The 57671-nt window shown below is 37.0% G+C and carries 56 protein-coding genes and 2 tRNA genes (1 of these 58 running past the window's edge); 24 read left to right on the top strand and 34 right to left on the bottom strand.

The genetic code is table 11. The features are described from left to right. A protein-coding gene (locus EHQ59_RS01530; protein ID WP_135617390.1) for an MFS transporter crosses the window boundary here: on the top strand, positions 1–439 show its 3' end. The gene continues 815 nt to the left of window position 1, outside the view; the window shows 439 of its 1254 coding nt (coding positions 816–1254); the start codon falls outside the window, past its left edge; it ends in the stop codon at positions 437–439. Positions 440–470: 31 nt separating this feature from the next. Continuing rightward, positions 471–833 carry an LIC13410 family lipoprotein gene (locus EHQ59_RS01525; RefSeq protein WP_135617389.1) on the top strand — a complete coding sequence of 121 codons (363 nt, stop codon included), beginning with the start codon at positions 471–473 and terminating at the stop codon, positions 831–833. A 2-nt stretch (positions 834–835) separates the two neighbouring features. Here EHQ59_RS01525 and EHQ59_RS01520 read toward each other — a convergent pair whose 3' ends face one another. Next, positions 836–1603, bottom strand: a complete 768-nt coding sequence (locus EHQ59_RS01520; protein ID WP_135617388.1) for an LIC13411 family adhesin — start codon at positions 1601–1603, stop codon at positions 836–838. A gap of 63 nt (positions 1604–1666) precedes the next feature. Here EHQ59_RS01520 and EHQ59_RS01515 point away from each other — a divergent pair, with 63 nt between their 5' ends. The 4 genes from EHQ59_RS01515 (at position 1667) to EHQ59_RS01500 (ending at position 6081) form a co-directional block, all read left to right on the top strand. Next, complete coding sequence (locus EHQ59_RS01515) at positions 1667–2659, top strand: helix-turn-helix transcriptional regulator (protein WP_135617387.1); 993 nt, start codon at positions 1667–1669, stop codon at positions 2657–2659. Continuing rightward, positions 2613–4157 (top strand): DUF2779 domain-containing protein, encoded by a 1545-nt coding sequence (locus tag EHQ59_RS01510; protein ID WP_244245317.1) that lies wholly within the window; start codon positions 2613–2615, stop codon positions 4155–4157. Before EHQ59_RS01515 ends, EHQ59_RS01510 begins: the two co-directional genes overlap by 47 nt. Continuing rightward, complete coding sequence (locus tag EHQ59_RS01505) at positions 4157–5203, top strand: alpha/beta hydrolase (protein ID WP_135617386.1); 1047 nt, start codon at positions 4157–4159, stop codon at positions 5201–5203. The genes EHQ59_RS01510 and EHQ59_RS01505 overlap by 1 nt, the downstream gene beginning before the upstream one ends. Positions 5204–5271: 68 nt before the next feature. After that, the gene (locus EHQ59_RS01500; RefSeq protein WP_135617385.1) at positions 5272–6081 is read left to right on the top strand and encodes an LIC13212 family protein; all 810 of its coding nucleotides are present in this window, start codon (positions 5272–5274) and stop codon (positions 6079–6081) included. A 27-nt stretch (positions 6082–6108) separates the two neighbouring features. On the opposite strand, the gene EHQ59_RS01495 is transcribed toward EHQ59_RS01500, so the two are convergent. Continuing rightward, positions 6109–6336 (bottom strand): hypothetical protein, encoded by a 228-nt coding sequence (locus EHQ59_RS01495; protein WP_015677408.1) that lies wholly within the window; start codon positions 6334–6336, stop codon positions 6109–6111. After that, complete coding sequence (locus EHQ59_RS01490; RefSeq protein ID WP_135617581.1) at positions 6333–7688, bottom strand: MFS transporter; 1356 nt, start codon at positions 7686–7688, stop codon at positions 6333–6335. The genes EHQ59_RS01495 and EHQ59_RS01490 overlap by 4 nt, the downstream gene beginning before the upstream one ends. 69 nt (positions 7689–7757) lie before the next feature. Here EHQ59_RS01490 and EHQ59_RS01485 point away from each other — a divergent pair, with 69 nt between their 5' ends. The 4 genes from EHQ59_RS01485 (at position 7758) to lpxD (ending at position 10300) form a co-directional block, all read left to right on the top strand. Next, positions 7758–7997: a (2Fe-2S)-binding protein gene (locus EHQ59_RS01485; RefSeq protein ID WP_308192264.1), complete on the top strand. Its 240-nt coding sequence runs from the start codon at positions 7758–7760 to the stop codon at positions 7995–7997. Further along, positions 7994–8635, top strand: coding sequence for a RibD family protein (locus tag EHQ59_RS01480; protein ID WP_135617384.1), 642 nt, complete (start codon positions 7994–7996; stop codon positions 8633–8635). Before EHQ59_RS01485 ends, EHQ59_RS01480 begins: the two co-directional genes overlap by 4 nt. A gap of 81 nt (positions 8636–8716) precedes the next feature. After that, entirely contained in the window at positions 8717–9148 is a 432-nt protein-coding gene (locus EHQ59_RS01475; RefSeq protein WP_135617383.1) for a DoxX family protein, read from the top strand. Between the two features lie 93 nt (positions 9149–9241). After that, complete coding sequence (gene lpxD / locus EHQ59_RS01470; RefSeq protein ID WP_135617382.1) at positions 9242–10300, top strand: UDP-3-O-(3-hydroxymyristoyl)glucosamine N-acyltransferase; 1059 nt, start codon at positions 9242–9244, stop codon at positions 10298–10300. 165 nt (positions 10301–10465) lie between these two features. Here lpxD and EHQ59_RS01465 read toward each other — a convergent pair whose 3' ends face one another. The 3 genes from EHQ59_RS01465 to mazG form a co-directional block, all read right to left on the bottom strand. Further along, positions 10466–10657 (bottom strand): hypothetical protein, encoded by a 192-nt coding sequence (locus EHQ59_RS01465; RefSeq protein ID WP_135617381.1) that lies wholly within the window; start codon positions 10655–10657, stop codon positions 10466–10468. 288 nt (positions 10658–10945) lie between these two features. Then, positions 10946–11338 carry an LIC_13241 domain-containing protein gene (locus tag EHQ59_RS01460; RefSeq protein ID WP_135617380.1) on the bottom strand — a complete coding sequence of 131 codons (393 nt, stop codon included), beginning with the start codon at positions 11336–11338 and terminating at the stop codon, positions 10946–10948. 67 nt (positions 11339–11405) lie between these two features. Further along, on the bottom strand, positions 11406–12257 hold the full coding sequence (gene mazG / locus EHQ59_RS01455) for a nucleoside triphosphate pyrophosphohydrolase (protein WP_135617379.1): 852 nt from the start codon (positions 12255–12257) through the stop codon (positions 11406–11408). A gap of 83 nt (positions 12258–12340) precedes the next feature. Here mazG and EHQ59_RS01450 point away from each other — a divergent pair, with 83 nt between their 5' ends. Further along, positions 12341–12853 (top strand): DUF6580 family putative transport protein, encoded by a 513-nt coding sequence (locus EHQ59_RS01450; protein ID WP_135617378.1) that lies wholly within the window; start codon positions 12341–12343, stop codon positions 12851–12853. Between the two features lie 9 nt (positions 12854–12862). Here the strand turns inward: EHQ59_RS01450 and EHQ59_RS01445 are convergent, their stop codons facing one another. The 4 genes from EHQ59_RS01445 to EHQ59_RS01430 are packed head-to-tail and all read right to left on the bottom strand — an operon-like array spanning position 12863 to position 17766. After that, positions 12863–13813, bottom strand: coding sequence for an alpha-L-glutamate ligase-like protein (locus EHQ59_RS01445; RefSeq protein WP_135617377.1), 951 nt, complete (start codon positions 13811–13813; stop codon positions 12863–12865). Then, the gene (locus tag EHQ59_RS01440) at positions 13810–15396 is read right to left on the bottom strand and encodes a 7TM domain-containing protein (RefSeq protein ID WP_135617376.1); all 1587 of its coding nucleotides are present in this window, start codon (positions 15394–15396) and stop codon (positions 13810–13812) included. Before EHQ59_RS01440 ends, EHQ59_RS01445 begins: the two co-directional genes overlap by 4 nt. A gap of 1 nt (position 15397) precedes the next feature. Continuing rightward, positions 15398–15982: an ATP-dependent zinc protease family protein gene (locus tag EHQ59_RS01435; RefSeq protein WP_244245316.1), complete on the bottom strand. Its 585-nt coding sequence runs from the start codon at positions 15980–15982 to the stop codon at positions 15398–15400. After that, the gene (locus tag EHQ59_RS01430; RefSeq protein WP_167481361.1) at positions 15979–17766 is read right to left on the bottom strand and encodes a chloride channel protein; all 1788 of its coding nucleotides are present in this window, start codon (positions 17764–17766) and stop codon (positions 15979–15981) included. Before EHQ59_RS01430 ends, EHQ59_RS01435 begins: the two co-directional genes overlap by 4 nt. A gap of 115 nt (positions 17767–17881) precedes the next feature. On the opposite strand from EHQ59_RS01430, the gene EHQ59_RS01425 reads away from it, so the two are divergent. Continuing rightward, a complete protein-coding gene (locus tag EHQ59_RS01425; RefSeq protein WP_135617374.1) occupies positions 17882–18595 on the top strand; it encodes an LIC10920 family plasminogen-binding lipoprotein in 714 nt (237 codons plus the stop codon). Between the two features lie 23 nt (positions 18596–18618). Next, positions 18619–20805 (top strand): ATP-binding protein, encoded by a 2187-nt coding sequence (locus tag EHQ59_RS01420; protein ID WP_135617373.1) that lies wholly within the window; start codon positions 18619–18621, stop codon positions 20803–20805. A gap of 29 nt (positions 20806–20834) precedes the next feature. Here the strand turns inward: EHQ59_RS01420 and EHQ59_RS01415 are convergent, their stop codons facing one another. Genes EHQ59_RS01415 through EHQ59_RS01400 form a run of 4 tightly spaced genes read right to left on the bottom strand, consistent with a single transcriptional unit; the run spans position 20835 to position 23945 of the window. After that, the gene (locus tag EHQ59_RS01415; protein ID WP_135617372.1) at positions 20835–21788 is read right to left on the bottom strand and encodes a polyprenyl synthetase family protein; all 954 of its coding nucleotides are present in this window, start codon (positions 21786–21788) and stop codon (positions 20835–20837) included. Positions 21789–21791: 3 nt separating this feature from the next. Further along, positions 21792–22685 carry a transglutaminase-like domain-containing protein gene (locus EHQ59_RS01410; RefSeq protein WP_135617371.1) on the bottom strand — a complete coding sequence of 298 codons (894 nt, stop codon included), beginning with the start codon at positions 22683–22685 and terminating at the stop codon, positions 21792–21794. A gap of 48 nt (positions 22686–22733) precedes the next feature. Beyond that, complete coding sequence (locus EHQ59_RS01405) at positions 22734–23546, bottom strand: transketolase (protein WP_135617370.1); 813 nt, start codon at positions 23544–23546, stop codon at positions 22734–22736. A gap of 9 nt (positions 23547–23555) precedes the next feature. Beyond that, a complete protein-coding gene (locus tag EHQ59_RS01400) occupies positions 23556–23945 on the bottom strand; it encodes a hypothetical protein (protein ID WP_135617369.1) in 390 nt (129 codons plus the stop codon). An 84-nt stretch (positions 23946–24029) separates the two neighbouring features. On the opposite strand from EHQ59_RS01400, the gene EHQ59_RS01395 reads away from it, so the two are divergent. After that, positions 24030–24104, top strand: a tRNA-Thr gene (locus EHQ59_RS01395). A 12-nt stretch (positions 24105–24116) separates the two neighbouring features. Next, a tRNA-Tyr gene (locus EHQ59_RS01390) sits at positions 24117–24198 on the top strand. Positions 24199–24774: 576 nt separating this feature from the next. Here EHQ59_RS01390 and EHQ59_RS01385 read toward each other — a convergent pair. The 7 genes from EHQ59_RS01385 to EHQ59_RS01355 all read right to left on the bottom strand — a co-directional run bounded on the left by EHQ59_RS01385 (position 24775) and on the right by EHQ59_RS01355 (position 31188). After that, the gene (locus EHQ59_RS01385) at positions 24775–25059 is read right to left on the bottom strand and encodes a hypothetical protein (RefSeq protein ID WP_135617368.1); all 285 of its coding nucleotides are present in this window, start codon (positions 25057–25059) and stop codon (positions 24775–24777) included. A 47-nt stretch (positions 25060–25106) separates the two neighbouring features. Further along, a complete protein-coding gene (locus tag EHQ59_RS01380; protein WP_135617367.1) occupies positions 25107–25469 on the bottom strand; it encodes a hypothetical protein in 363 nt (120 codons plus the stop codon). A gap of 244 nt (positions 25470–25713) precedes the next feature. Continuing rightward, on the bottom strand, positions 25714–26184 hold the full coding sequence (locus EHQ59_RS01375) for a hypothetical protein (RefSeq protein WP_135617366.1): 471 nt from the start codon (positions 26182–26184) through the stop codon (positions 25714–25716). Continuing rightward, positions 26181–27170, bottom strand: coding sequence for a hypothetical protein (locus EHQ59_RS01370; RefSeq protein WP_208652306.1), 990 nt, complete (start codon positions 27168–27170; stop codon positions 26181–26183). Before EHQ59_RS01370 ends, EHQ59_RS01375 begins: the two co-directional genes overlap by 4 nt. Then, complete coding sequence (locus tag EHQ59_RS01365; RefSeq protein ID WP_135617365.1) at positions 27171–29774, bottom strand: transglycosylase domain-containing protein; 2604 nt, start codon at positions 29772–29774, stop codon at positions 27171–27173. 15 nt (positions 29775–29789) lie between these two features. Then, a complete protein-coding gene (locus EHQ59_RS01360) occupies positions 29790–30662 on the bottom strand; it encodes a ChaN family lipoprotein (RefSeq protein WP_135617364.1) in 873 nt (290 codons plus the stop codon). Beyond that, positions 30646–31188: a glutathione peroxidase gene (locus tag EHQ59_RS01355; RefSeq protein WP_135617363.1), complete on the bottom strand. Its 543-nt coding sequence runs from the start codon at positions 31186–31188 to the stop codon at positions 30646–30648. The genes EHQ59_RS01360 and EHQ59_RS01355 overlap by 17 nt, the downstream gene beginning before the upstream one ends. A 27-nt stretch (positions 31189–31215) precedes the next feature. Between EHQ59_RS01355 and EHQ59_RS01350 the strand changes: the two genes are divergently transcribed. The 9 genes from EHQ59_RS01350 (at position 31216) to EHQ59_RS01305 (ending at position 44405) form a co-directional block, all read left to right on the top strand. Continuing rightward, positions 31216–32082, top strand: coding sequence for a phosphorylase (locus EHQ59_RS01350; protein WP_135617362.1), 867 nt, complete (start codon positions 31216–31218; stop codon positions 32080–32082). Next, a complete protein-coding gene (locus EHQ59_RS01345; protein WP_135617361.1) occupies positions 32075–33073 on the top strand; it encodes an SPL family radical SAM protein in 999 nt (332 codons plus the stop codon). The genes EHQ59_RS01350 and EHQ59_RS01345 overlap by 8 nt, the downstream gene beginning before the upstream one ends. 49 nt (positions 33074–33122) lie before the next feature. Further along, entirely contained in the window at positions 33123–36860 is a 3738-nt protein-coding gene (locus EHQ59_RS01340) for an adenylate/guanylate cyclase domain-containing protein (RefSeq protein ID WP_135617360.1), read from the top strand. Beyond that, entirely contained in the window at positions 36860–38944 is a 2085-nt protein-coding gene (locus EHQ59_RS01335; RefSeq protein WP_244245315.1) for an adenylate/guanylate cyclase domain-containing protein, read from the top strand. Before EHQ59_RS01340 ends, EHQ59_RS01335 begins: the two co-directional genes overlap by 1 nt. Positions 38945–39396: 452 nt before the next feature. Further along, entirely contained in the window at positions 39397–39915 is a 519-nt protein-coding gene (locus EHQ59_RS01325; protein WP_135617357.1) for a helix-turn-helix transcriptional regulator, read from the top strand. A 51-nt stretch (positions 39916–39966) separates the two neighbouring features. Beyond that, complete coding sequence (locus EHQ59_RS01320; RefSeq protein WP_135617356.1) at positions 39967–41532, top strand: peptidoglycan DD-metalloendopeptidase family protein; 1566 nt, start codon at positions 39967–39969, stop codon at positions 41530–41532. Continuing rightward, on the top strand, positions 41529–43463 hold the full coding sequence (locus tag EHQ59_RS01315; protein WP_135617355.1) for an ankyrin repeat domain-containing protein: 1935 nt from the start codon (positions 41529–41531) through the stop codon (positions 43461–43463). The genes EHQ59_RS01320 and EHQ59_RS01315 overlap by 4 nt, the downstream gene beginning before the upstream one ends. Then, positions 43463–43897 carry a Crp/Fnr family transcriptional regulator gene (locus tag EHQ59_RS01310; RefSeq protein WP_100715671.1) on the top strand — a complete coding sequence of 145 codons (435 nt, stop codon included), beginning with the start codon at positions 43463–43465 and terminating at the stop codon, positions 43895–43897. Before EHQ59_RS01315 ends, EHQ59_RS01310 begins: the two co-directional genes overlap by 1 nt. Next, positions 43887–44405 carry a Crp/Fnr family transcriptional regulator gene (locus tag EHQ59_RS01305; protein WP_135617354.1) on the top strand — a complete coding sequence of 173 codons (519 nt, stop codon included), beginning with the start codon at positions 43887–43889 and terminating at the stop codon, positions 44403–44405. Before EHQ59_RS01310 ends, EHQ59_RS01305 begins: the two co-directional genes overlap by 11 nt. 1 nt (position 44406) lies before the next feature. Here the strand turns inward: EHQ59_RS01305 and EHQ59_RS01300 are convergent, their stop codons facing one another. The 13 genes from EHQ59_RS01300 to EHQ59_RS01240 form a co-directional block, all read right to left on the bottom strand. Next, the gene (locus EHQ59_RS01300; RefSeq protein WP_135617353.1) at positions 44407–45117 is read right to left on the bottom strand and encodes an SDR family oxidoreductase; all 711 of its coding nucleotides are present in this window, start codon (positions 45115–45117) and stop codon (positions 44407–44409) included. Continuing rightward, positions 45114–46028 carry a CE1 family esterase gene (locus tag EHQ59_RS01295; RefSeq protein WP_135617352.1) on the bottom strand — a complete coding sequence of 305 codons (915 nt, stop codon included), beginning with the start codon at positions 46026–46028 and terminating at the stop codon, positions 45114–45116. Before EHQ59_RS01295 ends, EHQ59_RS01300 begins: the two co-directional genes overlap by 4 nt. Then, a complete protein-coding gene (locus EHQ59_RS01290; RefSeq protein WP_135617351.1) occupies positions 46025–46564 on the bottom strand; it encodes a hypothetical protein in 540 nt (179 codons plus the stop codon). Before EHQ59_RS01290 ends, EHQ59_RS01295 begins: the two co-directional genes overlap by 4 nt. Next, positions 46554–47174 (bottom strand): hypothetical protein, encoded by a 621-nt coding sequence (locus tag EHQ59_RS01285; RefSeq protein ID WP_208652305.1) that lies wholly within the window; start codon positions 47172–47174, stop codon positions 46554–46556. Before EHQ59_RS01285 ends, EHQ59_RS01290 begins: the two co-directional genes overlap by 11 nt. After that, positions 47171–48280, bottom strand: a complete 1110-nt coding sequence (locus tag EHQ59_RS01280; RefSeq protein WP_135617350.1) for a DNA alkylation repair protein — start codon at positions 48278–48280, stop codon at positions 47171–47173. Before EHQ59_RS01280 ends, EHQ59_RS01285 begins: the two co-directional genes overlap by 4 nt. Before the next feature lie 50 nt (positions 48281–48330). After that, on the bottom strand, positions 48331–50481 hold the full coding sequence (locus EHQ59_RS01275) for an ABC transporter substrate-binding protein (protein WP_135617349.1): 2151 nt from the start codon (positions 50479–50481) through the stop codon (positions 48331–48333). 64 nt (positions 50482–50545) lie between these two features. Then, positions 50546–51094, bottom strand: a complete 549-nt coding sequence (locus EHQ59_RS01270) for a PadR family transcriptional regulator (RefSeq protein WP_135617348.1) — start codon at positions 51092–51094, stop codon at positions 50546–50548. A 2-nt stretch (positions 51095–51096) separates the two neighbouring features. After that, entirely contained in the window at positions 51097–51993 is an 897-nt protein-coding gene (locus EHQ59_RS01265) for an alpha/beta fold hydrolase (RefSeq protein ID WP_135617347.1), read from the bottom strand. A 1-nt stretch (position 51994) separates the two neighbouring features. After that, positions 51995–52591, bottom strand: a complete 597-nt coding sequence (locus EHQ59_RS01260; RefSeq protein WP_135617346.1) for an NAD(P)H-dependent oxidoreductase — start codon at positions 52589–52591, stop codon at positions 51995–51997. A gap of 68 nt (positions 52592–52659) precedes the next feature. Continuing rightward, positions 52660–53715 carry a multiheme c-type cytochrome gene (locus EHQ59_RS01255; protein ID WP_135617345.1) on the bottom strand — a complete coding sequence of 352 codons (1056 nt, stop codon included), beginning with the start codon at positions 53713–53715 and terminating at the stop codon, positions 52660–52662. A gap of 9 nt (positions 53716–53724) precedes the next feature. Next, a complete protein-coding gene (locus EHQ59_RS01250; RefSeq protein ID WP_135617344.1) occupies positions 53725–55365 on the bottom strand; it encodes a hypothetical protein in 1641 nt (546 codons plus the stop codon). A gap of 135 nt (positions 55366–55500) precedes the next feature. Beyond that, positions 55501–56055: an NADPH-dependent FMN reductase gene (locus EHQ59_RS01245; protein WP_135617343.1), complete on the bottom strand. Its 555-nt coding sequence runs from the start codon at positions 56053–56055 to the stop codon at positions 55501–55503. A gap of 3 nt (positions 56056–56058) precedes the next feature. Next, a partial coding sequence (locus tag EHQ59_RS01240; RefSeq protein WP_135617342.1) for an LA_1737 family protein occupies positions 56059–57671 on the bottom strand: 1613 nt, incomplete at its 5' end.

Genomic DNA, 57671 nt, shown 5'->3' with positions numbered 1-57671 from the left:
TTTACCACTTGTACTTGTTGGTTCAACAATTTACGGAGTGTTTTTGGGAATGTCAGGAACTACGAATGATTTTTGGTATTTATTTCTCTTTCTATTATTATGCGGAATTGGAGCGGGTGTGATGTTTGTTCCATCCATGATGTTAGCCAGCAAAATGTCAAAACCAGGCCTCACTGCGACCACCATGTCTGCCTTCACAGGTGTGGGTTCCCTTGGATTTATGTTAGGCCCACTCGTTTCAGTTCAGATGCAGTCCGTTTTTGAAACCTTATTGCCTAAAGAATATAGTTTTTCTGCCCTTTCTTTCTTTTTTGGATTTTTAGAGATAGGTCTTGTTTTTATGACAATTCCATTTTTTAAAAAGATTTTGAGTAAAATGAACAGAATCGATGAAGAAAGAGAAAAGATTACACTTGCCAATCCCGATCCCATCCTGTAGAATTTCTCCTAATCCATCTTAGGAAAGGTTTATGTTCAAAAGATTATTGATTCTTGGTACACTCGCTTCCGTGTTATTCCTTGTTGCTTGTTCCTCTGGAAACAAAGTACAAGCAGGAAGTACAAAAGTTCATCCCCACACAGCACTTCGCAAACTGGAAATTGATATGATCAAAGTAGGAGACGGTTTGGTGAAAACAGAAGCGGTTCTTGGCAAACCAACGGAAAAATCAATCGATCCAAGTGGCACTGTGATGACATGGTACTTTGCAGAAGACCGTGATGTTCCTGAACAGTACTACACTCTCAAAGAAAAACCAGACACAGTGGAAAAGTTTTTAAAATTAACATTTGATCCAAAAAACAAAATCACTGCAAAAGACTTCAAACTATAAAATCAAGGTTCTTCCGACTCTTGATTCAATTCTTCGTCGGTAGGAGCAGGGAATGGAAAACCAGGGAAACTTGGTTTTTCCTTTCCTTCAAAATCATCATCTAACACATCGATGGTGGTAAATCCTAATAAAAAATCAAACGCTTCTGCGACATTAAATCCAAGTCTCGCACCACCATAGACTCCGCCTACAATCTCCATATTCCAAGAATATCCAGGTGGATAACCAAATGGTTTTAGGTCTTCTTTGGGAAGGTAAATTAAAAATTCTTTTTGGCCAGTGCTTGCAACAATGTCTTTTGTGAGTTCTCTTCGAAAGTATTCTTTTTTACGAGCCTTACGATCTTTGACTGGATCATAAAAATAAGAGTAATAACGCATTTTATAACTTTTAAAATTGGCTCTTTCCTCATTGGTGAGTGGAATTCCTTTTTTATCCACAAGCCAATTCCCTTTTGCATCGAGAACTGGTAATCCAGAATGGAAACTTTCACCACCTAAGATACCGAAGACGAGTTGTTGAGAATGATACCCACCAATTTCGCCACCACGAATTCCGATCCCCCGGCCTAAATCACGTTTCCCCATTTCTGATTCACCACCTTGGAAAACAAAACCGATGGGGATAGGACCCACTTTCAAAGCGGCACCATACATCGGAGTTTCGACACCTACGGTGAAGATATCCTTAAAATCATTTTTACGGTTTTTCCAGTAAGTTGCGCAGTTCATAAAAAAGAAAAGGCAAATGATGAGGCTCGTGAAACGCATTCTTTTCCAATTTTTTTCATTTTCTACTTTTCGGAATCAAAAAAACAAACTTTTTGGGAAGATATGGCTTCTTTTGAAGATTTTCCCATGATTGAAGTGAAAAAAATGAACGAAACAGAGGTTCGCCTCTTTAGTTTGCTCTTCAATCTTTTGCGTGAACCCAAAGGAATTAGTTTCCAAAAGTTTCGAATCATTATGCCACGGTTTTATAAAAACGAAGACATTGAATCAGATCGAAAAAAACTCTATCGGGATCTCAACCAATTAAAAAGCCTTGGATTCAATATCAAAGTAGCACAATACGGATACCAATCGGAAGATTTTTTCCCCTATTACATCGAAAAAGAATCCATTGATCGTTCCTTAAAATTTTCGAAAGAAGAATTGGAGTATTTATCCAAGTCCCTGTATGCAGCAGAATTAACCAAAGAACTTGTGAGTTTGTCGCAAAAACTTTTTTCGTTTCATTTGGATTTGATTCCCAATGGTTCCAAACAAACACTAAAGTCAGAATCCGATGAAAATTCGGTGGATACATCCAATACAGAAAAAATCCTGCAAGCCATCAAAGACAAACGTGCCATCACCATCGTGTATGGATATGATGAAAAAGAAAGAACCATTGAACCATATCGTTTAGTTCGCAAACATACAACCGACTTTTATGTGTTAGCCTATGATCGAGGAAAAAAATCCTTACGAAGATTCATCCTTCCAAAAATCACAGTCAAAAAGGAAACCAAAGAAGAGTTTTTTTCCAATCTAAAAATCACAAATGAAGATTTAAACTTCCACCCACTTTCTCTGAAAACGCATCCCGAAATGGAAATCCTCTTTCAAATTCATCCTGAGTATGAAGACCGTTGGAGGTCTTTTTTAGAAGGTGCCAGATATGAAATCGTGGATCATCAGTATAAGGTTTTCACTACCAACCAAAATGCGCTTTTCCAATTTTTTGTCATTTTACCAGAAGCACTGGTAGAAAGTAGTTCCACTTGGAAAGAAAAGTTTGCAAACCATTTACAGGAATGGGAAAACTTATACCAGTTCGTTTGATAACCCTTTGACTCCCATTACCAAATCTTTATACTTACAATTTTTAAAATGCCAAAACTCATTTCATTTGATTCGGGAAGGAGTTGTCACTAAACCAACCACGTCTTCGTTTGGTGGTTATTTAGAATGGGGTGATTTCTTAAGTTTATGCAAAAACCAATTCCCTAATTCTCCTACGATTGAAAAGTCACCTAACAGAGAAGAAGGTTTTGCACAATCTTTGGCACTCATCTCACAAAACATTTCTCATTTCAGTGCCCAACTTCGATACCAAAACTTAGTTTGTAGTGTTGAGTTTTTGGAATATGATACAGAAAGAGATGGATGGATTCTTTGGGACTTTCGTCCGATTGGTTCCATCAAACAAGACATCTTACGATCTTTTTTCTTTTACAAACAAGTGGCAGAAGGCATGGGATTACGTGTTCTTGGATTTAAGATCATCCGAATCCAAACCAAGTTTGTTTACAAAGGTGGACCAATTCTCCCCGAAGACTATCTACTCATAGAGGACATGACCCCTCGGATGGAATCAGAGTCTGGAATTCGCACAGAAGAATGGAACAAATTCCAAAACGAGATTCAAAAAACATCCGAACAATCTGTTCACTATTCCTTTTTGGAGAACAATCCGAGTTGTCGTTCCCTAAAAACATGTTTGTCACCATCTCATTGTGCAAAAGGAAAAGAAAATGCGAAAGAGATTTTTGACTACCGAGATAGTTCTGAACTCGCAAAACAGTGGTTTGCAACAGGATACACTTCGTACGAATCTGTGCCAGATGGAGAACTTTCTCCCATCCAAAAGATCCAAAAAGAGGCCCATAAAACAGGGATGGTCCATTTTGACAAAGAAGCTCTCTCCCAATACCTTTCTAATGTGACAAAAACCGTTGCATTTCTTGATTTTGAATCAGTAAACCCATACCTTCCGATATATCCGGACACAAAACCCTTCCAACACATACCTTATCTGTATTCCCTTCATATTTGGAACGGCGAAACAGATACACTAGTCCACAAAACATACTTACACGAAGACATTGGAAGTGACCCGAGACAGTACATTTTGTCCCATTTGCAAAATGACCTTCCCAAAGACATTACGATCTTTTCTTTTAATGATTTTTTCGAAAAACTGATCATCCAAGAATCCGCAAACGTTTACCCAGAATACTTAGAATTTTGGGAATCAGTCAAATCGATGTTTATCGACCTCGCCTTACCTTTCAAAAAACTTTGGATTTACCATCCAATGCAGAATGGAAAGGCATCTCTTAAGGAAATCCTACCCTGTTTCAGTAAAGAAAGCCATATTGGGCTTACGATTCGCGAAGGACAGGATGCCAATTACCAATATTTGAGATTGATAAAAAAGCAGGTGACAACCGAAGAAAAAAAACGTGTTTTGGAGGATTTGATAGCTTACTGCAAATTAGATAGTTATGGTTTGTTTTTAATCTATAGAATGTTACAAGAGAAATTATCGGTTATTTAATGTTAGGGTTCAAAAAATCAGTCGCACAACTTGTCTTTTCATTACCCGAGAATTGGATAGCCACTCTCACACGTACTAAGGTCCAAGACGAAACCAATGTTTTGGATCCGCGTTGTGCACTCGCCTGTAACATCGCAAGGTTCCTTCCCAAAATGGAACATATGAGTCCCGAAAAAGCGAGAAAACACTTTCGGGACCAAATGAAACTCTTCGCTGAAGACGAATTTCCCATCGCGCATATCGAAGACAAACTCATCCCCACACCCAGTGCTTCTTTCATTCCGATCCGTGTATATAACGCGAATCCCCAAAAACGAAATTTACCTACGATTCTTTTTTTCCATGGTGGTGGACTCACAATTGGGAACTTGGACACCCATGATTCCTTTTGCCGGAAATTGTCTCATTACACCAAAAGCATTGTCATAGCAGTTGATTACCGTTTAGCGCCGGAACACCCCTATCCTGCTGCCCATGAAGACGCATGGCTTGCTTACCAATATGTTCGCAATTCTGCTTATATCTTCGGTGGGTCACCAAAAGCCATCGCTGTCTGTGGAGATAGCGCAGGAGCCCTTCTTGCCACTACGCTTTGTCTTCGTGCGAAAAAAAACAATGTGCAAGCTCCGATTTACCAAGCCCTACTCTATCCAATGCTCGACACTTCCAAGGAATCAGAGACCTACGAACTCTTTGGTGAGAACTATGTCCTAACCCGGTCCCTCATGCGTTGGTTCATTCAAAATTATCTGCCTCAGACCAAGGATAGAAGCCTCGTTCAAAATTCTCCCGTTTTGGCAGAAACCAAAGAATTAAAAGGTCTTCCTCCCACATACATCGGAATCGCTGGGTTTGATCCTTTACGAGAAGAAGGGGAGACCTATGCCAAACACCTCCAAACAGCGGGTGTGAAGGTAGAAGAACGCCATTTTCCAAACCTTGTCCATGGCTACATCCAATTATCAGGACTCATCCCTAAGGCAAAAGAAGCAGAAGAGGACCTATTTCAGTCCCTATTACGATTTTTTTCGCAAATAAAAATCTAACTCACTTCCATTCAAGAATCGACACAGAAAGATTCGATACTATAAAGGACAACATCTAGAGGTATGTCATGATGCTACGATTTTCCATCCTACTCTGTACTTTCCTTGGTATGACTGCGCTTTTCGCAGAAAAACCTGCTTCCGCCACTTTAAAGGAACGGGAGACCCAAAAACAAATCGATCTACAAAGGAAAAATGGTTTTGGTGATAACGAAATTGATACCCTTCACGCCAGTATCATTGAAAACCTTCGTAAGATGAAAAAACTCCAAGAGTTGGGTGTGGACAAAACGGCAGCACAATACCTAGCGCAAACTCCACAAGAACACAAAGAACTCTATAAAAAAGATAAAGATGGTAAACCTTACTTGGAAATCAAACTCCCACAAGGACAATCTTATATCGATTATCCAACTGTGTTTTTATATGATGGAGTTGCTTATATCTATCCTAAAGAAGACTTTAGTGACTTAGACAAAATCATTTTAGCATTTCGCCGAGTGAATGCGGATGGAACCATCCACGTAAAAGAAATGCGTAGACTCATTAACCCAACTCCAAGATCAGAAAGCCCTGAAAAAGACGATAAAGGGGAAGCAAAACTCGATACAAACTCTGATATCCGTTTGGAATACTTTCGTTCCTTAACTTCTGATACCATTTGGCCAAACGATCCTGTGCAACCAGCAGAAGCGGACATTGCCATGGTGTTAAATGATGAAAAAGATCCACTTCCGTATGACAAACAAAAACACATTATGATGTCTTACAAAAAGATGTTACGTAAAATTTCAAAACAAACTGCTTTCAAATTACGTAGTATTGAATTGGATCAAAAACAAATGATCACAAAAATTTTGGATTTTAATACAAACTAAACGTTTCAATACGTAGAGAACATTACCTCAAGACTGTTGTTTTTCCCTTCGACTCATGAGGAGCTGCGAAATCGTTTGCTCCTCAGTCACATACTTCCTCTTTAAATACGACAAAGCATTATTGATAAAACGAGGGACTTTTTTCTCGGCATCTAACAAATCCATTTTGGTTAACATCAATTCGTCGATGGTAGCCAGAGCCAAATTTCTTTGGCTCTGGTGTAATTCAAAATCATCCTCGTCTTCTACAATCATGTTTTTTCTTGGAACCGATTGGCGGCTTCCACTCCTCTTTCTTCATCTACAAAAAAGTTAATGAGTAACGACAAAAAGTAAAAGAAGGCAACCACCAAGAAGGCATTTCGTAAACTCATCAAGGTTTGGATATAACCGAATAAAAAGAGCCCTGCCGCAGCTGCAATTTTACCCGAAAGTCCCCACATCCCAAAAAACTCACCTGACTTAGACTCAGGACTAAAAATTCCAACGAGTGCTCTAGAAGCAGATTGAGTGGAACCAAGCCCCATTCCTGCAAGAGAAGAGATAAATACAAACACCCATTGCACAGTCCAATTTTTACCAAGTGTTTCATTGGCAAATGTTGTGAGGTCATGCACAAAATAAATTAGAGCACAAGTCACAAGCCAAAGAACAAGCGTTAAATTGAAAGTCTTTTTAGCTCCAATGCTATCTTGGATCACACCAAATGCAAGGGCACCAATGGCTGCTGCAATTTGGATAAAGATAAACATGGCTTGTTTGTGTTCTGACTGAATATGAATTTCTTGAGAACCATAAATAAAGGCAAAGGAAATGACAATGGCAAGGGCGGCCATGGTAAAAAACAAAGACACAAGATAAACCATCAAATCTTTGAAGTGGCTTGCATCTTTAAGAGTTTGCACTACTCGATCTTTTCCAATTTTGAAATAGTTTACCTTATGTGAGACGCCAAGTGGAAGGTGAGGTTCTTTCAAAAAGAGAAATGTTGGTATGGCTGCGATGAGAAAAAAGATCGCCGTGTAAGGACCAACTAACTTTAAGTTTTCGAAATTGTCTAAGGTATAATCACCTAGTGTAGTAGCAAGAGCTACCGAACCAATCCCACCAAAGTAACCGATCCCCCAAGCGTATCCTGAAATTTTTCCTAAGTCTTCTTTGGAACCGAGGAAAGGTAAAAAACTGGAAGCGAAGTTTTCGCCAGACGCAAAGAAAAAATTAGAGAAGGCAATGAGAACCATTCCAAGCCAAATCATTCCTGGTTCTACATAATAGAGTAAAAAAGTCGCAACGACGCAACCAATGTAACTCAGAAATAAAAATAGTTTTTTCTTGGAACTATAGTCGGTGATTGCTCCAAAGATTGGTCCCGTGATAACAACAAATAAATACGAAGCCGCAAGTGCAAAGGCCCAGAGTGTATTCCCCATTCGGAACGGATTGTCCGATCCCACTTCTTCGGGAACAACAAGTCTTGTGAAAATCTCACAGTAAACGACGCTAATGATCACGGTGGTGTAAGAAGAATTCGCAAAATCGAACATACACCATCCAAAAATTTCACGGTTTTTTTTCTTTTTAGCTTCCGGGTTTTTGTCTTTGGACATAGGGGGTTTTAGAATTTTCCTTGGTTGAAAGTAATTAAAGAGTTTCCCTCCCTTTCGTAAATCTGTCAAATGATTAGTTCAGGTATGGATCCTTTCGATTTAAATTCCCTCATGAGACCCAAACGGGTCTGTTTATGTCGAATGGTGACGGAAGAAGATTTAGTCCGTGCCATCCATGCGGGTGCCGTAACCATGGAACAAATTAGAGAAACAACAAGAGCCTCAACCGGCTGCGGGACCTGTTCGATGCAGGTCTACCACATCCTCCAGCGCGAATTGCAGAATCTCTCCCGGAGGAAAATTTCATGAAATTATCGATTAATATGGCGATGACCCTGGACGGAAAAGTCGTTCGCCCTGATGGCCGTTGGTATGGCCTCACTTCCAGTGAAGACAAAACCCAAATGGACGTCTACCGTTCCCAATCTGATGCCGTTCTCATCGGTAAAAACTCCATCTTAAACGACAATCCTATCGTCAAAATCCGTGCGGTTCCGAACGCTTTGAACCCAAGACCCGTCATTCTCGTCCGAAAAGGAACCCTTCCCCCAGACAAACATGTATTCGAAGAATCCGACCACATCCCCCTCGTGATCTGCACAAAAGCCAATTTAAAAGAAATCAAAACCAGTTTGGAAAACAAAGCAGAGATCTTTGCTTTGGATTCGGATGACATTGACCCGAAAAAAGTGACAGGGATCCTGAAACGAAAAGGGTACAAAAACGTCCTACTCGAAGGTGGCCCCAAACTCAATTTTTCCTTTTTGGAAGCAGACCTTGTCGACCGCATTTATCTCACAGTTGTCCCCTATATCATCGGAAAAACAGGTCTTGCCGGGATTGCGGATCGAACTTCCGAACTTCCAGGTTTTGACAAACAGAATTGGACCTTAAAACAACATTTTGCCAAAGGGAACGAAATCTTTCTCGTGTACGAAAAATCTTAAGAAAATTTCGAATTTTTGGATTGACCCGTTTCCCCATCATTAAATAGTTTGATATTAAACTATTTAGCAATAAGAGGTTCTATGTTTTACAAATTAATCGCAACCAACAAAGACATCACTCTCACGATCCTTCGTGTGACACTTGGTCTTGTCATTCTCCCACACGGCGCTCAAAAAGTTCTCGGAGCTTTTGGCGGATACGGATTCGAAGGAACCATGGGATTTTTTACTGGAATGGGAATTCCTTATGTATTAGCTCTTCTTGCCATCATCGCTGAATTTTTTGGTGCCATTGGTCTCATCCTTGGACTTCTAACAAGAGTGGCAGCGTTTGGAATTTTTTGCACCATGCTTGCGGCAACAGTTCTAGTTCACCTACCAAATGGCTTTTTTGCAGACAAAGGTGGTTATGAGTTCCATATCCTTACGTTTGGACTTGCGATTCCATTAATCATCAAAGGGGCGGGATCGTTCTCTTTAGATGATGTCATCGCACATAAAATTGAAGGATAATCAAAACTTTGTTGGTTAAGACTAACTAATAGTGTTAGCCAAACTTTTACCTCTCTGATTCCTTGTCTTAAATCCATTGATAAGGAATCGGAGATGACTCAAATCAATCTAGCTACACTCCAAACATTACTTCCAGAAGCAAAATTTCAAAATTCCGAAACAATCAAGAATGTAAACTTCATTGGTCTTACTTCCTTAACACTTGCTGGTCCTACTGACATATCCTTCGTTGCTTCCAAAACCTTCGTAAATGAAGCAAAAGCATCCAAAGCATCTTTACTTGTTGTATCTTCTGAAACTGCTGAATCTCTCAGCGACAAGACAATCGTCGTTGTTCCGAAAGTGGAACTTGCCACCGCTAAAATCATCCGTTTATTTTTCCCTGAAAAACAACCTTCCGGAAAACGAAGTGCAAACATTGCCATTGATCCAAGTGCGAAAGTAGGATCGAATACAGACATCGGACATTTTGTATCCATTGGCAAAGACAGTGTCATTGGAAACGATTGCATCATTGAAGATGGAGTGAAAATTGGTGACCGCGTTCAAATTGGGGATGGTGCCCGCATTGGAAAAAACTGTGTATTCTTTGATGATACCATTGTGGGAAAACGATTCATCGTGTTTGGTAATTCCACCTTTGGTGGAGATGGATTTGGTTTTGTGTTCGCCGAAGGTAAACACAATAAAATTCCACAAGTAGGAAGAGTGATCATTGGTGATGATGTAGAAGTGGGAAGTAATTGTACAATTGATAGAGGTGCCTTATCAGACACTACCATTGGCAATGGATGTAAATTTGATAATATGGTTCACATTGCTCACAACTGTAAGGTGGGAGATCATGTGATCATTGCAGGCCAATCAGGTCTCGCAGGAAGTGTGACCTTAGGAAACCATGTGATCATCGGTGGAGCTTGTGCGATTAGTGACCACATAACTCTTGTGGAAGGAACCATCATCGCTGGTGGATCAAGCCTTCGCACTTCCCCAAAAACAAAAGATGTCTATGTGGGTTGGGATTTAGGACTCACCTTCCCTGAATTTCAAAAATACCGAGTGAACATCAAAAACATTGTGAATCTCAATAAATGGCTGAAACGAATTGAAAACATTGAGAAAAAAGTAGGAATGGACGTAAAAGAATCTTAAAATTCCCGTATCTATTTTTTATAACTTCACAGCCAAACAAAAAGCTGTGAAGTTATCTTACAATTATCTCATTTTGCCTATTTATATCGTATAGGTCTCCAATTCAATATATGACTCACGATACAGCGGGACTGCCTGAGTAAAGAGTCTGCACTGAATCACAAGTCAATCTCCACTTAATTTTCCTTTGTATATTTTCACTTTTCCGATGCGGATTGTTTGTTTTTTTTCTTCCTTGATTCGATAGGCATATCCATCAGGAAAGGTTTGGGTGATATACATTTTACTCTGCTTGTTTAAGTCTTTTTTCTTTTCTTCTTCTGAAAACACAGTATCGTTTATTTCGATTGTTCTCATTTCTGCAACGCAAGGAGAAATCCAGCGTATGGAAGTCCGAATATAGGAATTTGGATAAATCCGATAATTAATATCTTCAGTTTTATTTCGAACTATGATCACTTCTCCAAATTTGCTATCGTAGATAAAAGTACCTGAATGGAATTTTTGACATCGGTTTTCTTGGTTCAAGGGAAGAATTTGTTTTGAAATGAAACAGAAAACTAACAACGTGAACAATAGATAAAAATTCATTTATTTAGAATGTATACTCCTGCAGATTTTATGATCCATCTATCGTTTCAAAATTTACGATGCCGAATCCAAATACAATTGTACTCGGGAATTGACATCTTCTATAATGATCGGATCAGGGAACGACACAGAATTTCCTTCCAGATCGACCCATTGGAACCCCACTCCTTCTTTTTTCAGAAGGCTCAAATAAAAGATGGGTGCTGGATTACGACGATTTCCTTCCATTCCACCTAACCTGAGTGTGATTGATCCCATATCAGAGACCACCCATTCAAATTCCTCACCTTCCATTTTGGTTTTCCACCGAATGGGAAAAACAAGTTCAGAACTTGGATCAAAATTTGTTTGCTGATCTGAGTTTGGATATTTCTCGGATAACCACTTGTAGGCGATGATCGAAAATTCTTTTAAAATCGGCAAATCGTTTAAGTCAATTGAGTTCATGGTTTGTTTTTTCTATTTTCGATTTTGTTTTTTTGTCAGAGATATTTGTGAAACCACATTTAAGATTCTATTTCGTTTGATCTTCTTTTAAACGCAATTTTGCTTGGTCCCAAAAACGATCCAGTTCCTCTAGGGGATAATCTTTTAAGGTTTTGCCAGTTTGTTCAACAAGTCCTTCTACGATACGAAACCGAGTTTCAAATTTTTCATTGGCACGACGAAGACAAGTTTCTGGATCAATCGAAAGTTTTCTTGCTAAATTCACGAGTAAAAAGAATAGATCACCTAACTCATCTTCCACGCGTTCGTCATATTTTAATTTTTTAGAAGTAAGGGAACCATGTTTTTGCAGTTCCGTATCTAATTCCAAAATTTCCTCTTGGAATTTTTGAAACACACCAGAAACCGTTGGCCAGTCAAATCCTTGTTTGGTGACCTTGGATTGGATTTTTTCTGATCTTTGGATGGCAGGCAGAGCTTTTGGAATTCCCGCAAGAACACTTGTGTCCGAATCCTGAGTTCCTTTTTTCTCTTTTTCCATTTGTTTCAATTGGTCCCATTGGGTGAGAACTTCCTCTCCGCTCCCAATTCCCGTTTTCGTTCCATACACATGAGGGTGGCGATACACCAATTTTTGGAAAACATCGTTTGCCACATCTTCAAAGGTGAATGCCCCTCGTTCTTTGGCGAGTTGGCTATGGAAGGTGATTTGGAAGAGTAAGTCCCCGAGTTCTTCCCGAAGGTGGTTGTCATCCCCTCGTTCAATGGTATCCACCACTTCGTAGGTTTCTTCTAAGAGATGGGGAACAACGGACAAATGGGTTTGTTCCTTGTCCCAAGGACAACCTTCAGGGCTACGTAAGTCCGAAGTGAGTTGGAGTAGATTTTGGATGGGTGAATCAAAATTAGGAGGGTTCACTCGTTGTATTTTTCCCGATCCACCCGGGAAGCAAAGGCAAATTTTATCTTGCGAAAGCCCCCCCCCTTTACGAGTCTATCCCTATGTTCCAATCTCGAGTTTCTGTTGCCATCCTGATGGTGATTGCCACTGTCCTGAGCCGTATTTTACCGCACCCTCCGAATTTTACGCCAGTTTTGGCTGTTTCTCTTTTTTCTGGTGCTTATTTGACAGACAGAAGAATTGCCCTTGTGGTTCCCATCCTTGCGATGTTTGTTTCGGATCTTTACCTAGGTTTCCATGACCTAATGCCAGTTGTTTACGGTTTGATGGTTGTATCCGTTCTTTATGGAAAACAAATTGGAACTTCAGTGAAAAAATCCTTTGGATACACTTTGGTTGGTTCCGTTGTTTTCTTTGTTGTGACAAACTTAGCGGTTTGGGTTACGAGTGGAATGTATACTTTGGATCTTTCTGGACTTGGCCAATGTTTTGTGATGGCGATTCCTTTTTTCCAAAACTCAATCCTCGGTGATTTGATTTATTCTGGAATCCTATTTGGATCGATGGCATTTCTCAATCGCACTGTCTTCGTTACTGCCAAACAAACTATCTAAGTATTTCTTTTACAATTCTTGCAAGATTCGGTGGACGCGGTCTTTAGGACCATCTGCCGAATTTTTGATTTTCTCCACTAGTTGCAGTCTACCGAGTAATCCCATTCGATTTGCAATTTGAATTCCCAGACCAGGTCTCGCATTCATTTCTAAAAGAAGTGGCCCCCTATTCTCATCTAACACAATATCAACGCCCAAATAGCCTAACCCAGACATATCAAAACAACGGGAAGACATTTCTAAAATTTGATTCCAATGAGGGATGACTCTCCCACGTAATGTTTGTTTTGTGTCTGGGTGTACATCGATGAGTTTATCATTACATACAGAATGAGTTAAGGTTCCATCTGTTAAATTGACCCCAACACCGAGGGCTCCTTGGTGTAAATTGGCTCTTCCACCCGATTCTTTGGTTGGCAAACGTAACATTGCCATCACAGGATAACCTAGATACACAATCACACGGATATCAGGAATTCCTCGAAACGAAATCTCTTGGAAAAATGGATGGCATTCCAATCGTTCTTGTAAAATACAAGTGTCGGAATTTCCATCGAGTGAATACAATCCCGATAAAATCCCTGAAATATGATGGTTTAATTCTTTTTCCTGTAGAACTCTTCCATCCGATTTATGATACAAAACTTTTCCTGTATCTAAGGTTTCGGTGTTTGAAATGACTAAAATTCCATTTCCCATACCACCATTAGCCGGTTTGACAACAAAACCAGGATGGTCTTTTACCAATACATTCGTTTTTTGAATCCCACCAAAGGTATCAATCAAACCATAATGTTTTGGCATCGGAACATGAAACTGCCTTGTGAGTTCTGCTGTTTTCCATTTATCATCCACAAGAGGATAAAACTCTCGAGGATTGTTAGGCAAAATGAATTCACCAATCCTACGATTGATTCCAAGCACACCTTCGGATTCAAATTTTGAAAAGAGTGAAATCACGATTTAAAAATTTCCTTAAACCGAAAGAGCTCTGAAACCCTGTATCCTTTATACAATCCAAGAAAGATTTGGATCGCAATCACAATGAGAAGTAGTTCCGGATGCGTAAAAAACAGAATCTGCAAGGACCCAAAGAAAAAAATCATATAACTAATGAGAGCAATCACAAGGGTTCCGAGTAATGTCACCATGGTATGCATCACACCTTCTTCAATGATCATGATGGAGAATCGTTCTACAAAAATAGTGGTAATGACGATCGGAAACAAGGTCACACTCATCTGATTGAACACCGAAATTTCTTCATTCAGAATCGAAAACAGAATTAAAGTGAGAACTGTGATGGTGAGTAAAATCGAAAGTCTAGGCACAGCGAGTAAATAAAATTTGTCGAGAGCATACCGTTCAAAAAAACCAAGCCCAATCATCAAAAGAAAAAACCCAATTCCAAACCATAGGTTTGTTTCATAAAAGAACATGGCTAGTAGGATCGGTGTAAAAATTCCAAAGGTAGGAATCCCAATCATATTACGTGCCACAGACAATACAAGAGCTCCAATTGGAATCAATATCACAAGACGAAATAAATTCTGTAAGGGAGTGGGCAAACTATACAAAGAATAATACCGTAAAAAACTGTTACTAGAAGCAATCTCTTCGCTATATTCTTTAAAGTTATAACGATTCACATTGGACTTTGTGATATAGGCCGTATAACGAAAAGTAGCTGGATCTTCCCCTAAACTTCGTTTTTCTTCCACAGACTTCCATAATGGCAAATAACCAGAAACGGAACTGGCAAATACATTTTTATAAGTGGAAACAAAATACCATTTTCCATGAAATCTGATCTCGTTCCAAAATGTGATTTTGGTTTTATTATCTTTTTCTGATTGTTTGTTTAAATCAAAACCAGCAACGGTTCGCGCTTGGATCCCTCGCATCCTACAGAGTAAGGAAAAAAGCATTGCTTGTGTATAGGCACTCCCACTTCCCAAACGAATGGTATCTGCCAAGGTAATGTCTTTGTAAGTATTGATAATCTCTTCCGAGATAAAATAATAAATCTGTTTTGCAGCAGAAACATTGTCTTTGTCATACGGATGAATTTGTTCGTATAATTTTTTAGCAAGCGTTAGCTCTTCCGACGAATACTGTTTGAGTGATAAATAATAAGGTTCTTTTGTTAAAGTTTTTTTTGTTGGAGTCGGAATCTCTGGTTCTGGATCTGTGTTTTCATACGGCAACATTTTGATTTTTGCATAATAACCGATAGGAGAGTTCCAATCTTCACCTTCCCATATTCCCAAATGACCATATTGTTTTTTGACAACTCTGAAATCCAAATCCTCTGATTTGGTATTTGATTTTAATACTTTGGCTTGGATGAATTGTTTGGGCAAAGGAAAGTTGACTTCGGAAATCGCCACATTTTCCTTAGGTGAAATCACAACCTGTAAATTGACAGTATCATCTATAGCAACAGGCAATAAAGATAAATCAGCAACATTCAGTTTGTATAAGATGGAAAGGATAGGAAGTGCAATGAGAACAACAATGGTTATGTAAGTTTTACGATCCAAATTAATCCCCTAATTGGTGTGATAAAGAAACATCGACTAAAAATTTACCACGCAAAAAATTCCTACCGATAAGTATTGGATAGTTTAAATTATTACGATCATTTAAGTTGATCATCGTTTCCTCTTTGTACTTTCCTATCTTAATCAACTCACTAATCATAATTCGTTTTTCTGAAACACCAGATGTACTTGTGACTTTTGCTTCTTTGACAAATTTACTTTTTAAACGAACAGGTTTTTCATTCACAAACGTATCAAATAAAATATAGGTTTCTCCATTCTCAACAACTCGTTCAATATTGACGGCATTGATTGAGCTGGATAATGCTCCTGTATCTATCCTTGCTCTTAGTTTTACTTTCCAATTGGGGAACTCCACCCATTCCACTCTTCCAATAATGGGTTTCAAATACTGAGGTGGTATGACAATGGGTTTGATGTGTTGGTCTGGTTTTTTTTCGACCACTTGCCCTGATCCAAAACATTGGGAAAAAAGAAAAAGGATTACGAATCCAAAAAATATAGGTTTCAAATGAGATAGGGATTTTATCATTTTATGTTTTGCAAACATTACAGATAGTTTCATACGGATTTTCTTTGTTTGTTTTTATTTTTGACTTCGTTTTGGTATGCATTGAATAAATCAATATAACGTAAGTATCCTAGACATCTATTTTCTTCAACTATAGCAAGTTTGTCGACATCATATTCTAATAAAATACGAAGTGCTTTTCCCAATGTATCCGATTGACACACAGGTGGCACATCTTGTACAATTTCTCCGCATGTAATTAAGTTTTTTAACTCTGCTTCATATTCTGGAAGGATTCTATTTTTGCGAAGAGAAACAATTCCTTTGTATTCATCATTGGATCCCACTAAGATAAAATCACTTGCTTGAATCCCTGGTGCATTGGTTTGCAATTGAGTTAAAGAAAGATGTTCTGATACCATCGCATACTTTCGAAACTCAGTGAAATGATCCAAAATCCGAATTCGATCCATAATGTCTTGGTTCATATCCCAATGGTGAGAAGGTGATAAAAAACGATTTTTGATTTGGTTGCGATAAATCGAAATTCTATGTGATAATACAACAGCAATCATGGCAACTATCATTAGAGCAGGAAGTAATGCATAACTTCCAATCATATCACAGACCATAATCATTCCAGCAATCGGAGCTCTCGCCACACCTGCAAAAAAAGAACCCATCCCAACTAGTAAAAATGGAAACACGATGATATTGAGTTCTGGAAATAGTACATTTGCCATAGTTCCAACAAAGGCACCTAACATACCTCCGATGGCAAAGGATGGACCCAGTAATCCTCCGGAACCTCCAGATCCAACAGTAAGGGAAGTCGAAAATACTTTAAAAATTGCAACTGCGAGTAAAAAAAACGGTCCTGAAAAACCAAAACTGGTGGAGGTTAATACTTCTCCATTGATCATCCTTTGGATGAGTCCAAATCCAGTGCCCAAAACTTCTGGAAACAGTAAGGCAATACAACCCACGATAAGACCACCAAACGCTGGTTTTAAGTAGTTAGGAAGTGGTAATTTTGAAAAAATATCCTGAACAAAGTGGTATACTTTGACAAAAAAATATCCCACCACATAACACAAAAGACCCAACACAATGTATAGTGGGATATGACGGTAATCATTTAAACTATATTCCTGCACAGAAAAGATAGAACCACTACCCGCAATACTTGTGAATGTGAGATACGCGGTCACAGAAGATAAAATACAAGGAACCAAGGAATCACTTTCGATGTCTTCTTGGTAAACCATCTCCACGGCAGTGATCGCTCCACCGAGCGGTGCCCGGAAGATCGCGCCAAGCCCACCAGCTGTTCCCGCAAGCATGAGAGTTCGTCGTGCCCTTGCACCCGCACCTAAAAAGTTTGCAAGACTGGATCCAAAACCAGCACCAATTTGTGCCGTGGGCCCTTCTTTTCCTCCGGATCCACCGGAGCCTAACGTAAGTATGGTGGCAATCGCTTTATAAAAAGGAACTTTGGTTCGAATTTTTCCTTCATTGAAATGAAAAGCATGAATCAGGGAGTCTGTTCCTCCCCCTTGTGCTTCCGGGCAAAAGAAACTTGTGATGATTCCAACCAGTAGTCCCCCGATGGCTGGTAAAAATAAAATCCAAAGAGGAGACAACTCCGCCGCAAGTCCGACAGAATGGAAATGGAGATCCCCTGCTGGTGTGCCAGGGTCATACCCAATCAAATTGCCAAAGGTAAAGGATTCTGTCCAAGTGAGTGCCCAATTGAAGCCGTAAGCCCCAAACCCTGAAAACAATCCAATCAGGAGGGAATAGACATAAATCGACCTAGGTCCCTGGATCGACAGCATACTGTTTAGACCAAATGGGAGTCGCATAGGGCAAGATTAGAAATTCCGCCAAATTTCCCAAGGAAATTCTGAATCCTCTTGACCCGAGAAGGAATTCCTGTGACGATAGGATCGTATGTTCCGAATCACCCTTGTTTTTTTGGTTCTCTCCGCTTTCACTTGGGGCTGTGGTCTCAAAAATGAAAACAACGCGGCTCTAACGGTTTTAGATGAAAGCACACCAGCTTTGTTTGCGTTTAATGGAGAAGTGGATACAAGTGTGACCACAAGTTGTGGTCGAGCAGCTCCAGCAACAAACACGACAGGAACCACCGGAACAACGACAGGAACAACAGGCACCACAGGTTCCACTTCCAATAACACAAGATTTTCTGTTATCTCTCAGCTGATCTTCAAAACGAAAGAAACCTTAAACATTCGTTTCCAATACGATAGCACACAAATCCAAGGGAATATCGATCCACAACAAGGGTTTATCTTGGCTGGTGGACTCTTTGGGAAAACAGTCCAAGGAACACAAGGAACAGTGGAATGGTTTAACCAAGGGATCAATATTGATACTTCAAGCCAAACCACACAACAAATCTCCTTTTTCAATTTAGAAATCCGATTGAATGGAACGTATAGCACTTCTACAACCAGTGCCGCAACTATATTACCACAATGTAATACATCAGATGGGGTAAATTGTACATCGGCTCAAACAACAACACAATGTTTTACCTCTGACAACAGAACCTGTATTGTACAAAATACAAGTACTGATGCAAAACCAGTGATCATTTCTGGGACCATCAAATGTAATGCACCTAACATCGTTCCGCAATGATGGAATTTTCCTGAATTGACCTTTTGTATAAAATTGTTTTTGCGATTTTATTGTTTCCTTTTCTGCTCTTCGCAGAAGGGGAAACCTATTTACAACACCTAGGCACAAGCCCAAATGTTTCCAAACAAAAAAACCTCGAAAGCCAATCCATTTACTACTTTGGCTTTACCAAAGAAAGCCACTATTACCAAATCACAGTTCCAGAAGACCCAGAACGATATTTCCATTTTGAAAATGGAATGTTCTCAGAACTTGATTTTGTTTTAAGCCAAAATGGAACCTTGGTAAAAGCTTATCCTGCGGGACTTTTGCGAAAAAAAAATCCTATTGTATCGTATACAGGAGGATTTTTAATCCCAGCTAAGGAAAAAGGAACTTACCTATTTCGAATCCAATCGGATGATACCCATCGCATCAATTTTCACATTCGAAAAGAATCTGAACTATTCCAATACACTAAAGCTTTGTCTTTATGGCAGGGACTTTATTTGGGTCTCTGTATCCTACTTGCTATTTTCACTGCGATCCAATACGCCTTGTTACGCGAAAAGATATCTTTATATCTAACCATTGCCATCTTAACTGTATTATTTACAAATTTGTTACGGTCTGGATTATTTTATGAATATGGTTTCAGTAACCTAACATGGTTTTTTCGGTATATGCCTGGACTTTTGGCACTCAGCCCTATCGGTTTCGTTTTATTTTTAAGAGAATTCTTAAAAATAAAAAAACATTATCCAAATTTCGATAAATACCTAATCACCTATATTTATATTTTGTTAATTTCGATTTTGATCGTATTTATTGACTTACAGTTATTTTTTCGATTCATTTACACCAATAGTTTGATGTTATCCACTACTTCCTTTGGATATTCGATTTATAGTTTGTTTAAAAAAGAGGAACATTCAAAAGTTTTATTTTTTGCTTTTTTAGTAAGGCAAATTAGCACTTTGTTATTAATTTTCACAAACACTGGTTATCTGCCTTCGTTTCCATTTTTAAGTTCCGCAAACGAAATTGGAGCCGCAATCCAGATGACAATTTTTACAATTGTGGTTTCCAAATTTCAAATGCAAACTCGCATTCTGAAAGAACAAACAGTTACCAAAGTAAACGAAGAATTGGAATTTATGGTTTTGGAGAGAACAAAAGAACTCCAATTACAAAAAGAAAAATTAGAAAATGCAATTTTACAATTGAGCCAAACAGAGAACCAATTGGCACTTTCGGAAAAAATGACCGAGTTAGGTAAGTTGGTAGCGGGTGTTGCGCATGAAATCAATAACCCACTCAGTGCGATCAAAGCATCCATCGAAACTTTGATGGAATCCAAACAAAATGAAACGATCCAATTGGGTTCCAAAGAAAATATTTACGGATCCTTAGACGCAAACCAAATCAAAACACTCACTCGTATGTTCCAACACCAATCCGACTTTGGGCTTGTAGCAAGTTACACAGAACGAAAAGAGAAAAAAGCAGAACTCAAAAAAATCTTAAAAGACAATGGATTGGATTACGAAGAAGCAACCTTAGAAAAATTTTTAGATGTAGGAATCACAAAGTTAGAAGAAAACGAAATCCTATTATTGCAAAAAGGAAAAGAAAAACTAACTGATTTGATTTTAGATGAAAAGAATTTTAGACTTCATCTCTCAATCATCCAAATTGCAGTGGATCGTTCTTCCAAAATCATCTTAGCTCTGAAAAACTTTTCCAGAGTCACACATTCCGAACAACGCAAAATTTTTACCTTACTCGAAAATATCGAAACTGTGATTACCATTTATCAATATAGAATGCGCAGTAAAGTATCCTTAAAAAAAACATTTTTAACTGATGCCACCATTTTAGGTTGGCCCGAAGACCTAATGCGAGTTTGGACAAACTTAATTTTAAATGCGATCGAAGCGATGAAACAAAAAGGAAATTTAATCATCTCTGCAGAAAAAAATGGAAAGTATGTAGAAGTGAAAGTAATCGATAATGGACCAGGAATCCCAATCGAAATTCAAAAAAAGATTTTTGAACCATTTTTTACCACCAAACAACAAGGAGAAGGTACGGGAATGGGACTTGGGATCACAAAATCCATCATCGAAAAACATTTTGGTAAAATTAGTGTTGAATCAGAACCAGGAAGGACTTGTTTTTCGATTTTATTGCCTGCAATCGAACTAATTGATCCACACGCAACAGAATAAACTCTGTCTTAATTTGTCTTAAACTAAACCTATGTAAGGCGACCCAGTTGTTCAATGAAGAGTTCGCGTTCCTCTGATTTGGGAAATTGATGTAAAAAAACCAAAAGATCATTTTTTTCTTTTTCCAATTCTTGGTGAAGGAGGTTTGGGATCTTCTTCTGTGCCATCAAATCTAAGATCGTTTTTTCATCTTGCGTATCGCGAGATTCTTTTCGAAACAATTGGTTCAATTTTCGTTTTTCAATCAAAGTGAGTTTAGAACGTAAAACCAATACTGGATAGGTATAAAGTCCGTTTTTGAAATCTTTCAAAAATTCCTTACCACTGGTTTTTGAATCTTCAAAATAATCCAAACAGTCATCTTTCTTTTGAAATAATTTTCCCAACCTAACACCAAATTGACGAAATTCTTTGCGACGTTCTTTGGTTTCTTTCGCTAAAATAGCTGCTGCTTCCGTACACACACCAAACAAAGATGCTGTTTTTCCATAGATGATTTGGTCATAAATCTTTAAGGTGATGTTAGGATTTTTTTCCCATTCCATCTGTAAAAGTTCACTGACAGAAAGGTCTCGCAATACTTGTGAAAAAATTTCCATTAGTTCTGAATTACCGAGTGCATTGAGTCGGCTAATTCCACAGGCGAGCAAATAATCACCAGCAAGGATTGCTGTTTTATTTCCGAAGCTCGCACCGATGGTAGGTTTTCCCCTGCGAATGGGTGCATTGTCTACAACATCATCATGCAGTAAACTGGCCGCGTGAATGAGCTCGGCTACACTCCCTACATCCAACCAACTCACATCTTTTACATTCAAAAACTGACAAAATAGATAATGGGAGAAAGGACGAATCCGTTTCCCACCAGAAGAGATCACTTGTTTTTTGATTTTTTTCAGGATGGGAATGTCTTCGTGAATGATCTTATCTAAATTTTTATCAAATTGAGAAAGAATAGATTGGATATTGAATTTAGACTTCATTCCTTATTCCACATGTGTGGATCGACTTTCGAGAATCTGAAGATGATCCTTAATCACGTTTTCCATTTCTTTGGACTGATTGTCGCGGTAGATATGGAGTAAATTTCGACACATGCGTTTGATCATGGAAAGTGTAGAAGCTTTAGTGAAATATTTCGGTGAATTAGAATACCCATTTGCTTCCAAAAACTTTTCACAAGTAAATTTATCTAATAAAACGCCACCATGAAATGGATCAATGTATGTGAAATACCCATCTGACTCATATTGCAATAGAAAATGAAGTGGGAGATTGGTTCCGTATAAAGGAAGTCCTAGTCGTTGTGCGACAAGAAGATAAACAACAGATAAGGAAATTGGAATTCCCAAGCGACTTTTGATCACCTGGAATAAATAAGAATTTCCTGGATCATTATAGTTTTGGATGTTTCCAACAAATCCTTCTTCTTGGAACATCACTTGGCAAAGGATTTGCACTTTTAATTCGTCAGTGAGATATCCTGAGTGGTCATCGTATAACTCGGAAACACGAAGTGCTATTCGATCTAACTCTTGTTTGATCTCTAAATAATTTTGATCCGGGAATCCAAAACTTGAAAGTTGGACAACCATCTCTTCTAAATCTTTATAATGATTTGTATTCCCACGTAACGTGAGTTTGAAGAAGGAATGTCGTAAACGATGACGAAGAATTTCTGATTTGAGATTCCTTGCTTGCACACGAAGGAAAGGATCTTTCACTTCATCCAAGGCAGACTCCAATTGAATTTGCCAAGGAATGCGTGAAGCTATTAGTTTTAAGAGAAAACGTTTTTTTTCTGCAGGAGCAATTTCCCAATCATACAATAAACGGGTGATATCATCCGGATAAAAATCAGGAAAAGAGTTTTGTCCCATGCAAAAACTATCTTGATAAAATAGAAAAAGTCAATCGAAACAAAAAGTTTATACTAATTCTGCAAGCGCTTGTGCTTCTTGTTCTTTATTTGGTGGTGTACCATGCCACTTAGGATTGTTTTCCATATAAGAAACACCTTTACCTAAAATGGTTCTAAACACGATGAGTGTAGGTCCACCAGTATGTTGTTTTGCATTTGCAAATGCAGAAAAAATCTCTTCCATATTATGTCCGTCTGCATTGATGACATTCCAACCAAACATCTCAAATTTTTTATCCAATGGTTCCAACTTCATTACTTCTTCCGTATTACCATCAATTTGGATGTAGTTACGATCCATAAAAGCAATGAGGTTATCTGCTTTGAAATGAACTGCGGATTGTGCTGCTTCCCAAGTCATTCCTTCTCCACATTCACCATCAGAAATGCATGTATAAATTTTATATGTCTCTTTTTTTAACTTAGCACCTAAAGCAAGTCCAACAGATACAGACAAACCTTGTCCCAGTGAACCAGAACTAGACTCAATGCCTTTCATATAACGAGTGGAAGGGTGACCTTGTAAGTAAGAATTAATATTACGGAACGTAAGTAGGTCTTCCACAGGAAAGTAACCTGAAAGCCCCATGGCAGCATAACGAACCGCACAGACGTGACCATTGGAAAGGATCAAACGATCTCTGTCTGCCCATTCTGGGTTTTTAGGATCATGATTGAGAATGGAAGTATAGAGGGCCGCGTAGATATCAGCGAGTCCAAGTGGTCCACCTGGGTGACCAGAATTAGCAGCAGTCACCATTTTGATGACTTGGATTCGGATATCATTTGCAAATTTCTTTGCGACTTCAATTTTTTCCATGAACATTCCTTAAAGCGGTTTTGATTGAAATAAAAACAGACCGGAGATATAAACAATCGTGTACAATGGCAAAAAGATGTAATGCAATTTTACATGCAAATTTCGATTTCTTTTCCAACCCGTGTATCCCATCACAAGCATCAAAACTAGACTAATGGCGGCAAAAAATCGATGGATATGAATGACAAATTCTGGAGCCGTGGGATAAATTTGGAACTCCGAAATCCCACCTAACATGTACTTAATGCAAAGCAAATAGATGGCTGCGGTTAAATTTGAAAGGATTCCGATTGCATTGAAGATTTTGTGTTTTTTCCGATCTGACTTCCGGAAAGAATATCCAGTATAAAAACCCAAAATCGAAAGAGTCATGAGAGAATTCACAAAAAACAGTGCCATCTAGGGTCATTCTGGAAGAATCCATCACCACTCAAAGAATTTTTATTTGACCTTAACAGCTTTTCACAAAAATTGGATATGCATGCCGCCTTAGCTCAGTGGTAGAGCAGCTGTTTTGTAAACAGCCGGTCGGAGGTTCAAATCCCTCAGGCGGCTCCATGCAACTTCTTCGGGTAGGTACTCAAGTGGCCAACGAGGGCAGACTGTAAATCTGCTGGTTTTACCTTCGAAGGTTCGAATCCTTCCCTGCCCAAACTAAGAAGTATTTCACCACAAGTAAACTCCCAACTAACAAACAATTGAAGGATTCGAATAGAACCCGAGCGACTTCGACCCCGCGAAGCTTTCGTAAAAAGCTGAGGCGAAGTTGATTGTCGAAGACAATCAAGGGGGGATGGAGAAGTTTCCGCATGGATGCGGAAAAGCGAGCGGTGACGGGCCCGCGCGAACGGAGCCAGGATGGCGGAGTGAAGGGTGGGCGAATCAGGACAGCTTCCCAACTTGTCCGTTCCCTGCCCAAACTAAGTTTCGATTCAACGAAACAAAATTCCCAACTAACAACAAACTGAAGGATTCGAATAGAGGAGATCGTCTAAGACCCCGCGAAGCTTTCGTAAAAAGCTGAGGCGAAGTTGTTTGTCGTAAGACAAACAAGGGGGAAGGAGCAGTTTCCGCACGATGCGGAAAAGATCGACGACGGGCCCGAGCAAGCGAAGCCAGGATGGCGAAAGCGTTGTGGTGGGCGAACAGGACAGCTTCCCTACTTGTCCGTTCCCTGCCCAAACCAGGTTTTTCAATTCGATATGCGACATGATTTCAGATATCAAAATTAATCAAAATCATTTGCCTCAGGATCAAAAATTTCTAATATTATGGAATTATCGCAGATTTTTTTTCTCTCTTCTGCTTTGTTTTGGGTGTATGCAAAGTTTAAGAAACCAAAGTTTTTACGACTCTCGTTTTCCTGCTCTGAATTTTTTGAAATTGGCTCTAGTAAACTTAGAGCCATAATTTTTTGAAATTCAAGCGAATCCAAATTTTCTCTACAATTCTGCCTTTCGCTATCTGCGCACTGAAAATTGATTAGAATCAGTAAGATTGCTATTTTTTTCATCATCCGTATAACATAGTTAATGCTTTTCATCAATAGCAACGGCCATCTTAATAACCAAAGTGTGGGATATATTCGGATTTATTTTCACATTTACGTTCTTCTATTGCATTCTGAAGGCACAATAACAGCATTGAGTTTGCTATTGAATTTTCTCTATGTGAAATCACCTCTCTTTCCCTTTTTGCGATTAACTCCTGATCATTATACAGATATAAAGAACAAGCTCCATTTGAATTTATCCCCTGAATATCTGGCCCTTCTTTTAATCTAGAGAAACAATACTCTTTTTGATTCGTGCAATTGAGGATTAAAAACACCACCAATAAAACTTCGCCAAGAGACTTTGGTAGCATCAGATGATCGAATTTTCTAATTTGACTATGACTACTTTTCATGCTTATCTTTTGCATCATCTTACTTCTGAACAAATATTCAGAAATTAGTATATGGATCGAATTCTTTTTCCATACAAATTTTCCTTCCAACCGTTTTGAACGGAATCGAAAGGTTTTTGGAACAGAAAGAACGGTTTTTGAAAACTTTTTTTGTTTGGATCATTCGTTAGAATGAATTTGAGATTTAAATGACGGAAGGAATCGACTAAACGAGTTCGCCTGCGACTAAGACCCCGCGAAGCTTTCGTAAAAAGCTACCCTACAATACCACCCAATTCGTAAGTTTGGTTCGGTAAAAATAATATGCTCCGTCTTTTTTCCTTTGCAACTGCACTCCAAATTGACCTCGTTTGGAACGCACAAAGGATACAAAGACCATCGAATCCATTCCATTCCAAATGACTGTCGGGAAAATTTGTTTCCCCAGGGAATCGTAAAAAGACCACTGCGTTTCTGTTAACTCATCAGTCTCCTCAGGGAAAAAAGATTCCATTGCCACTTCCCCTTCTAAAACAGAAACACATGTAGACAATGAGTTGATAGGATTTCTTCCATACACTTGGATAGGATTTTGTTTACAAAAACGTAAAATACTCCTAACATTTGTTTGGAACTCTAATTTTAGATTTTCTTCAGGTGTGACAAGAAAATTGGAGAATAGAGGGAAGGTTGTCAAAAGAAGGGATAAGATGATTCCTAGTAGTCGTAATTTCTGTTTCAATTGGGTCATAGTTCTTCCTTCGGAAACAAAACTTGTAAAAATTCATTCCCTTCCCTTTCCGATAGAATGCGTATACTCGGCAAAATTGATCTTAAATTTTGTGCCCCACTTGGAGAACAATGGTAAAACAAAATAGTTTCAATCTCATCAAAAGGTGATGATGAAAATTTAAACGTAGAACACATCTCTTTTGTTTTTCCTTGTAACACTAAAGATTTACTTGCTTCCAATTCAGCTCTGGTTTTTGCAAAAAAGCTACCACTCATTCTAAAATAACGAGCAGATAACTCGTGTTCATTGGATTGGCGATAATGTACACCCATTAGATACAAAATATCAGACTTCTCTTGATCGGAACGTTCTTTCTCCGAATTTGATAATACTTGTTTTAAAAATTCTTTCCCTTGTTCTGTTCCTATTTTGAATTCAGAGATCCCTACAAACAAAGGAGTGAGGAACATGTCGGGATTTTCCTCATATAAAGATAAAATCACTTTATATTGTTTCCGTTTCAGTAAAAGTATCGATGCAAATTCATATAACTTGGGAAGATTTTGTTGTTTGAGATGTTCCTTCAGTTCACTTAGATTTTCCACATTTGTTTTGGATGCTAAAACATAGGTAGAAGACAGATCTGATAACGAAATCGGTTTGTAAATTTCAGTGAGTTGGTTCCAAATCCAAGACCGATCTTTGGAAGGAATCAGAGAAGGATAACGACTTCCTAAAAACAAAGCATCTAATAATTTGGAATGTTTTTTATATAAAAAAAACAAACGAGAAACAACTGCTTTCTGCAATTTACCCGTTGGTTTTTGGCTCAGTGCTTTTTCATACAAAGGAATAGCAAAAAGAGTATTCGTTTGTTCCATTTCATAAGCTTCTTCATAATAACCACTCGCTTGCAATGGAAACCAATTTGCTTGTAAGACTACACTACAAACAAACAAGGTTATACAAAGATTTGTGAAACTGATCCGATTCAAAAAATTCAATTAATACAATCCTTTCATCAAATCTTTATGATCCGAAGCATTCGATTTGTGATCTTCTGTGCAAGGTCCTTCGGGAGGATAATCAGATAAATACAATTCTTGCGTACTCGGACAAGATGGAGAAGCTTGTTTCCCAGTTAAGGTACAAATCTTATAAGGTTTCGCATACACTGGTAAACTAAATTGTGTTTTAGGAAGAATACTTTTTTTATCGATGGTGGCAAGGATCTCTCCCCAAAGAGGTGCAGCAAGTGCTCCCCCAAGTCCACTTGTACCCATTCCAAATTTTGGATTGTCATATCCTATCCAAACAGCAAGAGAAATATCTGGCCTTGCACCAACAAACCATGCATCTTTATAATCATTGGTTGTTCCTGTTTTACCGATGAGATCACCCGCATAACCACCGTTTCTGACTCCACTTGCCCGACCACTATCTCGTAATAAGGAAATCATTACTTCCGCTGTATCAGGACGGATCACTTGGCGTTCTTCAGGTAATTTTAATTTGAACTCATCACTCGCACCAACTTCATAGAGAACAATCCCTTTAGCATTTTTAATCCTTTGGATGAGGTAAGGTCGTTTGATGTTCCCTTGGTTTACAAAACTTGTAAACGCAGATGCCATCTCGAGCGGAGAAATTTCCAATGTTCCGAGTGCTAAGGAAAGATCTCCACGGTATCGATTTTTTTTCTCCGCTTCATTTGGAAAGAAGAATTTAGTAAAATACTTTTCGATTCCAGAACTTCCCAGGCGTTCTGCGACTTGTACGGCCGCGGTGTTTTTAGATTTTACCAGTGCTGTGCGAAGGGAAATTTCACCGTCAAAACTGCCTCCCAAATTTTCTGGAGCCCATTCTTTTCCACCACCTCCGCGGTAATACAAAGGTGCATCTAGGATTCGCATACCTGCGTGAATCGATCCAGAATCAATAGCGGAAGCATATAACACTGCTTTAATGGAACTACCCGTTTGCCTTTTCATTTGAGTGGCACGGTTGAATTGATTTAAGGAATTAAATTCATCCCCGCCATGTAAAAATAAAACCTGACCCGTGTTTGGTTGGATTCCAACAATTGCCGCTTGGATCACAGATTGGTCTTTGTCTCCTTCCAGTTGGTCTGGATTCCAAACCATTTCATTGAGAAGAGAAACTTCTTCCATCTTTTGTCGAAACGCAAGGTCCAAAGGAGATTCTGCTTTCAAACGCACTCGTTTCTTTTGAATTTTGCCTGAACGTTTGTTTTTAGAAAGATAATCTCGGACAATCGGACCAATCACTTCTTGTGCATTCCGATCAAGTGTGGTTTCTACTGTATAACCACCACTTTCATAGATATTTTTTTCCCCTTCTAAGGAAGATAAAACTGCCCTCACATGTTCCGTCACATAAGGTGCGATGTCGTGCCTTGATCCAAATACAGTTTCGTTAGGTGATCTTGTGGACAAATTATGATACAAACTGACAAACTTATCACGATCCAAATTGGGATATATGCCACGATTGCGAAACATATTTAAAATAGCACGCACACGGGTATAAGAATCTTCCGGGTTTTTTAATGGAGAATATTTGTTAGGAGCCGATGGCAAAGAAGCAAGTAATACCATCTCTTCTTTTGAGAGCTCCATCGGATTTTTTTGAAAATAAAATTTGATCCCTTCTCCAAAACCAAAGGCACCATGTCCCAAATAAACATGATTCATATAGGTTTCGAGGATTTGTTCTTTGGTTAATACAGATTCTAATGCAAAAGCAAGTTGTGCTTCTCTCCATTTACGATTTAGACTTTTTCGTCTATCATCCAATATGATCCGCGCTAACTGTTGTGTGATCGTTGAGGCACCTTGTTTATAACTCAAATTCACTATGTTTTTGAAAAAGGCGCGAAAAATGGCTGAATAATCAATCCCACCGTGGAAAAAAAACTTTTGATCTTCTATATTCAATAAAATAGAGATCATATCTTCTGGATAGTCTTGCAGGCGTAAGGTGGATGTTCTTTTCTGGAAAATTTCACTCACCACTTGTCCGTTACGATCAAGAATTTTGGTTGGAATATTTTTTGACAAAGTTTCCAAATAAACAGGCACTTCCTTTTTTGTGGCAAGAACTCCTGCAACAAAATAGGAAAAACTAATAATGAATAAAAACAATACAATCGATGTGATGGTAAAGGCGACACGTAAGTAAGAAAACGAAGAAGGATTTTTTTTAGAATTGGAGATTCTTCGGCTCAATCGCATCGGATTGGCATTGAACTTCGGAGTTTCTTTTTTCGGTTCTTTTTCCCAAACCACTCGCTTTTCAAAAAAGGGTTTTGATTTTTCACTCCTAGACTTCGTTGAAAAAGAATCTTTGATCGAATCGGAGATACTGGGAACAGGAATTTTAAAACTTTGAAACGATTGTTTTTCTTCTACTTTGGGATTCGAAAGGATTTGTACAATTTCAAACTGATAGTCGACAAAATTTAAGACCACCTTTTCTGCACAATGAGCGCACGTTAGCTGGAACTTTCCTTCTTTTGGAGTTGGTTCTGGCAAACGAGATGCTTTTTGGCAATGGGGACAAAGGTATTTGGGAGAAGGTGCCGACATAGGTTCTCCCTAATCTTATCGGACGTTTGTTAAAATTACAAAATCAGCGATTTTCACAAAATCCGCATTCTCTTCCCTTCCTTTTGGAAAACCAGAGAGAACAAGGACAGAATGGCCCATTTCCCGCAAACGAGTCACAACTCCCCCATTTCGATCGGAGTGAAAACGTCCGTTCAAATGCACCAATTTTCGGCCAGATCTATGGATTTCGTTGGAAATGGCTTCTGCCATTCCTTGGTCCCAAGCGGCTTGTCCTAAGATCATAAAATCTACATTGATTTTGTGCGTTGCGTTATGTTCCGAACCACCAAAGAGAAGAGCTAACCTCTGTTTGTATTCGGAAGTGAGGTATTTTTCTAATGTGTATGCTTGTGGTAGAGTTGCCAATGCTGATTTGGAAAAATCACGATAGGCCAATTTGCCTTTTTTTGCAATTAAATTCACATATCGTCTGGGAGGATTTGCCGCAACCACTGGACAAACATTCTCTTTGGCAATGCGTACCAATGGCAAATAATCAGTTTTGAAATTCTTCCAATGAGGAATCGAAGTTAAAAATTGAGATTCCGAAATGGTTCCAGTCAGGTATTCATCTACGATGGATTGTTGGTCTTTTTCCAACATCTCGAGAGACAAACTTGCGCATTGCATCAAAACAATTTTCTGGAAAAGAGTTTCATAAAACCTGTGTAAGTCGTCATTATCGTGTTCTTCTCCAAAGACAATGACATCATATGATTGTATTTCCTTTAGGATCACATCTACTGTTACAATTTCTGATGTTTTTGATTGTACAATTTGTACTGTGTTTGGACTATCTTGTCCAAACAATCCATATCCAATGAGGAAAACTGAAATATAAAATGTAAATTTATAATAAGTTTTCAATCGCTGTTTTCAGTTCGACACTTTCTGGTTTTGTAGCCGAAGGAAATCGGTTTACTACATTCCCATTTTTATCAATTAGGAATTTTTCAAAGTTCCATTTGACATCCCCTTTTTCTTTGGCATTTTCTGTCAAAAATTGGTAAACAGGATCCTTCTCATTTCCCAAAACTTTTACTTTTTTCATCAAATCAAAACTCACACCATAATTGAGTTTACAAAACTCTGCAATTTGAGTTTCAGTTCCTGGTTCTTGCCCACCAAAATCATTGGAAGGAAAACCAATCACTTTTAAACCTTTGTCTTTGTAAGCCATGTGGAGTTTTTCCAATCCTTCGTATTGTGGCGTATAACCACATTTAGATGCAACATTCACAACAAGGACTGGATGTCCTTTGTATTCTCCCAAAGAAATTTCCTTCCCTTGGATGGTAACGGATTTTAGATTATGAAATGACATTTTTTTTCCTCCAGCATACAGACTAAACCCTATCAATAGTAAAATAGCAAACAAAACTTTTCTTTGCATAGGACCCCCCTCTTGGATGTTTAGACTATGCCAGCATTGTTTTTTGCCCTGCTTTCCGAAGCAAAACCTTGGATCCAAAAAACAAAGGTGACTCCCCTCTCCCATTCTGGCAAATTTCGGATCTACCGAAACGAATCCACATCCATCATCATCTCAGGTACTGGAAAAATGGCAATGGCTCTTGCCGTTTCTGAATTTGTAAGTCTGCTATCCAAGGACGAAAGAAACCAAACGAAGGTTTGGAATTTAGGAATTGCTGGTGCGAAAGAAACTCTTGGAAAGATAGGTGATTTTTTTTGGGTGCATAAAATCAAAGACTACGCCACAGATAAAGATTTTTATCCAGAACGCATTGTATCTTCTTCTTTTCCAAAAGAAACAAGTCTCACTACCTTCGACAAACCCATAGCAAAACAACAAAATGAAAATCGTTTCCAAGTGTTGACAAAAGAAGAATGGGAATCGGTATCTCTTGTGGATATGGAAGGTTCGGGATTTTTTGAAGCGGCTTCTCTTTACTTCCCACTGGAAAACATTGCTATCGGCAAACAAATCTCTGATTATTTAGAAGGAACGTTTTGCAAGGAAGACCAAGTGAAACAAATGATGGAATCCATTTTGGATCCATTGTATGAAGAATGGATGACTCCACTTCCTTGGGTGAAAGAAGATCCATTTGAGACTCAAATTTGGCCAGAACTTTGTAACCAATTGAACTCACTTCGCCTAACAGAAACCATGAGACACGATCTTAAAAAATCACTTCGTTTTTTCCATTTACGATTTCCAACTTCTCCCATTCCTTCTCCCCAATGGGAAACGATTCCTAAGATCCAATCCAAATTGGATTTAAAAATATTTTTAGACGACTGGAAAGTAAAACTACATGTTTAAATCCTTTTCTCATATTTATATCGAAGAAGGGATTTGGGATCATGTCCGCACAAAAGAAATCCTTTCTCGATTTCCAAAAGCGATCAAAATTCCGATTCGTCACTACAAAGATAGTTTCAATCGAAATGCACAAAATTTTCGAACCCAAAAACAATCTCCCAAATTGATTCTGGCAGAAAAAAAAGACCAATTTTTATATCCAGGGAGTGATTTTTCTCCTAATTTTTCTCATCCTCACTTTTATTATAATACATTAGCACTTAACTGTATTTACGATTGCGAATATTGTTACCTACAAGGGATGTTCCCTTCAGCAAACCTTGTTTTATTTGTGAATTGGGAAGATTTTTTTAAAGAGACCAAATCCTTTTTAGACAAAAACGGTTCTTTGTATTTGGCTTTGTCTTATGATACTGATTTACTTGCTTTAGAATCTTTTTTCCCTGCCACATCCAGTTGGATTGAGTTTTGTCACAATGAACCCAATTTGAGTTTAGAGATTCGCACCAAATCTACCAATTTCCAATCGATTTCTCACCTAACACCAAGTCCAAATATTTTTCTTGCATGGACTTTAAGTCCCGAGAAAGTGATTGAAACCATTGAACATGGAACTCCCTCCTTAAAAGCCAGACTACAATCCATCCAAAAAGCCATCCAAGTTGGTTGGAACGTTCGGATTTGTATTGATCCTATTCTCAGGATTCCTGATTGGCAAACCCATTACCAGTCGTTAGCGGATACGTTAGGGAAAGAACTAAAATCAAATGGTTCTATTGAATTCAGTGTGGGTGGATTTCGAATGAATCTTGATTTTTTGAAACAAATCATCACCACAAGAAAGGACTCTGCGATTTTATTTCATGACTTTGAAAAAAAAGATAAAATTGTTTCTTATTCCAAACAAGAGACAGAAGAAATTTTAGATGTAATGATCTCTTCCTTACAAAAACACTTTCCTTCTTCTCAAATAAAACTGAGTTATTCTTAAATTTTCCTTTTCATTTCCCTCTCATCCTCATAGTCTGTGTAGCCTAACTATGAAGAAATGTTCTATTTTGATCCCATTATTCTGTCTTTTGATTTCACTTCTATCCTGTGGAGAAGTCGCTCGAAACAAACCGACAGCGAAAAATGGGCAAATTGACTTATCGGATTGGGATTTCCATCGGGATGGAAACATCAATCTTGATGGCGAATGGGAGTTCTATTGGAAGGAAACTTTCAGTGGCATCCAAATCGAAACAGAATTAGGAAAAGAACCTAAATTCATTTACCAAGTGGTACCATCCAATTGGAAAGGAGTGGATTGGTTTGGGGAGACCTTAGATGGATTTGGTTATGCGACATATAAACTCAAAGTCAAATTCCCAGAAAATACACCCATCCTTGCCTTCCATAACTTGGATTTATCTTCTGCGTATCGATTGTACATCAACGGAAAATTGGTCATTGAACAGGGAAGTTTTGGAATCAATCCAAATTATTTTGAACCATCTTACAAATCTGTTTTAGTTGATTTAGAACCTGTTTCTGGAGACACCGAAATCGTTTACGAAATCTCCAACTTTCACTATTCCAAAGGTGGATTTTGGGAAAGTATGGAACTTGGCGAAAGACGGAAGTTATACGACAAAGTCAATCGCAGTTACCAAATCACTTCCTTCTTAGCGGGAAGTATTTTTTTATGGGCTCTGTATCACTTGGGATTGTTTTTGATGAGAAGACAAGACAAAGCGAGTTTATTCATTGCTCTCTTTAGTTTACTCATCGTAATGCGCCTTCTCACGATTGGAGAAAGGAATCTTTTAGATATCATTCCTTCTCTTCCAATGGATGCTCTCATCCGAATTGAATTTGCAACCATTTACATCGCAACCATTGTGTTTGCGTATTTTTATCGATTGGTATTTCCGAACACTGTTGGCCAAAAGACGATGTATGTTCTCTACATCCTCATCACTCCCTTTTTGGTTTCTTTATTTTTACCAGTTTCTGTTTTTACATCACAAATCCATTATTTCCAAATCTTTTTAATCTTGGTATGTGTGCGGATTACTATTGCCATCATCATGGCCTATCGTTCCGACACGGTGGGTGCAGGACTTTCCCTCATCGGTTTTAGTTTTGTTTTTGGAACTGTCGTACATGATATTTTATACCAAAACAATGTCATCAATACGATGAATATCACTCCCTTTGGGTTTTTAGGATTTATTTTATTTCAAGGATACATTCTTTCTTATGGTTTCACAAGAGCCTATCTCTCTATTGAAAAATTAAAGGAGAGTTTGGAAATATCCAACAAAGAATTAAATATCTTAAAAGAAGGATTGGAAGACATTGTTGTTGAAAGAACACAAGAATTAGAAATTTCTAAATCCAATATCGAAAGACTCAATGAATTTGCAAAAACTCTCAATACATCCTTAGAATTAGATAGCATCTTAAACAAAGCCTTTGATTATTTAAAGGAAGAAGTATTTTGTGACTCCATGATTTTGTTACTCGTGGATGAAGAAAATGGAAAACTCCATTATCACAAATCCGTTGTTTCGCAAAATTCCAAACTCGACTTAGAAAACAAATTCCGAGGATTGAGTTTTCCTTTAGATGTAAGTGCTGGTTTGTTTTATCATGTATATAAACGGAACAGGCCATTTCGATTTGCAAAAGTTTGGGAATCTAGGCTGAACGAATCCAATCAAAAATTCATCCAACTGATTGGTAAACATCCAGGTATGATCATCCCATTGAGTTCACAGGGAAAAGTCATTGCTATGTTAGCCATCTTTAGTGAACAAAAGGGTTCCAGTTTTTCCAAAGCACAATTACAACTGGTGGAAAATACGGCAGAAAACATCGCAACGGCAGTGACAAACTCCATCCTCGTGGAGGAAATGAATCGTGAAAAATTCATTGCGGATAACGCGCGTTTGCAAATGGAAAATGCCAAAAACGAAGTGGTGAAACTCAATGAATTTACAAAAAAAATCAATTCGGAATCGAGTTTATCCCAAATCATCGATGAGATGTTTGATTACATTCTCAAAAGTTTTGAAATTGAAGCCACTCTCATCCAACTTTTGGATCCCAAAAAGAAAGAACTTTACACTTACAAAACAACGACCCCCACGTATGCAACCGAAGAACAATTATCATTCGCAAAATCATTTCGAGTTCCCTTAAACGAAAGAGGTGGGATCATTTACAAAACCTACCTTCGAAAAAAAGCATTATTTGTTCCCAAACCACCGAAGTCATACGAATCGGAGTTAGATGAACAAATTTTTACCAAACTAAGTTTATCTTCCTTTATTGCCGTTCCTCTTGTGGTCCAAAACGAAGTTATTGGGATCGCTTATTTTACTTCCTACCAAAAACCAATGGAGGTGAACCGGGAAGTATTGAGAAGGATCGCAGGATTTTGTGATCAAATCGCAGGCGCTATCCAAAATTCACTTTTACTACAACTCACAGAAGAAGAACGAAAAAAATCAGAGAAAGCAAAAGCAGAAATTCAAAAAATGAATGAGTTTGCAAAAACCATTAACTCTCAAAATAATTTAGAAAACATTTTAGCAGAGATTTTCGGTTTTATTCGTAAAAACTATAAAATTGAAAACTGTGTTTTGTATTTCTTAGACAGAGAATTTAATGAACTACGTTACCTCAACCACTCTGGTTTTGATTTGTTAAATGATGAAAATGTAAACTTCTTCAAAACACTCCGCTTTCCATTACGGGAAGAGAGTGGATTTGTATACAAATGTTACCAACGTAAAAAACATTTTTATATGAAACATGTACCGAAGTCGATGCCATTTGCCATTGATAAACAAATTACAGAACGTTCTGGCATGAAAGGTTTTCTCATTTCACCACTTGTCAACAACGACGAAGTAGTCGCAATGGCTATGTATGGAATCAATGATGAAACCATTCAACTTTCCAATGACGAAGTGGATTCGATTGTTGGTGTTTCCGAACACATTGCCAGCGCGATCAACAATCACTTCTTAATGAAAAAAATCGAAGAAGAAAAACAAAGGTCCGATTCTCTTTTACTCAATATCCTTCCAAAAAACGTGGCAGAAGAGTTACAGAAAAAAGGAAGGGTGAACCCTGTTGAATTTGAAAACGTAACCTTACTAATGACAAGTTTTCCTGGTTTTTCTCAAATCACAGGACAATTGACACCGGAAGAATTGATCGAAGGTCTTGATTTGTATTTTTCTCGTTTTGATGAAATCATCAAAACCAAGGGAATGGAAAAGTTACGGATGACAGGTGATATGTATTTGGCAGCGGGTGGCCTTCCTGTGGGAAACTTCACACATGCTGTTGATGCTTGCCTTGCTGCCTTACAAATCAAAAACGAAGTGAATCGTTTAATGAATGATTTTAAAGACATACCGTTTCGACCCGATGGAATCACCATTGCCATCCACTCAGGTCCAGTTGTGGCGGGTGTGATCGGGAAATCTAAATTTAATTATGATGTATGGGGTAAAACAGTTACACAAACACAAGCCATTCGTCGAGGTGGTGTAGGTGTTTCCATCAATATCTCACAAGAAACGATGGAAAAAGTGAAACGATTGTTTCATATTGATAACCAGAGGATGATCAACACATACGAAGGAGAACAGTTCCCTATTTATGAATTATTATCCTTAAAATCAGATTTAGCGGATGATTCGGGAATTCTACCCAATGAAAAATTCGAACGTTTGTATACCCAACAGAAACGGGGAGCTAAAATTTTAATCAAATGATGTATTCTATAGCTTTGATAGGGATTTTGTTTTTGGGAATTCTCTATTGGGTTTCCCAATTGTACAAACAAAATGAAGAAAAAAATAATGAGTTAACATTACTTAGGTCAGAAATTCAAATTTTGAATGAAACTTTAGAGAACAAAGAAAAAGAACTCATCTCCACCAAAACCATTTCAGAAGAATTTTCGGACAAATTGGTAGATTCCTATGGTCAACTGTCTGATTTAGATGGCCTACTCCGAGAAATCAATTCTGCCACAGATCTCAAAGAGATTTTAGGGATCTTGGGTTTTTATATCCGAGAAAAATTCAAAGTTCCTCACTATCTCTTGTATGTTTACAAAATAGAAAAGGATGCTCTTGAGTTTTTCCACAGTAATTTTCCAAGTGAACTTTCCGAAACTGTAAAAGCAGAAATCATGGGACGAGATATCCCTGTTTCAGATGAATACGTTACCAAATATGCACATGCATATGTTAGAAAACGGAAACGAAGTTTTTATATTCAAGATTTTGAATCTTACAAAACCGAAGGAGTTGAACTAGAAAATAAAAAATCAGCCAATCTCAAATCCTTACTCATCGTTCCTCTCCACTTGAGAAATAAGTTCATTGGAACCTTAGATTTACTCGATTATTCAGGGATTTTTGAACTCAACGAACAACAACTCAATCAAATCAAAATCATTGCCGACTACATTGCAGGAACCATCGAAACCGGGTATCTCTTAGATGAATTAAAAAATGTAAACATTTCCATCAAAGAAGAAAAGGAAAACATCGAATCCAATCGTTTGAAATTAGAAAACCTACACAAATTCAATCGGAAGATCAACTCCTATTCCCAAATTGAAGACATTACAAGAGAAGTATTTACTTATCTGAAAATGAACCACCGAGTGGAACTCGGTTTTATTTTACTCGTTGATCCGAAATCCAATTCACTTGCTCCCCTTATGGAAGGAGCCGAAATATTTAACAAAGGATTACTGGTTTCCAATTTTTTAAGAACGTTTCGACCTAAGTTAAATCCAAACATCGGATCTTTGTATCGAACCTATACCAAACAAAAACCCATTTATTTAAAAAAATCATCTCGTTGGAAAGAACTCACTCCAATTGATACATCGATTGTCGAAAGTTTTAAGTTAGAACTATTTGGACAAATACCTTTAGTTGTCCAAGGCCAAACCATCGGAATTATCTGTGTCACTCGACTGACAAAAGAACAAGTATGGAGTATTAATGAATTCCAAGAAATCATTTCGTTTTGTGAACAAGTTGCCGGAGCCATTCACAACGCAAACCTTCGGAGAGACTTAGAAAAAGAACGTGAAAAAACAATTCACTTCATTCGAAACATTTTACCTGGTGACTTGGCCGATGAGCTGATTGAAAAAGGAGAAGTTGTTCCGATGGAATATGAATCGGTAAGTATTTTATTTACTGATTTTAAAAATTTCACAAAGGCAGCAGAGTCTCTTTCCCCGGAAGATCTAATTGAACAATTGGATGGTTGTTTTTCTCAGTTTGATGATATTGCCCTAAGGCATAATTTTGAAAAATTAAAAACCATTGGAGATTCGTATATGGCAGCTGGAGGAATTCCACAAGGGAACTTCACTCATCCAGTAGATGCCTGTTTGTTTGCCATGGAAATCAAATCCTTTATGACTCAGATTCGATCCTTTAAACAGATGTTAGGCCAAGACTTTTGGGAGATTCGGATTGGAATCCATACGGGACCCGTTGTGGCAGGTGTTGTGGGGAAATCAAAATTTGCGTATGATGTATGGGGTGATGCTGTGAATACTGCCAGTCGTATGGAGAGTTCAGGTGATGCAGGTGAGGTCAATTTATCAGAGACCACTTATGATAAAGTGAAACGATTTTTTGAATGTGAATACCGAGGGAAGGTAAAAGCAAAAAACAAAGGGGAAATGGGAATGTATTTTTTGAAACGATTACGACCTGAGTTTTCAAGAGATCCAGAAGGAATGGTCCCAAACCAAATGTTTTTAGATTTGTATAAAAACTTACAAATTGGTGCCAAAATTATCTATCGCCAAACTGGCTCTTAACTAATTCCCCGAGGAAGAAGAACTAGATCCCGAGTTAGAACTCGAACTGGAGGAACTACTTCCTCTACTCGAACTAGATGAACTTCGACTAGATGTCGATGTGGACCTGGAAGAGGCAACAGGACATTTTTCATAACAAAGGACATACAAAGAAATACAGGTGGCAGTCGTGGAAACGGGATTGTCCAATTGTGGCCCCAGGGCTACGGCACAAACAAATTGTTCCTTCATACAACGATCCATACATTCTAATCTTGTTTCAGAACCTTTGTTACTGCACTGAAAGAACAATAACCCAAAACATATAACCAAAACTGGTAAAGACCAACGTTTCATTTGTTTATCATCGCACAGAAAAAAACATGTTTCCATAGAGGATATCCGCAAATGTGGAAAACACCTACGAAACATACTTGCTTCTAGTAAAGAAGTCTTTCAAACTGAATCAAAAGATGGAAACTAGAACGATTCGTATCTTATTTTTAGTATTTTATGTAATATCTCTTTTGGTTTGGATTGTGGAAGAAATTTACACACTCACCAAACCTCCCGAATACTTTGATCGATTTAGAATCATCATAGCCACCATCGAATCCTTCATCGCTCTTTCTTCGTTTTTAGTTGTATTTATCTTATACAAAGAGCTCAAAAAAGAATCCGTAGAAAACAAACAGGCCAAAAACCAAATCCATACTCTCAAACGAACCAATCGAATCTTAAAAAATCCTGAAAAAGGATTTTGGGCAGAAGCAAAAGCACAAATGACAGAATGGCAATTGACGGAAGCGGAAACTGAGATCGCCATCCTTTTATTACGAGGATTTTCTCAAAAACAAATTGCAGCCGTTCGAAAAAAAAGCCTTCGCACCATCGAAAACCAAACGGCAGCCATTTATGAAAAGTCTTCCATGCGAGGGAAACTCGAATTTATCTCTTTTTTTCTCACGCCTCTTTTACCCGAAGAAGACTAAACAAAAAACCTTGACCAAACAGCTTTTCTTTGGTTATTTTATGTTTATTTTATGAACAGACAATCCCTGCTTTTTTTCATTTCCTTCTTTGTATTATGTAACATTTCCATTTTGTCCCAATCCAAATTGGAAGAACGTGATCAGAACAGGCAATCTGGTTTGATCCAATCGAACCAAAAGAAGCAGGAAGAAATCCTACAAAAGTACAATGATTTTGTGGGGAAGGTAAAAAATCGTTTTCCCGGTTTAAAAATCTCCTCCTCCCCAATTGATTTAAAACTAGCAGAAGGAATCAGCGATCACAATGCTGCACCTGGCCTTACTGAAAAAAAATCAAAATCCTTAACTGCCATTGCCGCAGAAAACTTTTATTTGCAATTAGAACCATCCCAAAAACCTAACTTACGTTCGCAGGTAAAAGTAAAAAAGGGAGATTCACTCGAAGTAGTGATGGTATTAAAACAAGATATCAGTGAAAAAAAAGAAGGTTCTCATTGGGTTTTGGTTCGTACAAAATCTAAAAAGGAAGGATACACCACACAAGATTTACTGCAACCTACCAAACCTGCTGTGAAATCCAGAAACACCGAGGGTTTATCTCTCGATTTTTCCTCCTTACCCTCCAGAACAACTCCAAGCACAACAAACGCAGATTATACGGAAATGAAAAAAGGAAAAGAAATGTGGGTGAATGCAAGTTCACTCAATATGAGATCAGAACCAGATGTCAATGGTTATGTGGTCGCAAGACTACCCAAAGGCATCAAAGTCGAGATCCAGTCCTCCACTTCCAATGAAGAATTGATAGATGGTATTTCGTCTCAATGGCACCAAGTTTCTTCTGCTTACGGGAACGGTTGGGTTTTCGGTGGATACTTAAGCTCTTCAGAAGTTGTCTCGTATGAAGTTTCACCAGGTGAGTTATCATACCCACAAGAAAATCCAGACGAACTCAAAGTTGGAGAAAAACGTTATGTTCGTTCTACAAGTTTAAGAATGAGAGACGAACCGAATGAATATGGTTCTGTGATTTTATCCATTCCTGGGGATGAAAAACTCAAAATCTTAGATACCAAAAAGGAAGTGGAAACCATTTCGGGAGTTCGCTCCAAATGGATTTATGTGAATTGGAATGATGAATGGGAAGGTTGGGTCTTTGGTGGATTTGTTTCAAAAGAGAGAGGTCCACTAGTAGATTCCGATGACATTTCTAAATACTTCCAAATACCGATTGATAACGACCGTTATGTTTCTTCTAACTTCGGAACTCGAGTGGATCCTGTCACAGGAAAGGTAGGAGCCTTCCATTCAGGGATTGATTTACCTGCACCTGTTGGCACTCCGATCAAAGCAGTGAGTGATGGAAAAGTTTGGAGGACAATCACAACTAGCGGTGGTTATGGGGTATTAACCATCCTAAGTCATAAAAACAATATTTTTACTTACTATGCGCACCAAAATGAACGCCAAGTAAAAGAAGGTGACACAGTGCGCTCAGGTGATATCATTGGTCAGGTAGGAAACACTGGTAAATCTACCGGTCCTCATTTACATTTTGAAGTTAGGAAAGGCCCAGACCAACAAGCATTGGATCCAGGAGCATATTTACCCAAATGAAGTTTAAATCTAAATTTTTATCCATTGTCATTTTCCTTTTTATTTCGAATCAAAGTTTCGCACAAGATCTAACGGCTCCTGTACCTGATACACCGCCTACCTATGATATGGTTTCGATTCTTCAAAAAGGAAATCCGAAAGAATTTGAAACCGCTGTCACAAATGGTGGAGACATCAATGCAACTGATGATTCAGGTAAGTCACTTCTGATCCTCGCTGTTGAAAAAAATAGAACCAAACAATTTGATCTATTATTAAACCAAGGAGCAGACCTAAACAAAAGAGATCTCTCTGGAAAAACATTGTTACATTACGTGGTGACATCACGGTTTTCCAATCAAATCAAAACTCTTGTCGAAAAAGGGGCTGATTTGAATGCATATGATGCGGATGGAAATACTGCATTACATATCGCTGTTTTAAAATCAAATTTATCTGTTCAAAAATTATTGGTGGAAAGTAAGGCAGATGTCAACCTCAGAAACAATCCACGAAAATCTCCGATTTATTTGGCATTTGAAAAAGGGAAAACCGATACAATCAACTATCTATTACAAAATGGTGCCAATATCAACTTACAAGACTTAACTGGTCGCACACCCCTTTTTGTCGCAATTGAACAAAGAAATAGTAAATTATTAAACCTTGCCTTAGATTCCAATGCCAATCCCAATATAGAAGATACAAAATCCGTAAGACCAATTGTATTTGCGATCGAAAAAGGATTTACTTTGGGAGTCGAAACCTTATTAAACCGAGGGGCTGATGTCAATACAACCACTCCAGATGGTGAGTCTCTATTATTTTATTCGGTTGAAAAAAGAAATCTAACGGTCACTAATTTATTTTTAAAAAAAGGTCTCAATGTAGATTCTAAAAATACATCAGGCAAAACATTATTTGAAATTGCATTAACCAAAAATGATAGCAATTTATTGAAGTTAGTGTTAGATGCGGGAGCCAATCCAAACCAAACCCTATCTACCAATAAAAATCCTTTGGAGGAATCCATCGAATCCTCTAAATGGGCCATCGCAGAACTTTTAATTCAAAAAAATGCAGATTCCCAAACACCCAATCTTTCTGGATACTTACCCATTCATTTAGCATCTCGTAAATCAGGTCTCAAAATTGTAGACCTTCTCTTAAAAAAAGGAACTCCAGTTGATGTTGAAAATACCAAAACAAATGAAACTGCGTTATCCTTAGCTCTTGAAAACAAACAAGTTGCGATTGCAAAACTTTTATTATCTAAAAAAGCAAATCCAAACCATAAACTGAAAGATGGAGTAAATTTGATTTTTTCTACGATCGAACGAAAAGATGCCGAAGCTTTTAAACTTTTAGTAGCAAATGGTGCCGACTTACAATCTTTAAATGAGGAAGAAGAAAACTTAATCACTACAGTTTGTAAATTAGAAGTTGATAAAAAAGATCAAAAATTCATTGAAGAAACAATCAAATTGTTGATTAGCAAAGGTGTAAACCCCAATGCCAAAAACAAACGAGGATTAAGTGCTTTGCATATTGCTCTTAATCGAAACAAAGTGGAAACAATGTCTCTCTTATTGACAATGGGAGCTGACCCCAACCTAACAGACAACAATGGACTTACTGTCTTACACAAGGCTGTTCAAAAATTTCTAACTTCTAAAGATCAGACGCAAACCGAAACATATAAAAAATTAGTACTATTCCTAGTAGAAAGACGTGCCAACATCAACCAACAGGACAAATTAGGGAAAACTATACTTTCCGAACTAGCAATTCAATTTGATGCTGGTAAAAGTGACGCCATTCTGGAACTGGCAAAAGTCTTTGTTCTGAATGGTGGTGACACAAAGTTAAAAGACAAAATCGGAAAATCAGCTTTGGATTATGCTGAAAATAAAAATATCCCTGAATTGATTGAAATTTATCGCGGTCTTTAATGTCCATTCCCAAAAAAGATAATCGTATCAACATATTCGACTTCGTTAATACAGTACCAACGAAGACATTCAAACGAGGTGAGATCATCGTACGCGAAGGTGATCCATCCAATGAAAAAATGTATTTTATCTTAAGTGGAACTTTATCTGTGGGGATGGGTGCACCTGACCAAGGAAATTTTCATGAAGTAAGAAAACTTTCTACTGGTGAATTCTTTGGAGAAATTGCCTTAATTTCTGCTCACCCAAGAGCGATGACCGTATTTATCGAATCAGATCGTGCGCAACTAGGCATCTTAGACAAACAAAATTTGATCCGGATTGCCAATTCCAATCCTATGTTTGTGTACGCTTTATTGCAAACTTATGTAGAACGACTGATTGAAGCGGAACAAAAACTAAAAGATCTAACAGAGGCAAGTGATGGGACTTAAAGAATCTCTAGCAAAACTCAGTATGATCAACATCAAACGAGGGGAAGTCCTTTTTAAAGAGGGTGTTCCTTCCAATGGTGCCATGTTTTTTTTATTTGAAGGCCAGTTGGATATTTACAAACAAATCGAAGGGAAACATACAAAATTAAGAAGTATCTTGCCTGGTGAATTTTTTGGAGAAATGGCCATCATCAACAATAGCCCGAGAGCTGCGTCCATCGTCGTAGTATCGGAGTCTGCCAAATTAGGGATTATCAACAGAACTACATTTGTCCAAATGAGTCAGGAAAGTCCTGAATTTCTCTTTTTATTATTAAAAAAAGTAATCGAACGTTTGTACGAAACAGATGGAAAAATTCGTGCCATCAAACGAAAACAAGACGAAGACTCGATGATTGCAAAAGTAATTCCCACTTCAAACGAAGGAAACTCTGAAGACGGTGCTGAAAGTTCAGATCAAGTGCCATTAGAAACCTTCACAAATGATGCCCAATCGATTGGGGAATAATCTACTTTAAAAACTTTTTCCTTTTGATTTTAAACAACTGCGGGGATATATGAATTTCCGGCACTATCATTCCAGGTGCATCAAGTAACAACTGTTTGACGATCGTTGCAATTTGCTCTGGTAATAAATAAGATTCAGGATCTTGGTCTGGTTCAATATTCAATGAGTCGTAAAAACTTGTTTTTGTGATATCTGGCACAAGTAAATTCACTTTCACAGAAAACTTTCTAAGTTCATCGAATAATAATCTGGAAAATTGATGAAGGCCAGCTTTTAAAGAACCATACACATTGCCCCAGGGTGAAACTTGATTTCCAGAAACAGATCCAATAAAAATGATATGACCTTTATTTTGTTTGATGAACCGAGTTAAACCATTGGTGATTAACATGGGTGCAGTTAAATTCACTTGCACCATTTCTACAATTTTATCTGGTGATAATTCTTCAATGGGGCCAAAGGAAGCAATTCCAGCATTGTGGATCAAAATATTCAGTTTTTCCCGATTGGGTAAAGTATCTAAAAGTTGATGAATGGCTTTCGGATGGGAAAGATCACATTCGATCAAATGAAACTTTTGATTTTGAATCGAACAGTTTTTCGAATTCCTACATATTCCATATACAGTATAACCTAACTCTAACAAAACTTTCGAAATAGCGAATCCAATGCCTCTAGAAGCACCAGTGACTAAAGCAAAATTCTCACTCATTTAAGACTTTCCATAAATTCCCAAACCATGGCAGAACCATTCACCACCTTTGTGGTCCGACCTTGGTTGATGAATGGCAACATGGGAGTTTCTCCAGGCCAACTATGACCCAAACCATTCAATTGGATCAATTCTACTTTTTTATTATTAGAACAATCTTCATAACGATAAAATTCAATATTGATTTTAAATCCATTTTCTTCCACTTGATTGGATTTACGTTTCACAGTATCCTCACAACCATTCCATTCTTTCCAACGTAATATACTATCTGAGACAGAAAGCACTTCTTTTCCATCTTTCACATAACCACCGCTATAAGGCACTAAGGGGTCTTCTGTCCCAGCCATAATTGCAACTGAAACTGGTTTAGTTTTAAAATGAATTTTAGATTTTAATTGAGATACTGAGATTTGAGCGGCAACACTCATCACCCCTTTCCATAACTCAGGTTTCTCAATTGCCATCCGTTGTGCCATGAACCCACCATTGGAGTGTCCCACCAAAAACACTTCCTTAGAATTCACTGAACCTTCCGCTACCATTCGTTTAACAATGGATTCAATAAAGAGAACATCATTGATTCCATCTTCATCTGCAGGAGAATTGCCTCTACCATCAGCCCAACTGCGTTTGTATCCATCTGGATACAAAACAATAAATCCTTTTTGATCTGCTATATCATTTAATTTAGTTTGTTTGGACATGGTAACACCAGTTCCAAAACGACCATGAAGAGCAACTAACATCGGTATCGGCAAACCATCCCATTTTTTGGGATAATGCACTAAATAAGTTCGTTTTACATTCGAAAAATTAAAATTATCTATTTTCTCATTCGATGATGGTCTATAAAAGTATCCAAAACAAGAATGGAAATTAAGGAAAAGTATGAATAAGAAAATTCTCATTTGGGAATGAACTCCATATTGATAGTTTCTATTAATTGTTCTTTGAAAACTTGATTTGGCCAATGTGTGATCATAAACACTACAATCGGAATCCCTCGAAATTGATCCATACCAACAACGTATACTTTCTCTTGTAAAATATCTTCCGATTTGGAATAACGAAATGTAACTGTATGTTCCGTGCGAATGTGAGTTGGAATCAGACCACCCGAAAAAAAAGTTAATAAAAAATGAAGTTTGTGAAAAAACTCAGAATTGTATTTAGGTTCCTTTTTTTGTAAGATCACTTCTAATTGAAAAGTAGAATTAGGATCTTCACGATAACCTTTTTCTAATAATTTATTTTTGATTAATTCCTTTTCGATTTCATAACGATAAAAACCAGTAAATACAAGTTTGAATGTATTTTGTGAATAAGTAGTTAAATTTCTTTCTTTTGTTAATACTTGACTAGGCAAAGCTGCACATTGAAAACAAAAAGGCACAAGAAACATCAATAAAACCAAAACTAAGTTTTGATGGAGATTAAATTTCATGTTTGATATCTCCTAAATATTCATTTACTTTCTCAGTTAAAATGGTTTTCCATTCATCACTATCATCAGCCCACATCAGCATAACAGAGACCCATCCAAAAATTCGATACGACTCAATTGGGTATCGAAGTTCGGAAATCATTTTTCCCGATTTCATTGTTCGAAAAACGATATGATCATCATCATAATCGATATCAGGAATGACAAAGAAAGTACTCACTGCTAAAAATCGATTGATTAGATAAATAGAAAATCTACCTGGTGCACGTTCCGCCATATACGAAACTGGTTCCGAAGATTCTCCCATAAAAAATTTGAACTTAGGACTTGATTCTAAAATAATTTGCACATGAAGGTCTGATTTTATTTGAGCATAATGTTGTACAGATTTGAACTTTTTAGAATTTTGTAATGCGCTTAATAAAAACGTCACTCTCCTTCGATCAAGTTCATCATCCCAACCAATCAATTCATAAGAAAGTGATTTGTTTTGAATCGGGAAATTAGTATCCACTAGATTGCGTTCTGAGGAATAAAATACAGAACAATGCAAACTCAGGATTAATAACGTAATGAAGAGAAACTTATTTTTCCATTTTATCTGTTTCATTTTTTGTTTTCTAATATGAATTCCAATTTTTCATACTCCCTACCATTGAACACGATGGAAATCGTATGTACACCTGGATAATAAACTCGAGTTGTAATCAATTTAAATGAATGTTTTTTTATGATTTTCACATTCTCATTGGGAGGAATCAACTTTTCAGAAATTTTAAAGATTTTGTAACCATAAGTTTTCTTTGCTAATAAAAACCCTATTTTATATTCCATACGAATCATTTTAGATTCTTTAGATTTTTGTTGGAATTCGATGGTAAATTCCAAGGAATCCCCTATTTTTATTTTTTTCTGTTTCAAATAGAATTGGAAGTCTTTTGGTTTCCATTTCGTATCATATGAGAAAAATGATAATGCATCCTGATTTCCCTTTTTTAACAATCCTCGCAGTGCATGTTTTAAATTTTTATCTAAAATTGCAGAAACACCAAAACGATTTTTACAAAACTCTAATACCAAATCAGGATTAATTTTAGAAATATCATTCAGATGATTGGAAACACTTCTCCGTACCACTTCATTTTCATCATTCCATAATTGTTTTAGGATTGGTAAGTGAACTTCAGGATTTCGTTTGATTTCGGGAATTCCGATTCCCCATGGCAAAAGAGGACGACTGCCTTCACTTGCCAATCGCCTAACATATGGTTCCTTATGTTTTGACCATATTTGCATTTGTTTTAAGGTGGGAACAAAATGATTTTGGTAATAAAATCGAATGGCAAATTCAGCACTTGAGAATACTGTTGTTTTCTCTAAAATGCGCATGGAGGTATCAAAGTCTTCTAAACCTGCTTTGCTTACGATATCATTGACAAAGATATAAGGAAAATTGAAATTCTGTGCTCCATTCGTTTTTAATAACTCAATTAAACGAATTAATTTAGGTTCAATGTGGGTTAGAGGTTCATTCCAAAAAAAGAGAAATACGTCCGCGAGTCGATTGATTCTTTCCTTTAATTCATATTCTTTCCAAGGAGATTCTAAAACCTTTTTTTGAAATTCATTGGGTGTAATCTTCGAATCAACTTTCGAAACAACTAAACTTAGATTTTTGATCCAATCTTTAGAGTAAATATTTTTTAAAGGTTCCATAATCTCTGCTTCAATTCAGATTTCTTTTGAATCAATGATAATAGATCATATCAAACTTGCGCTTTTCTTAACCAAACAGAAAAACATGCTCCCGTCACCGATGGTTCTAATTCAATTTTACCACCCATTTGTAAGATCATTTTTTTACAAATGTCTAATCCCAAACCCATTCCTTCACCATTTGGTTTGGTCGTAAAAAAAGGTTCAAATATTTTGTTTTTGATAGATTCGGGAACACCCACTCCCGAATCAATGATGGAAACTTTAATCCAATTTTGTTCTGTTTGAATTTTAATCTCTAAAGTACCCATATAGGACATGGCATGAAGTCCATTATTAATGAGATTAATCCAAACTTGATTTAATTTGTCCCTATTCCCAAAACAAAGTTTATCTGACCCATAAGTCTTAACTATTGTTACTTTATTTAAATTATAATGATAAAGAGATAAAATTGTCTCAATTTCGGATTCGATATCAATCAATGAATCATTTGTAGTATTTTCTTTTTCAGAAACAAGATAGTTTTTTAAAGCACGGATCACATGGGTCGCTTTCTCGGAAGCAACCGTAATGATTTGATTACAGCGATATGCAGAATGAATGTTCGTTACCACTTGTAAAATTTCCAAAGATCGTTCGCTATCCAAAACATACTGAATTTTCTCAGGAATACGATATAATCCCGTTTCAATCACCATTTGCATATGGTCACCATACAAATCCATTTTTTCTACACCAGAGAACTGGGTATGTAATTCTTTTTTTAATGTCCTTTCGGATTTGCCTTCAATATAAGGTTGGTTCATCATACTTTCTTGCAAAACCAAATGGTATCGTTTTGAATCCTCTTCATTAAAGGTGAGAATTGTTTCGATAACAGACTGAAGTTTATTTTTGAGAAAATCGTATAAGGAATAATTGGAAGAAATAATAGCACCCAGTGGAGTATTTAGTTCATGAGCCATACCCGCAGCCAACTGTCCTAACACTGCCAATTTTTCGGATGCCAAAAGTCGGTCTTGTGCTTCGGTGAGTTCCCTTAAAGTTTGCACTAAACTTTGATTTAAAATTTGCAAACTTTCGTTAGATTGCCGTAACTCCTCAGTCCTTTGTTTGACTTGTTCCTTTAAGTTTTCTGAATATTGTTTATTTAGTCTTCTCCATTGGTATAACCAAACGATACCAACACCAACCATTAAACTAAAAAATGTATAATAAATCCAATCGTAATTGGTTGGTGGATTTGGATCATAGATAAATCCTTTTAAATTGATGTTTTTTGGTAACATCCCAAGTTCATTATAGATATCATTGATATGTTTCCATCTACCAGGATTCATATATCCCATTTCTACAAGAACTGGTTGGATCAATGGAGTCATTTGTTCTGCTTCAAATAACAAACGTTCCTTGGGATATCTCTTAGAATATTTTTCGTAAATGATATCTACAATTTCTTCCTGATGGCTCATTGCATACTGCCAACCAAGTAAGGTAGCTTCTCGAAATGCTTTTACACGATTCGGATGTTTTTTGATTTCCTCTTCACTTGTGAAAAAATTATCTCCATAAAAATCAATTCCTGCAAGTCGAGGGGAATACGCCACATAAGGAAAACCTGCTTTTTTGAAATCAAAAGCCTGTGTTGTCGTATAACCTGAATAAGCATCTACCCTTCCCTCAATCAAATCTCGTGGATTAAATCGGTGCTCTAACAGTTGTAAATCGGATTTATTTATACCTTCTTTTTTGAGGTAAGCTACAATTTCTTCGATCCATGGAGTTAACATCACTCGTTTGCCCACAAGATCATGAATACTTTGTAAATTTGAAGAACGTTTGAAAAATAATACGGAAGGAGAGTGTTGGAAAATGACACCTAAAACGACAACAGGTTTGCCCATATGCCTATGGATTAATAACTCATTACTTCCCACTCCATATTGCCCGTCTTTCTGAACTACCTTTTCGTGGATTCCTCGAATCCCAACAGAACTTTCTAATATTTCAACATCAAGGCCGGCGTTCTTATAAAATCCTTTTTCATAAGCCGCATAATAACCGGCAAACTGGAACTGGTGGAACCATTTGAGGTGGAGAGTGACTTTTTCCGAAGCAGTGATCGAAAATAAAGGGAAACAAAATACCACAATGGATACGACATAGTTAATCTTTCTAAGAATAATCCTAGTTTCCATTCTCTGATTTTTATAAAGTTTTTTTAGAGCAAATCAATGAAATAACGGATTAACTCATTGAATTTTACTTTTTTTCTTTGATTTTCGATTTGACTTTTTCAATCCAATCGACTGTCAACATTGTTTGTTTTTCTGCAAACTCTAAGGTAAAATACCAATATTCATTATCAGGGTGATTTTCCCATTCAGTCTTGAGTTCTTTTTGAAATTGTTTCAAACTTTTTAAATCTGTTTTTTGTTTTTGGATTTCGCTCTCAAGTTGTTCCACCAAGAGTTTAGGATTCATATGCCTTCCAAAAAAAACTTTGAATAAAAGTTCGTTTCGTCGATTGGATTGGATTGGGGAAGAATCCATCCATTTTCGGAATTCTTCTAATCCACTTCTCGTAATTTTAAATACTTTTTTTTTCTTTCCGTTTTGATCTGTTTTTTCCCATTCCCGAATCAATCCATCTTTTTCCAATTTCGAAAGTGTAGGATAAATTTGACCAAAACTTTCATTCCAAAAAAAACTAATCGTGGATTCAATGTATTTACGAATTTCGTAACCATTCATTTCACATTGGGATAAAATTCCTAACAGAGCATATTGTGTTTTACTTTCTCGTTTCATATTTAAGTAGGAAGTGATTGAATCTCTTTTATAAAAAGATAATAAGCGGACAACACTTCTTTTGGCGATTCAATTTGAGGCCAATGACCAATAGACTCTGATAAAAAATATACCTTCCGATTTGGATATTCCTGTAAAAATCGGTTTGCCATATGAGTTCCTGAATTGGGATCAAAGGGACCGCAGATATAACAAAACGGAATTTTTGTTTTTTTTAATGTCTTCGTCCAACGTGTTTGGTATTTAACCTTATCAAACACCAGTCGTCCAATTAAATAAGCAATTTGTTTTCCTTCATTAAAGTTTAGAATTTTCCAATAGTTTTCCAATAAATCTAAATTAGGTTGAGTGTTGGGACCAAAAACACGAAACAAAGATGATTCAATTGCTTTACGGGACATTTTATTACTAATCCATTTTCCAATCCAGTTTGGTGATTGAGATAATAAACGTTGGATCAATCGAGGTTTGTATACATCTGTAAACATTCCTCCATTCATGAAGGCAATAGACAATATTTCGAAATTCAAAGTTTTTTCCTGTGCCAACATCTCTTGCACTACACTGACAGACAAATCATGAGCCAAAATTCGAACCGATTGAATTTGATTTTCCATTAATACTTCTTTGAGAATTTCCACATATTCTTCAAATGAGTAACGATGGTCTTTTGGTTTGTCAGACAATCCCATTCCTAAAAAATCAAAATAGATCACTTGGTATTGTTTTGATAAATCTTCCAACATCCAATTCCAATCATAACTATTAAATGGATATCCATGTAACAATAACAAGGTTTCACCAACTCCAACTTTATCATAAAAAATGGAATGGTTTTTATACTTTATATACTTTCCGTGTTCTAAAAACTCATCAATAGATTGGAACATACCTTTCATATCATTTCCCCTCAAAAGCTAATTGTTTCACTGAATTGATCCAAATTTGCAATTGTTTTTGTTTCTTAAATCGTATCTGATCTAGATAAGTGACTTTGATATTTTTGACACCACAAAACTCTAAGGTTCCATGTTTCAATAATCGAACCCCAGGAGCACGATTGATCCATTTGTAATACCATGTTGGAGCATCCATTGTGATGATGATTCTTGCCGTTTTTCCCTTTAACAATTGTTTAGGGAAAGGAGAATGTTTTTGATACGAAAAAGCAAATCCAGGTAAAAATACTCGATCAATCCAAGCTTTTAAGATTGCAGGCATACTTGCCCACCAACTTGGATAAACGAAAACAAGATGATCTGCTTTTTGAATCAGAGACTGACTTCGTAAAATGTCTGGTTCTAACTCTTGTTTTATAGTTTTATCATAACCAAAATTCAAATTGTAATCAAAATCCAATTCTTTTAATTTCAATAAATGGGTATCAAAACCCGAAGATTTAGCAGCCTCTGCATATGTTTCTGCTAATTGTGCACAATAAGAGTTGAGGTTGGGATGCCCCAAAATGATTAAAATCGATTTTTGATTCTTTTCCATGATTATATCTACCAGATATAATTATCAGTTATATCTAATAGATATATTTTGTCAAACGATTAATCTTTTCATTTGATTGTACATTTGTCCCGAAAAATAGGACGAAGTAATTCTGCATTTGAAAAATGATCTTTTAACTCGTTTTCAATCGAAAACTGGAGGTGATATACTAATTCACATTCATATGGAGGTTCAATGATAGAAAATGTATCTTCAAATTCAGTTGTGGAATCGGGTGATAACCTTGTGTCACGTACCTCAACTAAATCCTTTAGTCTCATTTTTTTCTCAAAACGATATTCGAATAAAAGCCTTTGGCTTCGATCGTAAATACGAAAGACAAGGGAACGAAATAAATCTCCAGTTGGAAACTTATGACCCATTTTGGGAAATTTCATCTTTAAGTTTACAAAATATGTTTTTTCTTTTTGGATCGATTCCACAGAAACTTTCCAATCTTCCATCCAATTGGAATCAAAAACAGTCCCGTTTAATTGATGATTGGTTTTGAGATGGCAATTGACACATAAATTTGATTTAGAAATATCTGAGATCAATCCTTGGGCTTCCGTTCCTGTCCCTTGCATGATCACATCCGTATATTCAATCTTTGGAAAATGTTGTTTAGGAAAGGGAAACGAATGGCAGTTTTGGCATAAGGAATTATTTTTAAAAGATTGATCCTCAATTACGATATGATCTTTGATATCAGTACGAGTTTGTTTTCCATAAATTATATTTTCTCTGACATGACAAACAGCACAGTTTACACCTTCCATCCATAAATCATTTTTAGATTGGTATTGTGCGATTGATTTGAAATCAACATTGGATGCAAACGAATGAAGTGGTGCATGACAATTCATACACCATTGTTTTGGTTCTTTTTGAAAGGCTTTTACAAAAATCGGATCAGTCCACGAGTTTGCATGTGCTGATTTTTGATGATTTTGTGTGATCGTTTGGTGGCAACGTTCACAATCTTTTGTGGAATTCCAATCACCTTCTCCTATGACCAAGGGAGATTTTCCATTGGTCATAGGTTTTAGTATTTTGGATTCGTTGCAATTGAATACATTGCAGATCAATAAAAATACAAAAACATAAACCTGTAATCGAAACAAAAACTATTCTTATTCTTTAAAAGGATAGTTACAATAATTCGACTTAGCTGCACTAAACTTAACTTCAACTTCAGAAGTTGCTTCTAAATCGCTTGGCGTAAATTTAACGACAAGGCTATCACCAGTCGTAAAACATAAGTTATCTGGATATGGATCAGAGTAACATTCTCTCGCACATCCGCCAATTTCGTAATTTAAAAACAAAGTTTGGACTTTGGTTGCCTTATCATATTTTTGATAATACTTTGTGATTGTGACTTCGTCAAAAGAACTAGATACTTCTTGGGAATATTCACTATCACTTGCACTGAAAACGGAATTGTTTTTAAATAAAGCCAAAACGACATTTACATTTTGAATTTCATAAATATAATTTCCGGACTCACGATCAAACTTACCAGTCCCGAATCGTAAAGCTGCATTCATCGCTGCCCTTTGTATATTGGATGCATCTGATAAAATTTCATCGATTGTTTTCGGGATGGTTTTCACATATTCTTTTAAGGTTTCAGCACCTTTGAAGGCTTTGGGAATTCCAATTGATTCTAAGTTTAACTCTTCCCCACTTACATTTTTCAATCGAATTTTAACCGAATCTTCTGTATTGGGAAGAATCTCAGATTCGACAATCTCAAAGGTATTTAGAGAAGTATTGCTAGATACTATTTCTAAATTACCAGTGGTTTTGTTTTTCTGAAGTTTCACTCCATTTTCTTGTTTGGCATCCACACCGTTGATTTGAGTGATCCCTTCTCTTCCCATCACTTTAAATTCTGCTGATTTCAAAATGGATTCTAACACTTTTTGTTTGGTATCAGGAACCAATGACAATTCCTTATACTCTTTTTGAATGGTTTGCCAAGACTTCTCAACATTCATTAAATTGAAGATACGCTCTTTTCGAGTTTCTTCCACTAACTCTTCCAATACTTTTAATTGTTTATCTGATACTGGTGTTGGGAAGGTAATGGAGGATAATGATCCGTTAGTTTTTGCATCCATTATGGATTGTAAAGTAGATGAAATTTTATAGGTTGATAAATTGAACTCAGGAAAATTTACATTCCCTTTTGTCGAAATCATTTTTTGCAATACATAAAAAGGAATCAAAAACTCTTTTCTATCATCTTTCCGGAGAGACTTGATTGTCTCAATTAGATGACTAACAAAAGAATCATTTAAACCTTTCGTAGGATATTCTGTCGAAGGTTGATTGTAGAACTGAATCCCTTCGATAATGGAATCCACCTGGTCTTTTTTGGCAATGTATACAGCAGAATATGGAGCAACTAAGTTGCTCGGTAAATCCAAACCAGAATCTGCATTAAATTGAATTGTATTCAATTTGATATAAAATTTCCCATCAGCACATTGAAATCTTGAATCGCAGTCTCCGAATAAAAAGGAAATCACTTTCTCATCTTGATTCTTTGGAACCAATTTTAATATCCCACTGACAACCCAATATTTGTCTTTTTCTAAGGCACTTACCCGTTCTAAGGTATCTAAGGAATGATAAACGGAGACCGTGTTATTCGCAAATGGAATCACATAGAGTTTTTCAGGAAAAACCACTTCTTCTGTTTTTTTCCGACAGTTTGAGCCGAATAACAAAATCAAGGTTAGTAGGAAGAGAATTTTACGATTCATATCGCCTTAATGATGCAAACCTAGAAAGGAATTCAATAAAAAAATGAAATATGGTGATTACTGTCCACGCAGTCGAACTCGGAAAACTTGTAGCAAAGAACACTAACTAAAGATTGAGTATCAAATTTTTGAAATTCAAATTTGATTCGAACCTCTCAATAAATTCGATATAAACAAATTCATCATTCGTTCCAAAACTTCATTTGTTTCTGAATCAGTGATTTGTCCATCTGTGGAGACTTTTCCTTTCACACCAGAAATCAATAAACTTGTTTCGTCTGATAACTTTGCTCCAATTGTTTTTAATATTAATTGTAACGATTCGTGAGCCTTTTCACCGACTGACGCAGCCGTTATGATTGCAGTTGGTTTATTTGTAAACACAACAGAAGACACAACCCACTCTAGGGCATTTTTTAAAACTCCAGGAATGCTATAAACATATTCAGGGGAACAAATCAATATTCCATCAACTTCATTCACCTTTTGCAAAAAAGATTTTATGATTTCCGGTGAATTTTCAAGAGATATCCCAGAAATAAAAAAAGGAAACTTTTCTATGTCATCGTAAATTTGAATTTCACATTTAGAGAGGTATTTTGTTTGTAAGAAATTTAAAATGTTTCGATTATAGGAAGTAGGACTGATTCCTCCTGAAATTGCTAAAAGTTTGGGCCGAAGTACACTCATTACCTAAATAGAAATCCCTAAAATTTTCCTTGTTCCGTCGGTCTCTTGCGCATAGGAAAACAATTTTAAAATGGAAAATTTTTTGTAACCATTATCTTCTGTCTGGTATTCCCATAACCAACCCCAAAGACTTCCTCGTTTGATAAACCCCCTTTCCAACTCCGTTTTCTCTTGGTAAAGAGACCCTAACAATACATAGGTGGAATGTTGATTGTCAGATTTTGTTTCATTATGATAATATCCAACCCCAGCCAAAGCAAGCTCCGTTACTTCTTCTTGTGATTTGGAAATGTAATATAAAAACGGGCCAAACAATTTTGATGTTTCCTCATCTTCTTCCGTTGTCCGAACTATCGGAAAAAAATTAATCGTTTTTTTGGAACTAGTATTGTCATAACCTAACCACAATAATGTCATGCGATTGATTTGATTTGGTTGTTTTTTGAAACTAAAGAAATAATCTCGAAAACCTCTCAACTCGTAAGTTGTGGCTGAATTTTCTGACTCCAATAGATACAAAAAATTGTAATAATGCCCTTCCTTTTTGGAGTTATAGTAATTGAATAAAGTGAATGTTGTGAATTCCGCTTCACTCCAAAAATTGAAAGACAAAGGAATGATCGAAAAACTAGAATTCGTATAATAAATTGGAAATATGAGAAGATGGGATAACGATTCTTTTTTTGTTTCGGGACTCGATACAGTAGGACTCTGAGTTGCTATTGGTTTGTAAGAATCAAATCCCCAATCGATAAACCATAATATGTTGGTTTTTACATGGGAATCACTTACTTTTCTATATAGAAAAGGAGTGAACCAAAAAGTCGTCACTGATCCTTGATTTTTATTTTGATAAGAATCATAAGAAATCCACAACGGCCAAAGTAAAAAATCTTTTCTGTTAAAATTTTGATTCGAAATTTCCGTATAACTTGATACTAACGTATAGGTATTTTGTTTCGAATTTTTGTCATTTATGGTTTGATTGTATATATAAAAAGGCAAAACACGATGCCCTGAATTGATATCGGATTGGTATACATTCACGATTGGCCAAAGATAGGATCTCTCCATTCGATTATTTTCTTTGTATTCCTCTTTGATATATCCATTGATAAGATAGGATTGAATTTCAGAAGTTTGATCTTTTTGTTTTCCATAAAGAGGGAAAATGATTTTATATTCCAAGTCATCGGACACATAACTCAACCAAATCGGGAAAAAGGGAGGAAGGAGAACTACTTTGTCTTCAGATGCTTCATCCCAAGTGAACCAAGCAAATGGCAATAGGCGTATGTGTTTTTTTGTATCTGCTTTTTCGTAAGAAAAAATTCCAAACAATAATTGATAACCAGTGAATTCATCACTATTTTCTCGATTGAATTCTCGTTTTTTCTTTAATTCAGGTTTGGTAGATACTTTAGGATCAGTTGGTTTATATAAATTTCCTGTGATTAACTTAGTACGTTTCGAAATCCCCACCAAATTATAAAACAATCCAAAATCATAATCCAGATAGAAATTTCCATCATTCGTCGCTACATTGACATTTGCATTATGAACTTTTGTATACCAAAACAAATTGATATGATAATCTTCTTCCGAATCTTTTATGT

It is taken from the genome of Leptospira kemamanensis (assembly GCF_004769665.1).
Lineage (GTDB): Bacteria > Spirochaetota > Leptospiria > Leptospirales > Leptospiraceae > Leptospira_A > Leptospira_A kemamanensis.
Note: the sequence above shows the minus strand (reverse complement) of the source record. Positions and strands in the feature narration are given on the sequence as shown.

Excerpts from the sequence above, each read along its gene's own strand:
- EHQ59_RS01315 (WP_135617355.1), top strand. The coding sequence starts at position 41,529 with ATGAAGTTTAAATCTAAATTTTTATCCATTGTCATTTTCCTTTTTATT.
- EHQ59_RS01250 (WP_135617344.1), bottom strand. The coding sequence starts at position 55,365 with ATGAATCGTAAAATTCTCTTCCTACTAACCTTGATTTTGTTATTCGGC.
- EHQ59_RS01265 (WP_135617347.1), bottom strand. The coding sequence starts at position 51,993 with ATGAAAGGTATGTTCCAATCTATTGATGAGTTTTTAGAACACGGAAAG.
- EHQ59_RS01335 (WP_244245315.1), top strand. The coding sequence starts at position 36,860 with ATGTATTCTATAGCTTTGATAGGGATTTTGTTTTTGGGAATTCTCTAT.
- EHQ59_RS01460 (WP_135617380.1), bottom strand. The coding sequence starts at position 11,338 with ATGAACTCAATTGACTTAAACGATTTGCCGATTTTAAAAGAATTTTCG.
- EHQ59_RS01290 (WP_135617351.1), bottom strand. The coding sequence starts at position 46,564 with ATGAAATTTAATCTCCATCAAAACTTAGTTTTGGTTTTATTGATGTTT.
- EHQ59_RS01405 (WP_135617370.1), bottom strand. The coding sequence starts at position 23,546 with ATGGAAAAAATTGAAGTCGCAAAGAAATTTGCAAATGATATCCGAATC.
- EHQ59_RS01350 (WP_135617362.1), top strand. The coding sequence starts at position 31,216 with ATGCCAGCATTGTTTTTTGCCCTGCTTTCCGAAGCAAAACCTTGGATC.
- EHQ59_RS01385 (WP_135617368.1), bottom strand. The coding sequence starts at position 25,059 with ATGAAAAAAATAGCAATCTTACTGATTCTAATCAATTTTCAGTGCGCA.
- EHQ59_RS01325 (WP_135617357.1), top strand. The coding sequence starts at position 39,397 with ATGGAAACTAGAACGATTCGTATCTTATTTTTAGTATTTTATGTAATA.
- EHQ59_RS01525 (WP_135617389.1), top strand. The coding sequence starts at position 471 with ATGTTCAAAAGATTATTGATTCTTGGTACACTCGCTTCCGTGTTATTC.
- EHQ59_RS01295 (WP_135617352.1), bottom strand. The coding sequence starts at position 46,028 with ATGAGAATTTTCTTATTCATACTTTTCCTTAATTTCCATTCTTGTTTT.
- EHQ59_RS01365 (WP_135617365.1), bottom strand. The coding sequence starts at position 29,774 with ATGTCGGCACCTTCTCCCAAATACCTTTGTCCCCATTGCCAAAAAGCA.
- EHQ59_RS01425 (WP_135617374.1), top strand. The coding sequence starts at position 17,882 with ATGTTCCGAATCACCCTTGTTTTTTTGGTTCTCTCCGCTTTCACTTGG.
- EHQ59_RS01495 (WP_015677408.1), bottom strand. The coding sequence starts at position 6,336 with ATGATTGTAGAAGACGAGGATGATTTTGAATTACACCAGAGCCAAAGA.
- EHQ59_RS01400 (WP_135617369.1), bottom strand. The coding sequence starts at position 23,945 with ATGGCACTGTTTTTTGTGAATTCTCTCATGACTCTTTCGATTTTGGGT.
- EHQ59_RS01300 (WP_135617353.1), bottom strand. The coding sequence starts at position 45,117 with ATGAGTGAGAATTTTGCTTTAGTCACTGGTGCTTCTAGAGGCATTGGA.
- EHQ59_RS01270 (WP_135617348.1), bottom strand. The coding sequence starts at position 51,094 with ATGAAACGAGAAAGTAAAACACAATATGCTCTGTTAGGAATTTTATCC.
- EHQ59_RS01285 (WP_208652305.1), bottom strand. The coding sequence starts at position 47,174 with ATGAAACAGATAAAATGGAAAAATAAGTTTCTCTTCATTACGTTATTA.
- EHQ59_RS01515 (WP_135617387.1), top strand. The coding sequence starts at position 1,667 with ATGGCTTCTTTTGAAGATTTTCCCATGATTGAAGTGAAAAAAATGAAC.
- EHQ59_RS01380 (WP_135617367.1), bottom strand. The coding sequence starts at position 25,469 with ATGCAAAAGATAAGCATGAAAAGTAGTCATAGTCAAATTAGAAAATTC.
- EHQ59_RS01520 (WP_135617388.1), bottom strand. The coding sequence starts at position 1,603 with ATGCGTTTCACGAGCCTCATCATTTGCCTTTTCTTTTTTATGAACTGC.
- EHQ59_RS01345 (WP_135617361.1), top strand. The coding sequence starts at position 32,075 with ATGTTTAAATCCTTTTCTCATATTTATATCGAAGAAGGGATTTGGGAT.
- EHQ59_RS01450 (WP_135617378.1), top strand. The coding sequence starts at position 12,341 with ATGTTCCAATCTCGAGTTTCTGTTGCCATCCTGATGGTGATTGCCACT.
- EHQ59_RS01375 (WP_135617366.1), bottom strand. The coding sequence starts at position 26,184 with ATGACCCAATTGAAACAGAAATTACGACTACTAGGAATCATCTTATCC.
- EHQ59_RS01245 (WP_135617343.1), bottom strand. The coding sequence starts at position 56,055 with ATGAGTGTACTTCGGCCCAAACTTTTAGCAATTTCAGGAGGAATCAGT.
- EHQ59_RS01480 (WP_135617384.1), top strand. The coding sequence starts at position 7,994 with ATGAAATTATCGATTAATATGGCGATGACCCTGGACGGAAAAGTCGTT.
- EHQ59_RS01430 (WP_167481361.1), bottom strand. The coding sequence starts at position 17,766 with ATGCTGTCGATCCAGGGACCTAGGTCGATTTATGTCTATTCCCTCCTG.
- EHQ59_RS01435 (WP_244245316.1), bottom strand. The coding sequence starts at position 15,982 with ATGAAACTATCTGTAATGTTTGCAAAACATAAAATGATAAAATCCCTA.
- EHQ59_RS01320 (WP_135617356.1), top strand. The coding sequence starts at position 39,967 with ATGAACAGACAATCCCTGCTTTTTTTCATTTCCTTCTTTGTATTATGT.
- EHQ59_RS01490 (WP_135617581.1), bottom strand. The coding sequence starts at position 7,688 with ATGTCCAAAGACAAAAACCCGGAAGCTAAAAAGAAAAAAAACCGTGAA.
- EHQ59_RS01355 (WP_135617363.1), bottom strand. The coding sequence starts at position 31,188 with ATGCAAAGAAAAGTTTTGTTTGCTATTTTACTATTGATAGGGTTTAGT.
- EHQ59_RS01310 (WP_100715671.1), top strand. The coding sequence starts at position 43,463 with ATGTCCATTCCCAAAAAAGATAATCGTATCAACATATTCGACTTCGTT.
- lpxD (WP_135617382.1), top strand. The coding sequence starts at position 9,242 with ATGACTCAAATCAATCTAGCTACACTCCAAACATTACTTCCAGAAGCA.
- EHQ59_RS01410 (WP_135617371.1), bottom strand. The coding sequence starts at position 22,685 with ATGGGACAAAACTCTTTTCCTGATTTTTATCCGGATGATATCACCCGT.
- EHQ59_RS01280 (WP_135617350.1), bottom strand. The coding sequence starts at position 48,280 with ATGGAACCTTTAAAAAATATTTACTCTAAAGATTGGATCAAAAATCTA.
- EHQ59_RS01465 (WP_135617381.1), bottom strand. The coding sequence starts at position 10,657 with ATGAGAACAATCGAAATAAACGATACTGTGTTTTCAGAAGAAGAAAAG.
- EHQ59_RS01260 (WP_135617346.1), bottom strand. The coding sequence starts at position 52,591 with ATGGAAAAGAATCAAAAATCGATTTTAATCATTTTGGGGCATCCCAAC.
- EHQ59_RS01340 (WP_135617360.1), top strand. The coding sequence starts at position 33,123 with ATGAAGAAATGTTCTATTTTGATCCCATTATTCTGTCTTTTGATTTCA.
- EHQ59_RS01500 (WP_135617385.1), top strand. The coding sequence starts at position 5,272 with ATGATGCTACGATTTTCCATCCTACTCTGTACTTTCCTTGGTATGACT.
- EHQ59_RS01475 (WP_135617383.1), top strand. The coding sequence starts at position 8,717 with ATGTTTTACAAATTAATCGCAACCAACAAAGACATCACTCTCACGATC.
- EHQ59_RS01485 (WP_308192264.1), top strand. The coding sequence starts at position 7,758 with ATGATTAGTTCAGGTATGGATCCTTTCGATTTAAATTCCCTCATGAGA.
- EHQ59_RS01275 (WP_135617349.1), bottom strand. The coding sequence starts at position 50,481 with ATGGAAACTAGGATTATTCTTAGAAAGATTAACTATGTCGTATCCATT.
- EHQ59_RS01415 (WP_135617372.1), bottom strand. The coding sequence starts at position 21,788 with ATGAAGTCTAAATTCAATATCCAATCTATTCTTTCTCAATTTGATAAA.
- EHQ59_RS01305 (WP_135617354.1), top strand. The coding sequence starts at position 43,887 with ATGGGACTTAAAGAATCTCTAGCAAAACTCAGTATGATCAACATCAAA.
- EHQ59_RS01505 (WP_135617386.1), top strand. The coding sequence starts at position 4,157 with ATGTTAGGGTTCAAAAAATCAGTCGCACAACTTGTCTTTTCATTACCC.